Below are 57,671 nucleotides of genomic sequence, written 5' to 3'. Positions count from 1 at the left end.
AGTGTATCTTCAAGCTGTCCCAAAACATCTGATTTTTCATTATAAAATTGATACTGCGAATTAGCATCACGAATCTGCGAGCGAACAAAGTCGTTGACAACACGTTCAACCCCGGTAGCTTCAACCCCGGTACCGATCATCCCAACACCTGCCATATTGTAAGGAGTAGTTGTCTTCATGTCCACGCGCTGTCGCGAGTACCCATCTGTATTCGTATTTGCAATATTATGACTGCTCGTTTGAAGTGCAATCTGGTTTGCTCCCATTCCACTGGTTGCTGTTCCCAGAGTACCAAATAATCCAACCATTCAAATTCCTCCTTACACTTCTCTATCGATCAGTGCTGTTCTCGCCTGCTGCTTTACCGTTTTATACTTCGAATATGTCGCGGCAGGAGCCTTGATATTATCTTTGATTGCTGTCATTAGCATTTTCTGGTAGCTGAGGGCCTGCTTGGTCAGCAGCAGATTCTCATCTTGCTGCACTCTAATCTGCTTGATCAGATCTTTTGTTTTGACCGTAACTGCCCCCTGATATTCATCAAGAACAGGAACAAATTTTTCCTTCTGTTTAACCAGTTCTACCAGTTCTTCTGCTTTGTCCTTGATCAAAAAAGCTCTTTCTTTTTTTAATAACCGCGAAAAAGACATCAAGTGCCTTTGAAATTCAAATTCTTTCATAAATTAATTACCTTTTTTGGTGTCGAATTCAGCCATCATCTTCGAAGCAATGTTCTCAGCTGAGACTTTGTAACTGCCATCCTTGATCGCCTGCTTTAAGCTTGCCACACGTTCAGGATCAAGGCCTGCTTCTGACTGACTATTTTTACGGATTTCTTGTGTTTTTTCTGAAAGGCTGACATCCAAAGCCTTGCTGTTTTTTTGTTGTTTTACTTGTTTTGTCTGATTCTGTTCGGCCTTAAGCCGATTAATTTGGTCATTATAACTATTATTTTGGAATCCCTCTATCTTCATCAGAGCCGCTCCCTTCCCGTTTCGAAATGTCCTACATTAACATTATCGGCGAAATTAAAAAAAGTTAAACCTCACGGCTAACTTTTTTTAATCTTAAGCTTTTTTTAAGAAAGCAAAGTAGATCTTCAACTCAAAAATCTATTCTTCACTAGTTCTAATTCATACGATTGATTCGCTGATTAGGTGTGAGAATATTAGTAATCCGAACCCCGAAGTTTTCATTGATAACAACTACTTCACCCGTAGCAATTGGTTTACCGTTCAATAAAATTTCTAAAGGTTCATCCGTCAACTTATCTAATTCGATAACCGAACCCGAATTAAAAGAGAGGATATCCCTAACCGTTTTCTCGCTTCGCCCTAAAACAACGCTCAAGTTCAAAGGCACATCAAGAATAAGATCCAGATTATCACCTTCAGCAACTTCCTTATCACTCAATTGCTGAAAATCGGGTGTACTAACTTCGACTTTTGGCTGCGGCTTTGCATTGCCTGCCGAGTGCTTGGGCTGTGCTGCTGTTTCTTTTTCAGATTGAGATTGAGTCTGCTGCGGCTGCGGTTGTACTGTGGATTGTGTCTGTTCAGCTTCAGTTTCAGCAGTAGTGGATTCTGCGTTCTGTGCCTCTGGTGCTGCCTTTTCATCTTCTCTGTCAACAACCGTTGCCTTGTCAGACATCATCGCATCCGTAATATCGGAAACCATATCTTCTGTAAAAATCTGCATGATCTCACTTTCAATCAGGCCTTCGACCGACAAATTAAAGGAAATGCGATAGATTACTTGGTCTTTAACAATTCCATCATATTCAACATTAGATGGTTCCTCCCAAAGCTTTACTGAAGGTGGAAGGATATCTACCTTGCGATCAATCATGGTTGCCATCGAAGTTGAAGCCGAACCGATCATTTGGTTCATTGCTTCCGCCACCGCACTCAATTCAAGTTCGGTAAATTTATCAGACTTAGGAGCTCCATCACCGCCCATCATCAAATCTGCGATAATGATCGCATCCTTGACTTCAAGCAGCATCAGATTCGTGCCCATAAGTCCTTCCTTAAATTCAACTGTCGTTGCTACTTTAGGCGCCTCTATCCCTGAAAGCAAATCATCAAATTTAACTTTAGTAACGCGCGGTGTCGTGATGCTGACACGGCGTGCAAGGATCGAAGAAAGTGTTGTTGCCGCTTGCGACATCGAAATATTACCAACTTCACCGATAATATCCTGTTTTGTCTGCTCGTCAACTCCTGTATTTTCAGGCTTTTTGCCTTGCTGTGCATCATCTGCTCCTGAATTTGCATTCATTAATGCATCAATTTCTGCTTGTGATAAACCGTCGCTCATTCGTCTTGTTCCCCTTCCAATTTGTCTATCAATTCAACTGCTAATTGTCCATTCTTCTTCCCTGGTTTCACGCTATAGAACGGCTGGCCTTCAATAAAGGCATCCAGTGGTTCTGCAATTTTGCTGTCCAGCTTAATAACATCTCCAACTTCTAAGTGCAAGAAGTCAGACAGTTCCATTTCAGATTCCCCTAGCAGGACCTCAATGTCCATATCGACTCCGTTCAAACCCTTACGAAGTTCACGCTCATCATTGCGGTCAAATTTTTGACTTGAATCAAACCAGTTTCCAAAGCTCAGCTTATCTGTAATCCCTTCGAAGAAAACATATGGAATACATAAATTAATAAATGTACTTGTATCTCCAACATTGATTGTAAAGGTACTTAGAACGACTGGTTCATTTGGCGACATGTTCTGCAGCAACTGTGGATTTGTGTCGAGTCCATCTAAAGTTGTATCAAGTTCAACGATTTCTTTCCATGAATTTTGAAAGACATCTGTCAAGCCCTTCACAACTTCTTCGAGAACAGCTAATTCAATATCGGTAAAGCCCTTTTTATCATGGGCTTTTCTCTTACCTTCTTGTTCTTCTGCATCTTTATGTTCTTCTGTTGACTTTGTCGCTACTTCTTCTTTTTTATCTGTGGTTGTTTCCTTTTTATCTGCGGACTTATTCTTGTCCTCTTCATCATGCTTTTGCTCCTGCGTTACCATATCAACACCACCGCAAAGCATCTCAATCAGTTTCATGCACAACTGCTGATTCATTTCGATAATCTGAATACCTTTCAAAGGTTCAGAATGAAAGAGCCCTAACAGTGTTACGCGCGGAATCGAGTGAATAAATTCATCGTAACTTACCTGTTCGATCGCCGCCAACTGAAGCCTGACATTAGCCCGCAGCTGTGTTGAAAGTACATTGCTGCCCATTTTTGAAAAGTCCTCAAAGATCATATGCAGAGTATTGACGTATTCTTTTGAGAGCTTTGTAGGTCTTCTAAAATCGTAGCTTTTTACTTTGGCTGCATCGTTTTCCTCTTCAATTTTTTCCTGATCAATCTCACCGGTGCTCATTGCATTCAGCAGTGCATCGATCTCTTGTTGCGTCAATACTTGATCCACACAGATCCCTCACTTATCAAAAAATCAAATGGTTTACGTCAACTACATTAGCTACCTTATCTTCTAAGGAAACTACTCCCAGATAATGTTTTTCTTTATCTGTCTTTTCTAACTGAATATCTTCTTTATCAATATCAACTACTTCAACTACTTCTTCAATCAACAGTCCCTTGCGCTCTTCATCTTTTTTCATGATCAAGATATTGCGGTTGTCTTTTGATGAAGGAACACCAATCAATTCAGATAAACCAATCACCGTCATGACTGTTCCTCTCAAATTGATCAACCCCTTAACCCAGCTGGGAGCCAATGGAACACGTGTGATCTGCACTGTATCGATAACTTCTTCAACAGAAGCTGCTGAAATCAAATAATGCTGCTGATTCATCTTAAACAGGATCATTTGCATTTAATATCATCTCCTGACTATATTAGGAAAGAGCTTTATCTATAGCTTTGATGACCCGGTCCGTATCGAATGGTTTAACGATAAAGTCAACCGCACCTGCGCGAATGGCATCCATAACCATTCCTTGCTGTCCCATCGCGCTGCACATAATAACTTTCGCATTCGCATCGGCTTCACGAATCATTTTCAATGCTTGAATGCCATCAACTTCAGGCATCGTGATATCCATTGTCACTAAATCAGGTTGAGTTGCTTGATATTTTTCAAATGCTTCTTGTCCATTTTGAGCTTCATCAGCTACCTCATATCCATTTTTACTTAAAATATCTTTTAACTTCATACGCATGAATACCGCGTCATCTACGATCAAAACTTTTTTCCCCAAAATATTTGCTCCTCTCAGATTCCTAAAGATTTTAGTATTTGTTCTAATACGCCCGTTTCTGGAATAAAAAATAACGACGCATCTAGTTTTTCTTCAGAATAAGTAAATTCGTTTCTGATCACCATGATGTGGTCATCATACTGATCAAGGGCCATATAGACGCTGCTGATGACCGCACCAAAATAATCGTCTTGAATCACTGGTAATGCAGATACTAATTGGACATTTAATAAATTCCCGATAGCACCCAAGAAAGAGTTCGAAATAATATTCGTCAACTCGCTGACTGCTGACATCTTGACATTGATATCATCAGTCTTAGTTCCAAGCATCAGTTCAGACAACTTATCTGCCGAGTCATCTGAAACAACAAATAAGATCATTCCGTTGTAATCTCCAACAATACTGCTGACTACTGCATGGACCTCAACGTCATCGGCGATTACCTGTTCGTACAATTCATGATAACTTAAAATGCTAATTTCTGGAACATGCATATCGATTTTCTGATTAACTAATTTAGAAATACTAGTTGCGGCATGCCCGCCACCAATATTGATAACTTCTTTCAGACCGTCTAATTCCAACTCTGAGTATGCCATCATTCAGTACCTTTTTTCTCATTGCAGATAGCATTGACATCTAGGATCAAGGCAATCGACCCGTTACCGAAAATCGTTGCTCCTTGATACTTGTTGATCTTCTGCAGCATTGGATCAATCTTTTTAATAACAATTTCCTGCTGCCCAATCAGCTCATCGGCCAAGATGCCATAATATTTCTGATCAATCTTAACAATGATTGCAAATTTTTTCTTGTTAGGATCGGGTTCAATCTGTAACAGTTCGTCTGTTCGAATAATTGGAATCAAGCCATTTTGAAAACGATAGACCTCTTGATTAGTTGTCTTGACAATCTCGTCTTCTTTAAGCATGACAACTCTTTCAACTACATCTAATGGAACTGCGAAACTTTCATTGCCAATTCTGACCATCAAGGCCTGGATAATCGACAAGGTCAGTGGAAGCTTGATAATGAACTTAGTTCCTACATGGAGCTCGCTCTTCATTTCAAGTGAGCCACCAAGTTCGCTGATTTTTGCTTGCACTGCGTCAAGACCAACACCGCGGCCAGAAATATTCGTAATCTCTTTAGCTGTTGAGAAGCCGGGATGGAAGATCAATTTTTTGATTTCATCATCAGACATTCCTTCAGTACTGATTCCCTTGCTTTCAGCGCTTTCCTTAATAACAGCTGGATCAAGGCCCTTACCATCATCCTCGAGTGTAATAATGACCCGATTTCCTTCTTGGTAAGCTGACAGTTTGATTGTTCCTTTGCGATCCTTACCTTCTTTTTCACGGATATCAGGTGCTTCAATCCCATGATCAGACGAGTTGCGCAGCAAATGAATCAATGGTTCACTAAGCTCAGAAACAACAGTTTTATCCAGTTCAGTTTCTTCCCCTTCAACCACCAATTCCATTTCTTTGTTCAATTCGTTTGCAAGGTCACGCACCATGCGTGGAAAACGACTGAAGACAACACTAACTTGCTGCATCCTGATCTTCAGCACAAGGTCCTGCAATTCTGAAGTCAGCCGTGAGACTTGTTCCAACGCATCCCGCATTGCATCAGCATTATTGCGTGTGCTGGCATCATCCAGCTGATTGCGGTAAACAACTAATTCTGATACCAGATTCAAAAAGCGATCCAGCCTTGTTAAGTCGACTCTGATGGATTGATTGCGCGCATTAGCATGCTGATGCGCAGCTGAAGGCTTACTACTTTTTTGTGGCTTAGACTTAGTTTTTGGAGCAGCTTTTGCAGGTGCTTTTTTCTGCTGTACTTTCGCTTTTTTTTCTATTTTTGGTGCTTTTACCTGCTGCTTTTCAGCATTTTTTTGTTTTTCTTCATCAAATGGTTCAACAATCATTTCATCGATTTCACTGTTGCTCTCAACGTTGTGCTTGACCATATCTAGATCATCTCTAGTCAAGTAAACAAGTCTGAAATCAGTGTCAAAGTCGCCATCTTCAAGAATATCGACACTTGGTTCAGTATGGAGAACGTCACCCTCTTGCTCAAGCTTCTCCATAATTAAGAAGACCCGCGGTCCTTTAAGTAATGATTCCTTATCAATTCTTATCGCAATGCTATAGGCTTTATAGTCACCTGTAATTGCTTGATGAATAACGTCCAGATCAGCTTCTTCCAAATGTTCAAAAACATTCGTCAATGCGCCAGTATCCTGTTCTTCTTCTGGAGTCTTTGCAACCTGATCACTCCCATTGACGCTTTCCTCAACCTTTTCAAGCTCTTCTAGCAAGTCACTGATCTGATCCTGACTCAGTTCCTTTTCATCACGCAGATCCTCCACTAATTGAGATAAACGGTCTAAGCAGCGAAAGATCAGCGAAATATAATCACTATTTACCTTAAGCTTGCCAGATTTAAAGAAATCAAACAGATTTTCCATCTTATGCGTCAACTTTGTCATCACATCATAACCCATTGTTGCAGACATACCCTTTAGTGTATGGGCCGCACGAAAGATTTCGTTGACAAGATCCATATTATCCGGTTCGCTCTCTAGTTCTAAAACATTGTCATTTAATTGTTGAAGATTATCGTCACTTTCTTCAAAAAACAAACTGCGATAAACGCTGTTATCATCCATTAATTTCAACTCCTTTCCTACTCATTAAATCTTTTGATAAATAAACGAATCTATTTTTTTTAGTCCAATCTGATCCGCAAGACTGATCGTTTCAGTTGCTCCAGTGAACAAAATTCCACCTTGAACCAGTGACTCACTCAACTTGCGATAAACTTCATCACGAGCATCAGGTTTAAAATAAATCGTAACATTGCGGCAAACTACCACATGGCAGTTGTCTTCATATCGATCTTTCAAAAGGTCGTGTTTTTTAAACGTAATTTTATTTTTTAAAGTCGTGCTAACTTGATACTTGCCCTCGGCCGTTTTGTTGAAATACCTCTCCAAATCGGTTGCTGCAACATTCTTGACCTCAGTGCTTTGATAAAGACCGGCTTTTGCCTTTTTCAATATTTCATCATCAATATCAGTCGCAACAATTCTGCCCGAAGTAATGTTATTCTTAGCCAAAATCATTGCTAAGGTATAAGGCTCAGCACCAATCGAGCACGCCGCACTCCATATCTTTGGACGTTCAAACTTAGGAACAATCTGCGCCATCAATCTCTGTTCAAACATATCAAAAATACTTTTATTGCGATAAAACTCAGTAACATTAATCGTCAAATGTTCAACAAAAGCGTGACGCGCAACACTGTCAGCTTCCAAGATCTTGGCATATTGCTCAAGCGAAGAAGCTCCCGCTGATTCCATAATGTTGGATATTCTGCGTTGCATCTGTCTTTCTTTGTATGCCTCAAGCCGAATACCCAGTCTGTGCTGCACCCAATCATTAAAAAACTCGAAATTCAATTTCATTTTGTCACCCAACTATCTGCCTAATTTTGCGTCCGATCGAATCCAAATCAAGAACCTCATTTACAACATGGTTTTCAACTGCATTCCTCGGCATCCCGAAAACAACACAGGTTTCTTTATTTTGAGCAATTGTATAACCACCGTTTTCCTGTATATCACGCATTCCAACCGTTCCATCCTTGCCCATTCCTGTCAGCAAAACCGCAACTAGATTTCTGCGGTAAATTTGTGCTGCAGATGTAAAAAGATAATCAACCGCTGGACGAGTTCCATGCAGTTTGGGCTTTTGATTCAGTCTTATCTTGCCATCTTTAAGGGTCATGTGGTAATCACCTGGACAAAGATAAACCTTTCGATCGATTATCATTCCATCTTCTGCTTCACATACTGAAATGTTTGTCTCTTGGTTCATTCTTTGTGCAAAAGAACTCGTAAACCCCTTTGGCATATGCTGTACAATAAAAATCGGTACTTTTGTCGCAACTGGAAGAGAACGAATAATAGTTAATAACGCTCGTGGCCCACCGGTCGACGCTCCAATCACCAGTGCTCTGATATGCGTTGCCAATTGACTGCTTGCAATTTTTTCCCCAGTTTCAGCATTCCTACTTGAAACTGCCTTTACACTGGCTGCATCCATCTTTACAAACGGCTTGCCCTTAGATCCCACGCTCTTGATTTTCATATGGAAATCAAGAATCCATTCATCCTGAATAGCCATTAAATTAACTGGTTTTTCAACAAAATCATTCGCCCCTAGTGCTAAGGCTTCGATCGTAACTTCTTTGTTAGTCAGCGAACTCAACATGATGACTGGAGTGTTCATTGTTTCTTTTATATTCTTTAACGCTTCTAGCCCGCCCATTACCGGCATTTCAACATCCATCAGCACTAGATCGATTTTCTGAGAACTGAGAGCTTCCAGCGCTTGTTTTCCGTTGCGTGCAGTACCAGCAACCTCAATTCCAGGCATATCCTTAAGCAAGTCAACAATGATTTTGCGCATAAAAGCAGAGTCATCAACTACTAAAATATTCATTCTCCCCAATAGCTCCTTCATATATATACTGCATCGTGGTGTACAATACGAACCATCGTCTCAAAATTCTTTAAATCAACGATCATTGTTCGTCCGCTATTTCCTCCCACATGGCTCGCAATGAGCGGTATCCTTAACTCTTCTAGCATTTCTTCTACTGCTTCAATATTTCGTTGACCAATATTGCCTGTCTTAGAGAGAGCATTGAAACCAAACATATTAGCCCCTCCGACAATTTTAGCCTTAAAGCGCGCACGCGGTGCCTTTTGCTTAAGTTTGCCTACCATCTCTGGAAGTGCAAGATCGGCGAATTTTGCAGTGTTCAATGCCTGCTTTTTTGCAAACGGGTGGCTATCAGGCAGCATAATATGACTCAACCCTGCAATTCCAGCCTGCTCATCATAGATAATAGTTCCAATACATGAACCTAGTCCGACTGTTATCAGCTTAGACGGTGTTTGAGCTATCTTATAGTCTGCGATGCCTACTCTGACTTCATTCTGAATCAGTTCCATCACTAGCATTACCTTTATCAGCATTTAATTGATCAACTGTTGCTAACAATTCTGACTCCTGCCGATTATCAAAAAGATAATCTAATCTAATTGAAATCACAACTTTGTCTTCAAGTTTCAAAAATTTGTCAATATAGCCGCGTTTTAAATCAGCTTTCGCTAGTTCTTTTTCATAATTTGTTTCTTCCAAATAAGAAATTCCTAGAATATTTTCAACAAAAATACCTAACGAATTTTCTTTCCAGTCACATAGAATCACCTTATTATCATCAGAGGATTCAGTGTATTGCCCGAAGAGCTTTCTCCGCAAATCTACAATGGGGATCATATGGTCCTGATACTCATATACGCCCAAAATATAGTCTGCCACTTCAGGTAAAGTGATAAAATTGCTAGCTTCGATCACACGTGTAACAGCTTTGACCGGCATTGCAAACAGCTGTTTATGACTTTTGAATACCACATATTGTTCCATTAGCGCCAATCCTTTCCTTGAAAATGTAATTTTAAATCACTTTTAAAACGATCAAACTTTGAAACTGTCAACCTGGAATTTCAGAACGCTAGCAATATCTTCGATATCTTTGACAGACGACTCAAACTTCTTAACGATGTTATAGAATTCCTCAACATTTGCAGTTGCTTCCTGTGTTCCAGCAGAGGTTTCAGAAATAGCCGAAGTAATATTCTCAACTGATTGTGTGACAGTATCCTTTTCTTCAACTACACCGACGATATGCTTCTCGATAGCTTGGATGCTTTCAACAAATTTTTCAACCATTCCAGAAATCTCTTTGGTAGAATCAATTGCCTTATTGACATTCTCAGTCTGCTTCTCGCCACTGGTATATGAGTCGTTCAAAGCAGTAGTCATATGTTCTGACTTGCCTCTGATAACTTCAATAATATCGCGAATATTTTTAGCAGACTTTCCACTTTCTTCAGCTAAAGTTCGTACTTCTTCAGCGACAATTGCAAAACCGCGGCCTGCTTCACCCGCACGGGCAGCTTCAATTGAGGCATTAAGTGCCAATAAATTTGTTTGTTCTGAGATATCATTTATTAATTGAACGATATTGCCGATATTCTGAATATCTTTGTTCATATTATCCATTTCTTCAACTATCTCAGATTGGCCGTTTCTTTCCTGTTCCCAGCTCTCTGAAACATGAACCATCATATCTGTGTTTTTAGTGTTGCTTTCTTGAGCCTTCTCGGCATAACCGCTCATTCGGCCAACTTCTTTATGAATCTCCTCAATGTTGGATGCCAGCTTCTGCATATCACTCGCAGTTTGTTCAGCTTCCGTCGTTTGTGAAGTGGATGCATCCGCGATGCTGTTCATCGTTGAACGAATATTTTCAATTGCTGTTGAAGATTTTTTGGACATCGTTGCCAATGTTCCTGCAATATCGTTCATATGTCCGCTTTCTTCTTTAATCCCGATAATCATTGCAACAAATGCATTGATAACACCATGAAAACCGTCCTTGACCTTAGCGATAATCGGATTATCATTGTTGCTGGATCTGAATTTGTCCAATTGCGACATATCTCCTGAGCTAACTGCATCAAGTATTTTTTGCAGATTCTTCATCTCAGTATAAAATGCACCATTTGCTATCAATGTAAGTACTTCACTTGCTATTGCATAGATAACTACAACTATTACTCCAAAAACAATAAAATTATTTGCCGCTTGCGCATCGCCTGTTCCCCTAACAATGAAAAAGTAACATGCAATCAGAATCAATGCTGTCACCCCCGCTGGGATCAGTGGACGCAGCTTTAATTTCTTAATAAAGTTCAAAACTTTTTTACCCATGGTTATACCCCTTCCAATAGACATACTTAATTAAAGTATTTAAAATTCAAAGATGCTATTCAATTTTTCTTTGTAAATTCCGCTCTCCTTTTTTGAATTTGATAATAGCAATCCCTTACTTTCACTATCGGCAATTTCGCATAAAATTTTAAGCATCAACTCTCACCAGACATAAATATCTTTCGGATCAGCATAACTTGTGTACCCACCATCGTGATCATCACGGATCAAACGGCCCCCTTGTAACTCAAGGACACGCTTTCTAATCGAATTGACCATTGTACTGTCGTGTGTTGCCATTATTACTGTTGTCCCTCTTTGATTCAAACGGAAAAACAGTTTCATGATTTCGGCAGACGACTTTGTGTCCAAATTAGCGGTCGGTTCATCAGCGATCAGCACAAAGGGGTTATTCACAATTGCACGGGCAATTGCAATTTTTTTCTGTTGTCCGATCGAAAGTTCTTGCAGCATTTTGTCTTTGTATGCAGCCATACCCACTAATTCAAGAACTTCCAATCCTCTTTCTTCTTTTAAAGGCCCCATTACTCCCAGTGCCTCCAAACAATATGTGATGTTTTCAAAAGCTGAATAGTATGGAATAAAGAGATCTTTTTGCATAACGATTCCAATTTGACGGCGCAGCAAATACAGTTTATTCAATGCAATTTTTTCAACCTGCATATTCCCCATCTTGATTGAACCGCTTGTCATCATTTCCTCACGCGTTAATAACTTCAGCAAAGTTGACTTACCTGCTCCGCTGGGACCAACGAGGTAAACAAACTCCCCTTGCTTCACACTGAAAGAAATATCAATCAAAGCTTTGACGCGCTCGCTATATTGTTTATTGACATTTTTTAAACTGATCAATTTATTCCTCCATTAATTATTCAGAGAATTTATTAACGACGCTCAGCATATCATCGGTTGCCTGTACCGCTTTCGCATTCAATCCATATGCACGCTGCGTAATTATCATATTACTCATCGAATCAGATAGATCGACGGTTGAGTTCTCCAAATGGTACTGTTGAATACTCCCTAACCCGCCATTGAATGCCGTATTCAATTGTGCTCCATTGGCAACGCGATAAAGATTATTGCCTATGGACTGCAAATCATTCGTGTTGTTGGGGCTGTAAAGAGGGATTCTTCCGACTTGAACAGTCCGTTCGCCATCTTGAACATTGACACTTCCATTAGAATCAATTCTGACGTTTCCTTTAGGCCAACTATTTTGAGGCACAGATGAATCAATCGACAAACGATAGCCTTGCTGATTAACAAGTTCGCCGTTGCCATTACGATGAAAGTCGCCATCTCTAGTCAGCAGCAGATTGTTGTTCTGATCATAAACTCCAAAGAAACCTTGTCCTTCGATCGCCATATCATATGGCGAATCAGTATTTTGAAGACTTCCCTGAGCAAAGTTGATATTTTCTTGATTGACTTCCAAGCCTTCATTTAAAGCAGTATTTGTTGCTTGGGGACTCAACGAAACTTCCTGAGCAGTCGTTTGATTATTCAAAAGTTCTTGAAAACTGGTATCGCGACTCTTATAGCCTACTGTATTAACATTAGCAATATTGTTCGAGACGACATCCATACTTTTTTGCAATCCATTCAAACCGGACTTATTGATTGATAAAAGACTATTCATATTCATTGCTCTAACCTCATCTTCATATCTTTCCTAATTCGTTCACTGCCTTATTCAACGTTTCATTGTTGGAATTAAGGATCTTCTGATTAGCTTCAAATTCGCGGCCTGTTTGAATCAGAGAAACCATTTCATCAGCAGTTGAAACGTTGGATTGTTCCAGATAGCCCTGATGCACATCTGCGTCTTGGACTGTTCGACCTTGAACATTACTTGTAAAATATGTATTTCCAACATCTTGTAACCCCTGCTGGTCGTCAAAAGTAGTGATACGAAAATTATCATTTTCCGCTGTTGCCGGCTGTCCGGCAGTGTTTAGCACTGTATAGCCTTCCTGCGTAACATACTGATTCTGTTCATTAAGATTAAAATTACCATTTCTGGTATAAGCTTCCTGTCCGCTAGGCATCCTAACCGTGAAATAGCCATCATTTGAAATTGCAAAATCCGTTGCCCTTCCAGTTTGCTTCAGCGCGCCTTTGGTATCATCAAGATACGAACCGTCTAACTGATTACCAAATGTGAAACCACCGATTTCAGTTCTTTGGTTTGCATTCGAACCACCTTGATAATTGTGTAGTTGAACTTCTTTTAAAGTACTTTGAAAAAGATGTTTGGCACGATACCCCGTTGTATTAACGTTTGCGATATTACCGCTAACAGTTTCCTGCCGCTTTTGCAGTATATCCACACTTTTTCGAAGCGTATCAAGCGCACGTATCATGATAATTCCTCCCTAATAAGATTCTTTAATTTGATTATGATTTTCCCATGGATCTGCGAGACACGGGCTATCGAAATATCCAAAACAGCCGCAATTTCCTTTAATGTAGCTTCTTCTTCGTAATATAAACTCAAAACAAGCTGTTCACGTTCTGATAATTTTTTTATGCTGCTTATCAGTGCTTTTTTGCGTTCTTCTTTTAAAAGGGTCTCCTCACCATTTTGAGCCAGTTTGTCTTGAATCATATCTTGCAGTGAGATTCCTTCATCTGCATGTGAAAAAAGTGTATCTTCAAGAGAAATACTTGCTAGATAATGAATGCTATCGTAGATGTTTCCCAATTGGCCGGCATCAATATTCATCTCTTTGCAGATCTCTCTATCTGTAACTTCGCGCTTGAATTTTTGTTCCAATTCCTGTTTTGCTTTATAAAACTGATTAACGATCGTCATTTTATAGCGTGAAATTTTTGAATGTTTTCGAATTTCATCGATAATTGCACCTTTGATACGAATCGTTGCATAACTTTCAAAAGGAACCTTTTTAGTTGCATCAAACTTTCTTAATGCATCCATCAAGCCGATTACTCCAATGTTATACAGATCTCCATATTCATATTCAGTACTTTTAATTGATATTCGATTAGCCACACGCTCAACCAGCGGCAGGTATTTTAAGACTTCATCTTCTATACTTGTTTCGTACACAAAAACATCCCCTTTCACGCTTAGAGTTTCTACGCGACGATACTACCCATTAAATATTGATATTTCCGACTGTTTCGATCGCAATTTCATTTGGAATTTCATTCAATGAAAGAACTGCCATGTTAGGATAATTGAATGAAATTAATTTTCGAAAAGCCAGTCTGATTTTAGGTGATGTTAGAACAACAAATGATATATCTTTGACCATCATGTCCTGTTGAATTTTCCCAAGAGCACTTAATATCCTATTAACAGATTCAGGTTTCAAAACAGGATATGAGCCCGTTGCCGTTTTTTGAATGCTTTGCATGATAAGTTCCTCAACTTTAGGATGAACCGTCACAACGTTCAACTGATTATTCTCATCCGAATATTTGTTCGCAATCGTTCGTTTAAGTGCCTGTCTGACGTATTCTGTCAAAACTTCTGTATCTTTTGTTACGACACCATAATCAGCCAAGGTTTCCAAAATAGTTGCAAGATCGTTGATCGGAATCTTTTCCTCAAGCAAGTTTTGCAACACTTTTTCAACTTCTCCCAGCCGTAAAATGTCGGGAATCAATTCATCGATCACCACGTTATATTGATCCTTAATTCCTTCAAGCAGTTTTTTGACCTCTTGACGACCTAACAATTCAGGTGCATGGGCATAAATGATCTCTTTTAAATGCGTAGCGATCACTGTTAATGGCTCAATGATCGTAAAGCCTTGCAGATCAGCTGCTTCTTTGTCTTTTTCATCAATCCACATTGCATCCAGATTGAAAGCAGGTTCTTTAGTTGGAATCCCCTTAAATGGAAAGGGCTCATCATTAGGACTAATAATCATAAACTTATCTGGATAAATGTCGCCTTTTCCGACTTCATTGCCACGAATCTTGATCGAATAATCATTGGATTCAAGGTAAAGATTGTCGCGAATACGTACTGGATTCACTAATATTCCTAATTCACGAGCAGTCTGCTTTCGAATTGAAACAATTCTGCTCATTAAGCTGTTGTCAACCGAACTATCGACGATTGGAATCAGACCATACCCAATCTCGATCGCAATTGGTTCAACTTGAAATGATGAAACCGATTCTTCTTCATCTTGTGTCTCTTTTTTACGCTGAAGCGCTAGCGTTTGTTCTTCTTTTTTGCGTTGCATAACAGCTTTTTCTTCCCGCTGTTTGACAAGCATGCTAGCCCCAAACATCAATATTCCAATCAGCATAAATGGGATAAATGGAAAACCGGGAATAACCGACAGCACCATCAAAATAACGCCGACAATTCTGAACAATTGTGGGTACCGTACAACATCACGCGCAATATCCAAGCCAAAAGAACTATTATTGTCAGAACGCGTTACAATAACCCCGGATGCAATTGAAATAAGCAAAGAAGGAATAGCACTTACAAGACCATCACCAATTGCTAATTTTCCAAACTGCGACAATGCCTCTGTGACAGACATATCTCCCTTAACAGAGAAAATAATTGCTCCGCCAATTAAATTAATCAGAGTGACCAGAATTCCCGCGATTGCATCGCCCTTAACAAATTTGCTGGCTCCATCCATTGAGCCATAAAAATCGGCCTCACGCTGCAAATCCTTGCGCCGTTTCCTTGCATCTTCTTCATTGATTAGACCTGAATTAAGATCTGAATCAATTGCCATCTGTTTACCAGGCATTGCATCCAATGTAAATCTAGCTGATACTTCAGAAACTCTTCCCGCACCATTTGTCACAACAACTAATTGAACAACCATAATAATCACGAACAAAATAATTCCGACGATATAGTTGCTGCCGGCCACAACATTGGCAAAAGCATCAATTACATTTCCGCCATTTCCGTTAGTTAAAATCAGACGTGTTGATGACATATTCAATCCCAATTTAAACATCGTGGTAATCAGCAGTAGAGTTGGAAACGTTGTAAATTCCAGAACTGACTTTGTGAATAAAGTTATCAATAAGATATTCATTGCCACCGTTAAATTGATAACAATCAAGACATCTAAAATAGGTGCCGGCAAAGGAATAATAATCAAACCAATAATTCCCACAACTAAAAATGAGACGAGTACATCAGCATAATTTAGTTTTCTGCCGCGTTTTTTCTTTTTGACTGCCTTTTGCATTCACTCAGTTCCTCCTTATAATCGAACGATCAAATTTTATTTTTGCTTTCTTCTTCTAAGCGATAGACTAGTGCAATAATCTCCGCAACAGATTCATACATATCAACTGGAACAAACTGTCCTGGTTCAACTTTTTTGTATAATGCATGTGCCAGTGGTCGATTCTCAATCATCGGTATGTGCTCTTTGCGTGCTTCTGCCTTCATTCGCTGAGCCAACTGATCAGCCCCCTTGGCCAGTAGAATCGGGACTTCATCCTTTTCAGGATCATATCTGATTGCTAAAGCAAAATGCGTTGGATTAGTAATCAAAACTGTTGCTTTTTTTACATTTGCGACCGCATTGCGCACCATTTCCTGATACTTGGCTTTTCGTTGAGACTTGACCTTAGGATCGCCTTCCATTTGCTTGAATTCTTCTTTAATTTCCTGTTTTGTCATTCGCAAACTCTTAATATGCGTATAGCGTTGGTACATATAATCAGCCAATGACAGGGCCAGCAGCACCAATGCAATTTTTAAAGACAAGTCTTTGGCGAAATCCAAAACAAAAAGGAGGATCTTGCCCGTGCCAACTGAGCTGAGATTAATCAAGATAGGAATCGTTTGAATAAATTTCTGATAGCAGAGATACGCAATTATTCCAAACTTGGCAAGTGTTTTAGACATATTAAAGATTGCTCGTAATCCAAACATCTGCTTAAACCCGTTCAGTGGGTTGATCTTCTTAAAATCTGGCTTTATCGGTTTTGATGTAAACAGCAGGCCAACCTGAAAAAGATTGGCTAAGTATCCAACTGCCATACTGAGAACCATAAAAGGTGCACACAATAAAAAGATCATCAAAACTGCCTGAATCCCGACCTTGGAAAGATCTCGATACTCGACCTTAAATCTTCCAACCTGTTGAATCATCTGGACCATATAAGGCATAAAATGATTGAGGACAAATTCCCAAGATGGTACCATAATGACTGCGAAAACCAATAAAGCCAACGCTGCATTCAATTCCTGGCTTTTTGGAACCTCGCCTCGTTTGCGCGCGTCTTTTAAACGCTTGGCAGTCGGGCGTTCTGTTTTACCATCTTTATCTCCCATATCAATCTTTTACCTCGCTTGTTGGACAGACCTGACAAACTCCATCATGTCGGAAATTGATTCAGCTAAATGCGTGCCTAAAAAGCTCATCAAATTCGGCAAAAGCAGCAGAAAAATAATCAATGCAACTGCTGTCTTGACCGATAAACTTAACATTAAGACATTGATCTGCGGAATTGATCTCGAAATAATCCCTAAAACAAGATCGATTACAAGAACTGAAACGACCAGCGGTGCTGCCAAACTCAAAGACATTTCGACTGTTTGTGCAAATAATTTAACAATTCCATCAACTGTAAAACCTTTAAGTACAATTGCCCCTAGGGGAACAATCCTGAAAGATTCCAAAATTCCAAAAATCATCTGCTGATGTAGATTCAGCATAAAGAACGCACATAGAGCAAGCCAATAGTATAATTTCCCGAATTGAGATGTCATCATCTGCATCGTCGAATCATAAGCTTGCGCCATTGAGAAACCCACTTGAAAATCAATCATCTGTCCCGCCATCATTACCGCATTAAAAACCAATTGACTCAAATATCCCATCGCGAGCCCAAACAAAATTTCCTTGACCGCTGCCAACGAGAATAAAATCATTGAGACTTCCTTGTAACTGCCGACAGCTGGAAATGCCGCAATTACCAGGCTGAAACCAACAACCAGTTTTGCCATATTCGGGAAATCACGTTGTGAAAAAACCGGCCCAATGACGAGAAATGACATGATACGGCAAAGAATCAATGCTCCCATCTGAACTTGGGCCATCTTTTTTCACCTCATTTATTTATAATTCTTCATTATAATGAAGAAATCATTTTGAAAATTGACTTTGTAAACTCAAGCAGAATATTCAGCATAAAGTTTCCTGCTAGAATCAACGTAACAAAAATTGCGATCAACTTAGGCACAAAACTCAGTGTCTGTTCTTGAATCTGGGTCGTTGCCTGGAAGATACTGATCACGAATCCGACAATCATTCCTACTAAAACAGCTGGCCCTGCGATTAAAATAATCCGAATAAATGCATCCCGTACTACGTTTAAAACCATCTCAACTGTCATAAATCACGTTCCTACTTCCTAGTAAAAACTTCGAATAAGCGACTCAACTAACAGATACCAGCCGTCGACCATTACAAACAGCAAAATTTTAAACGGCAATGCTATCATGACTGGCGACAGCATAACCATCCCCATCGACATCAAGATACTTGAAACAACCATATCAATTATCAAAAAGGGGATGAATAACAGGAACCCAATGCTGAACGCAGTCCGTAATTCGCTGATAATAAAAGCAGGAGTCATCACAGTCATTGGAATCTTTTTGTATGACTTGTAGTGATGCTTATCTTTGGATGCATCTAAAAATAACTGGATATCTTTGTTTCTTGTTTGTTTATACATAAATCCCTTCATACGCACCTCAGAGCGATTAAAAACCTGCTTTTGAGATATTTCCTGTTTGTTGTATGGAACAATCGCATCTTTATAGATGTCCGTATAAACGGGCCGCATCGTGAAGAATGTTAAAAACAACGCTAACCCTATCAAGACCTGGTTAGGTGGATTTTGCTGTGTCCCCAAGGCGCTGCGAGCAAACGATAAAACCATAATGATACGTGTAAAAGAAGTCGTCATAACCAGTAAGATCGGCGCAACTGATAAAAGGGTAAGCAGCAAAAAGGTATTAATGATCTGGTTTGAGCCATTTCCACTGGATAATAAATTGTTAACAGTCGATGTAACATCATTTGTACTGATTGCTAAAACATCGACAGGGGTTAAAATAAAGTACCCCCAGGCAGCTGCTCCTGCTGCAACCAGCGTTGCTGTTTTCTTTCTCATTTGCTACTTCCTTTTTTATTTGACAACTTTTTAGTGACTTTCCGCAAAATATCTGAAAATTCAGGTGCATTCTTGCTCCTTGAGACTTGTTCGATTGAGGCAAGAAATTTCCCCGCTTCCTCCTCGGTTAGTTCTTTCAAAATCTCATTTTTCTGTTCTGAAAAGCTCATAACATAATATTTGTCAATAATTTGAATTATTCCGATTGAGGAGGTCTTGCTAACAGCAATTTTCCGCAAAATTCGAAACGTGCTGTTGGTTTGATTAGTATATTTATTCAAGTATTTAAGTGAAACGTTGATTAAATAAATAATAATCAGCAAAAACACACTTATTTTGATAAGTGAAAAAAAGATATCCATTAGCCAGCCCCCCTTTCTTTACTGCACAACCAGGTCTGTCACAAACACTTCTTGAACAATTTGTTGTCCATAAGCACGATTGATATTATCCTTCAACTCGGTCTTTAAATTCGGAATACTATCAGCAGAATTTAAGATATCTGCTGCTTTTTTCTGACGTAAAACATTAATCACGCTATCACGAACAACTGCTGTATTTTTTTTAACACTTTTACTGTTATCTGAATTTGCCACTAAAAGTGAAAGCGATACTCGAGCATACTTATCACTCCCTGATCCATCATTCGCCAAATTCACTAGGAATTTCTTTACTGGAACGATAACTTGTTTGCTGGAAATTTTCGCAGTATTGCTACTTTGTTTGGCGGCTTCAGTTTTCTCATTCGAAAGAAACTTCGAAGTTAGAATCGTTCCGCCAATTCCGCCTCCTACAGCAATAATCAAAATCAGTGGGAGAATAACAATCCACTTGAGTCCGCTTTTTTTGCGACCTTCTGTTTCTTCATTTTCCTTTGCCATAATTCACCAACTCTATCTCTTATTTTCTTTCATCTTTCGGGAGCTTTTGAAAGATTTTTTGCCGATACTCGATAATCAGATCAACAATCTCCTCTGCGGATTGCTTGACGATCAAGGTCTTGCCATCAGTCAGGATCACTACCGTGTCAGGTGTTTCTTCAATACGGTAAATTAAATCAGGATTCAGGTAAAACGAGTTACCATTCATTGAAACCAAGGCAATCATATACATCCACCCTTTTTATAAATTGTTATTTAGAACCGCCCGATTATCTCTTCAAATTAATTAATTCCTGCAGCATTTCATCTGATGTTGTAATGCTTCTTGCATTGGCTTGATAAGCACGATTTGCAATGATCATTTCTGTAAATTCATTTGAAAGATCAACGTTTGACATTTCAAGTTTGCCGGATTGAATGTTTCCACTGCCATTTTCGCCTGCTTGTCCAAGAACCGCGTTGCCTGAATTAGCTGTTGCTGCATAATTGTTTCCACCCACTTTTTGCAAGCCTCCTGGATTAAAGAACGTTGCCAATTCAACCTTTCCAATCACATAGGTTTGACTGCCGTATTTAGCAGTGACAGTTCCATTCTCATCGACCGCTAATGAGTTATTACTGTAATTTTGTCCTCCGATTTGAGAAGCAATCGTAATCGGTGTACCCGTTTCACTGTAAGTTGGTGTCCCACCTTCAACTTGTGCACCACCAGAAGTTGCGTACCCCATTACTTTCAAACCGCCTGAGTTAACAAGTGTTCCGTCAGCATCGAGTTTAAAAGAGCCATCTCTTGTGTAATAAGTGCCGTTATCAGAGTTTTGAACCACAAAGTAACCCTCACCACCGATATATAGGTCAGTCGGATTTCCTGTTGATTGCGGTGCGCCTGCGCCCGTGGAAGTATCGACCGAACCAGTCTGAACCCCTAAGCCGATCTGTTTTCCATTGATACCACCACCATTGCCAGTAGGTGCAGTTGCATTCGACATCGTTTGGCTCACCATATCTTGAAAGGATACACGACTTGATTTGTAACCTGTTGTATTTACGTTCGCAATGTTATTTGATACAACATCCATTTTTGTCTGCAAGTTCTTCATTCCACTAACACCTGAGTAAAGTGATCTTAACATTATTATTTCCCCCTAAATTAATTTGTCGCATTTTCTTCTGTCATTCTGAAAATGCTATAGCCCCTTTTCAGTCCAGCTATTTATTTTATAAATTTCGTACTATCTATGTTGGTTACTGTGTTGATTTCCTGCATATTCATTGCCGTGATGATCGTACGGTTATGAATGTTAGCAATCAAGCCCATGTCTTTATATAGCAGCAAGGATTCCTTACTGCCTTTTTGTTCCAATTCAGTCAGTGCATTTGAAATTTGTTGATAATCATCATTATGAAGGTGCAGATCCCGTGCTGTTAATCGTTTGCGCGCATGATTTGAAAGTTTGACGCTTTGCTTTTTTTCATCCAATACTTTTGAAAAAAGTGCCGCATTTTGTTCTTTTTTTTGCGAAACGATATTCTGTGCTGTCAGCGCCGGATCATGGACCCGCGAAATCTCCATTGACATCGATTGAATCACCCAACCTCATTCAATGTACTCATGCTGTATTCCTTGTTGTTTACGACCAAAGTTGCATATCCATTTTCAAAGCGTACTTTATCGACCTTGCCTGTGATATTGCTTCCACCGTCATTGAGCGTTACATTTTTTCCCAAAAGGTTGAATGCTTCTTGCTGCTGCATGATCATAACAGAGCTTGTTAAGTTTTTCCCCATCGCATTCAGCTGATCAAGTGTTGTAAACTGTGCAAGCTGTGAGACATAGTCAGTTCCGCTGCCACTGCTTCCCGAATCACTACCACTCATTGAAGGATTGCTCATCGATGCGGCCATGATTTTAAGGAAAGACTCCATTGAAACACCTGAAGAGTTTTTAGTGGTATTATAAGCCGTTGCATCAGCAATTGATGGAACAGCATCAGATATTGTGTTATTCAATATATACAGCCTCCCATGTTAAGCTAAAATACTGATTGTATTTTTGCTTTTTTCTTCTTTCGTATCTTTCTTTGCCTTTTGAGTTTCCATTTTTGCCTGGTAAAGACCCCCTCTAGCATGCCGTTTGGACGTCTGTTGCTCGAATTGCCTTTGCGGTGACTGCTGATTCAAAAGATCCATCTGGAGCGAATCGAAATTATTAGCCGGCGCTGCAGCCTCTTTAGCATTAACCACATTACCGCCTGTATCTTGATTTTTCAAAACCTGCTCCAGCTTGTTTGAGATGGACTCCAGCAACTGCTTTGTATGTTCACTCTGGACTTTGAATTCTAAACGTACCTGTTGATCTGTCACACTCAGAGAAACTCTGACCTTTCCAAGGTTTTCAGGTAACAGCTGCAGTGTCATCGATTTGTTTGATCCAGTAGCCATCGTTTTCAAACTCTGCACAATCGGACGTGTTATCTCAGAAGTTTGTTCTGCAGTTAATAAGTTACTGCTCTTTACCGCCGTATTCGCGGCTGCAGTTACTGGTGTTTGCAGTGTTGGCCGTAAATCAGCAACGAGTGAACTTTGCGCTTCAACAGGAGTAAATTGTGCAACAACGATTTGCTTGACGATTTCTGGAGACTTAGAAACTGGAGTGTTGACAGAAAGTTCAGCAGGTTTTTGGGTAATATCCACTGCTGATTCATCATTATCACCTGCCAAATTATTTTTAGCGGCATTTGTTTCCTTCGTTTGCACATCAGTTGCCGGATATTGTGTATTATCTGAAACTTCAAAATTGGACGTTTTTGTACTCTTATTATCTGAAATTTCATTGATCAAATTTTCAGAAATTTTCGAATCTGAGTTCTTTTTAGCTTCTTTTATCTCATTTGACTGCACATCTAATACAATTTTTTGTTCATTTTCAGAGATTGGTGTGTCTGTTTTCACAATACTCGAATCAGTTTTCGTTGTTGTCTGCTTACCTTCTGCAACTTTCTTATCCTTTTCAGTGCCAGTTGCTGCCCCAATCGGTGTTGTTTCTTGTGCTGTTTCATTAGTCTGACCTGCGATAACCTCAGGTTGCTGCGGTGTTCTATCAGATATTTCAGCAATTTGCTGGACAACTGCTACTTTAGCATCCGTATTTTGAGTGGTAGCCGTTGCTTTTATCTCTATACCAGCTGCTTCTGCTTGAGCTTCAAAAGAACCGACCGCTGTTTTATCAGTATCAGTAGTACCCGCAAGCACCGTTTGAGCTTGCTTGTCAATCTCCAAATTTAAATGTTCATTGGATTTTACAGTATTTTCTCCCGGTACTTTTTTCGCACTTGCAGACTGCACTGTTTTTGTCGATGTTGTATCTTGCGATATTGTTGGTATCACTGTTAAAGATATGCTTCCAGCGGCACTGTTCTCATTTTGGCCTTTATCTTTGTCCACGCCGCTCTTTTCATTTGTTGTAACAGATTTATCCGAATCTGCTTGGGCTTGATCTTTTTCTACCAGATTTTCCGATTGTTCTTCAGTCATATCTTCTCCAGGTAATTCTTCCTTTTTCTTGTTGGACAACTGTTCCTGGACTGTTGAAACTGTCTTTTTCGTATTGTAGTTTTTTAAAATTTTTTTGAAGTTCCCAGCATTCTTGATATCCGGAGTCGCTTTTTTGTCAGCGTTTGATGCTGGAGTATTAATATCTTTTGAACTTATCTTTTGCATTTATTCACCTCCTTTCAAATTAAAAAGCAAATTTAGAACGATTTCCCATCTCATCAAGCTGCTTTTGCTCCTCATGCTTAACTTCCTGGAGATATATCAAATGCTGTTTTTCTTCAAGTTTTTCAAGTACTTTACGTTCTTTTTGTGCCTGAACCACTTCTTGAAGAGCCATTTCAACCCTATTTTGCAACTCCAACGACTCTGTTTTTATTTCTCCAATCTGCCGATCCAATTCGATTAGATACCGTTGCTGAACTTGCATTCTTCCAACAGTCAATTCTCCGACATCCATCAGATTAAATTTCTCGGTACTTAATCTTTCCATTTCATTTTCTTTGTTGGCTAACTCTTGGCGAAGTGCAGTATAACCCTGCTTGATGTTCTGTTCGTTCTGCTTCCGGTACTCAAGAATATTCCCTAATGAAAATTCAAAACGTTTAATCGCTGATCCTCTCCCTCAATATACTATTGGCGCTGCCCTTCAAGTGAAGTTACATCACTGAACAAACCGTCTAGTTGACTTAATGTCTGCTCATATGTGGAATGCTCATCAACCTTTTGGCAGAGGAAATCGTCAATCGGATGATGCAAAGAAATGGCATAATCAATGACTGCATTGGATCCTGCTTTATAAGCACCAATATCGATCAGATCCTTCGAATCAGCATAGACTGACATGTTCTCGCGCAGCTCACTTGCATGCTGATAATGCTGTTCGGTAACTAATGATTTCATTAAGCGGCTCAGACTATTCTGAACATCAATTGCCGGATAATGATTGTGTGCTGCTATTTTGCGTGAAAGAATGATATGTCCGTCAAGAATACCGCGAACCGCATCAGCGATCGGCTCGTTCATATCATCGCCCTCAACCAAAACCGTATAAAATGCTGTGATCGAACCTTTATAAGAGGTCCCGCTGCGTTCAAGCAGCTTGGGAAGTGCTGCAAAAACTGAAGGGGTGTACCCTTTCGTTGTTGGCGGTTCCCCTGTTGATAGTCCTATTTCTCGCTGTGCCATCGCGAATCGGGTCACCGAATCCATCATGAGTACCACTTTTTTGCCTTGATCACGATAGTACTCGGCAATTGCAGTCGCAACATGAGCCCCCTTTAAGCGCACGAGCGGCGGCATATCAGAAGTAGCGCAGACAACAACTGACTTGCGATATCCTTCAGGCCCCAGATCATTTTCAATGAACTCTCTAACCTCGCGGCCACGCTCACCGATCAGACCAATAACAATTACATCCGCTTCACAATACTTGGCAATCATTCCCAAAAGTGTACTTTTACCAACACCGCTGCCGGCAAAGACCCCTATTCGCTGTCCTTCACCGACTGTCAGTAAACCATCAATCGCTCTAACTCCCGTACCTAGAACTGCATCAATCTTTTTGCGTTGAAACGGATCCGGCGAATCCTGAATAACTGGATAATCTATCAGCTTCGCAGTATCGACCTCCTGATCAAATGGTCTTCCTAGCCCGTCAAGAGTGTGTCCAAGTAATTCATCGCTAACTTTGACTGTCAGTACTTTACCTGTTGCTTTGACTAAACAGCCGGGACCAATTCCTTCAAGTTCATCCAGCGGCATCAGCAGCACTGTTTCTTTGATAAAACCCACAACTTCTGTCAATGCGACTTTTTTACCGCCATTGATCATTACCTTGCAGATCTCACCCATGAAAACATCCATGCCTTCAACTTTAATGATCAATCCGACAATTTCACTGACCTTACCGTATGAAGTGTAGAATTCATGTTCTTTTGCCTTTTCGAGATAATCATCTAAATTTAGTTTAAATTCCATATTAATCACTCAGTTTCTTGTATTTGCTGTAGGAATTTGTGCAGTTCTTCCTGAAGATCAAATGTTTCAAATGATTCCGTGGACTCCACCGTTACTTCATAAGGCGACAGTTTCAGATTATCTAAAACAATATATCTCAAGTTGGCTGTCTCTTTTTTCTTTGTTTCCATTTTCTTTACCAATACCTCGTGGTAGCGTGGATTAGCATGGATCGTAATGACTTGATCCGGTTTCTCCAGCTTGAAAAGAATCGGATCAAGCAAGGGCAAAAGTTCCCCACTATCCTTGTCCAGCTCATGTTTCACCAATATCTCTGCCATTTCAATCGCAAATGAAATGATTTTGTTTCGTTCTGCCGCAATATATTGTTTTGTACTATTTACTGTTTCCACCAGATTTTTCTTAGCTTGTTGCGTCAGTTCTTGTGCGGCTTTTTCGCCTTCAAGTTCGCCTTCTTGGTAACCATCACGATAGCCTTCTTCTTTAGCCTGATGGTAAGCTTCGTCCTTAATTCTGACTGCTTCTTCTTTAGCACTGCCAATTATCTTTTGTCTGATAATCTCCATACTCTTTTGCTGGCCTGAACTCAGAACATTCGCACTAGGTGCATTTGCAGGCGTCAACTTCTTTTTTTTCGGGTGTGTTTTAGCAACTGCTTTTGTAACAATTGATTTTGGATTTTTAATTTTAGAAATACTGGTTTGCTTCAACAGATTATTACTTGATGACTGCATCCTGCTCCCCTCTTCCAATATAAATCTCACCGGCTTCATCTAATTTGCGAATAACCCCAACAATGGTTTGCTGTGCTTCTTCTACTGCCGACAAACGTGTTGGTCCCATAAATTCAAGTTCTTCTTTAAGATTTTCAACCGCGCGGCTCGAAAGATTTTCGAAGATAAAGTTCTGGATATCCTCGGTCGTACCCTTCAAGGCCAATACAAGAACATCATTATCGACATCCCGCAAGACTTTTTGAACATCCATTTTTTCAAGCGTGATAATATCTTCGAAGGTGAAGAGACTGGCTTTAACTTCACTAGCCAATTCAGGTTGGCGAACATCGAGGTCATTAATAATGTTCTTCTCCGTGCTTCGACTTGCCGAATTCAAGATATCAACCAAGGTATGAACACCACCGACATTCTCAGTATCATTTTCAGCATAGTTCGAGAACTTGTTTTCAATAACTTTCTCAATTCGTTTAACGATTTTAGGCGAAGTACTCGTAATCGTTCCGATGCGTTCTGCAACATCAACTTGAAAATCCATCGGGAATTGTGACAAAACATCTGCGGCCTTATCTGGCTGCATATAGCACATAATCAATGCAACCGTCTGCGGATGTTCATCAACTAGCAAATTAACTAACTGCTGTGTATCGGCTTTGCGAGCAATATTGAATGGTCTCTCCCTTAATTGAATCTGATTTAGAAGATCAATGATTTCTTTGGCCTTTTGAGGGCCTAAAGCTTGATTCAATAAGTTCTTGGCATAATCGATTCCGCCATCAAGAACATATTGTTTAGCCGCAGCAGTATTAACAAACTCTTCCAAAACCTTTTCGCGCTGTTCAGGACTGACAGCATCTGTATTTGCAATTTCATAACTTACTTTTTGAATAAAATTTTCTGGGAGCAACTTCATGATCTTAGATGACGTTTCCGACCCAAGCGAAATCAATAAGATTGCTGCCTTTTTAATACCTTCAATTGAATCCATTTCGCTTACCCCACATCTATTTTTCTTTCATCCATGCTTTGAGTAGATCGGCTACTTCTTCAGGATGTTTATCAGCGTAATCTTTAGCTTTCTCATCCTTGTCTTTTTGAGCTTTTTCACGTTTAACTGCAAGTTCCAACGCCTTTTTTTCTTCTGCCGTTTTTTCCGGCTGCGTCTCAGTTGCTTCTTCACTTTGCTGCTCTGTCGGCTGAGTTATATCTGCATCTTCATAATACTCATCCTCTTTGTTCTGCCGTCTTTTTCTAATAACTAGGATGGTACCTATAATCGAACCGATCAGCAGTAGTGCCCCTGCACCGGCTCCAACATATAGCCAAATATTTGACTTTTTCTTTTTAGATTTTGTGTTATCATCTGTGCTTTTTCTGCGTTTTACAAAATCAATTCCCTGGACATTGATCGCATCTCCTCTGCCTTGGTCAAAACCAATAGCCGAAGAAACAAGTGTCTTGATTTGATTCTGATCATTTTGCGACAAGTCTCCATTAACCACGACCGAACTCGTCATTCTCTTGATTGAACCTGGTGCACTGATAACCTTTGTTGTCTGTGTGTCTAACTCGTTGTTGACACTCCTGCTGTAAGAACCATTATCGCTGCTGCTACTGCTGCCCGTTACATTTGAAGCATTATTATTTGCTTCGCCTGTTTGCGTATTCTGTGTTGCCTGACCATTTCCAGTCGTCTGAACATTCTCGCTTCTAATCTTAGGATTATTGTATGTAACCATTTTTCTTTCGATCGAATCAAAATTCAAATCAAGATTAACCGAAACTCTGAGTTTGTTTGTCCCATATATGGGTTGAAGCAATTTATTGATCTTATCTTCAAGCATTTTTTCATAGGCTTTTTTGATGCCCATATATTTCGTGCTGTAATTTGACATCTGGTTGTCATCACTGCTGTTACCTGATAGCAACTCCCCGTTACTATCTACAACTTTGACATTCTGCGGACTCAAATTTTCTACCGCTCCAGCGGTCAGTGCAACAATACCTTGGACAGCTGAATCAGTGAGCCCGCTTCCTTTAAGCGTCAAAACAACAGATGCTTTGGCTTTTTTTTCTTTTCCATCATCATCAAAAACACTCTGTTTAGGTGTTACAAGCATAACCTTGGCTTTTTCAACGTCATTCAGTGACTCAATTGCTCGTTCAAGCTCACCCGTCACAGCTCGTTGATACATAACTTTGCGATCTTCGTCTGTCGTCATAACATTTGTATTGTCGAATAACTCGAACCCAGTCGAACTGTTCGGCAGCTTATTATCAACAGCTAAATCTATCCGCGTTTGATCTACCTTATTCTGATCGATCATAATCGTTTTTCCATCGTCCGTTAGCTTGTATGGAACATTTTCGCTCTTCAATTCCTTTGTTACCGTTCCGGCATCTGCATCGCTCAAGTCTGTAAACAACACACCATACTGAACTCTGGTGTTCATGTAATAGACAATCCCAATAACAGCAAAAATACTGATGAGTGCAAGCGACAGCGATACTTTTTTTATTCGACTCTGCGATTGCCAGCGATCTCTTAACCGTCCCAACCCATTTTTAAATTTATCAAACACTTAGTTATTTCCCCCAATAGGCCTTAGAATTGCATATTTTTGAGATCATTATATGCATCAAGACACTTATTTCGTACTTGGACTGCTGTCTGCAATGATAGCTGGGTTTCGGTCATTTTGGTCATAATACTCCCTAAATCACTTTGGTCCCCCTTTATCATGTCTGTCGTTCCTTCATCCATGGTCTTCATATTACTGTTTAGGCTTGAAACCGCATCTGTTAAATAATCACCAAACTGTTTGCCGCTGTTCTGTGTTCCTAAGACAGAGGATTTGTTCAGATCCGTCACATTTTCTAAAGCCTTTTGATAATTCTGTAAACCTGAAACACTAGTCAATCCGTTCATTTTCCATCCTCATTTCCTTAATCCTTCGATATCTCTAGAGCCTTTTTCAGCATCGTCTTATTCATCTCGGCAGCTGAAGTATTAGCTTCATATGTTCGCATAGCTTGGATCATATCGACCATTTCATCAGCCATATTTACATTCGATGTTTGGACATAACCATTTTGATCTGCATCTGGATTGGAAGGATCATAACTGGTCTTTTCAGTGTTGTCTGTCTGAATTCCAGTAACTTTGACCCCATAGCTCTGCGGAGTCCCTTTGAGCTGTGTACCGGTAGAATCCGTCTCCTGCGCATTTTTTAAATTTTCGGAGAACTCAACTGATTTTCGCTTGTAAGGTCCGCCTTCAGCTGTTCTAGTGGTATTTACATTTGCAATATTTGTAGAAATTGTATCTAATTTCAATCGTTCCAGAGCTAAACCACTCGTATTTATCGCTAAACCGTTAAAAATGCTCATCAACACTTACCTTCTCTCTAATGATTCAAGACATAATTCATCATCTGATAACGTCCGTTTAATTGCGAAACCAATGCACTATAGTACAAACCATTAGTGGCTTGATTCATCATCTCAACATCAAGATCGACATTATTACCATTTTCCTTAACACTCGTATCTGAATTAGTTTTAATAGTTGGCGTCACAAGATCAGATGCTTGAAGATGCCTTTTATTAGTTGTCGCTAAACTAAAACCGTTTGATCCTATTGCTTTGTTCAACTGATTTTCAAAATCAACACTTTTAGTTTTATAGTTGGCTGTATTTACATTCGCAATATTGCTCGAGATAAGCTGTGAACGTGTTGCTGAGACATTCATAGCTTGTTTTAGCAAATCATATGTTCCCATCGGATCCCTCCTAAATAAGTGGTTATTTTTTTTGGCTTTTTTATTCAATTTGTTAAAAAGAAGATAATATTTTACATTAAATATAACCTTTTTAAAAGATTCTTAAAAAAGTATACTTGAAAGAAAAAATTATTTCAACACCAAAAATGCTTTTATACTGGGTTTTTAATACACATAAACTTTAAAAAGCAAAGCTTCAATAAAGTATTTAGTTATAATACAATTCAAATAAACGTATTATAGTGAGAATATCTTATTCTTATTTCTAATATTAATTATTACTTTGAACTTAAAAGAGTATAATATAACTCTTTTGTTCCTATAAACACATCACACGCGACATATATTCTTTATTTATTCCCCCTTTATTACCCTTTTCAAAAAAACAGGTGAATATTATTTTTACAATTTCTCATATTAAGTTTTTGGTTTTTCCGACCGATATAGTATTTATACGCAAGTATCGTCATTTAGTTTTAGGAGGAATTAGTAATGGACTTGTTCTTATTCATCGGAATATTTTTAGGGGTCGGAGCTATTGTTGTTGGAATGGTTGCTAAGGGTGCAAGCATTGCGGTCTTGATCAATCCTGAAGCAGTAATCATAATTTTCGTTGGGATAATCGCCGCAATCGTAAACTCTTATCCCAGTAAAGAATTGAAAAGAATCCCCAAAATACTTGGTGTGCTAGTAAAGAATCAACATTATGACTATGCTGGAATCATTCAAGAAATCGTAACGATGTCGAACTTAGCCCGTCGCAATGGCCTTTTAGCATTAGAGGATCCAGTCCAGAAATTGAAAAATCCATTTTTAAAAAATGGGCTTGAAATGGTCGTAGACGGGATAGAACCTGAACAAATACGCGAAATCATGGAAAACGAGATCGAAGGTATAGAAGAAAGACATCATGTGGGTGCGGGAATTTTTAAAACAGCTGGCAGCACATCTCCCACTTTGGGCGTTTTGGGAGCCGTGATCGGTTTGATTGGGGCACTTGGAAATTTAAACAATGTTGACGCATTAGGTCATTCGATTTCATCGGCTTTCGTGGCAACTCTATTTGGGATCTTTTTTGGATATGTCATTTTAATTCCTTTCAGTTCACGCCTGACAGTTAAATCTGAGCAGGAAATGCAGGCTTTAACAATCATGCTCGAAGGAGTTATGGCAATTCAAGCAGGACAATCATCTAAAAGTATTGAGAAGAAGCTCTCCAGCATGCTTGACCCAAGTGATCGCAGCGATGACAGTGAAGAAGACAAAGAAGACGAATAAAAAGGTGTTGAACCCCTGTGAAAAAGAAAAAAAAAGAAGAGGAAGTTGATGAAGGTTGGCTTCTTCCATACTCGGATATGCTGACACTTCTGCTTGCTTTGTTCATCGTTTTGTTTGCAATGGCTAAGGTTGATGACAAGAAGTTTCAACAAATCAAAACTGAATTCAATTCTATTCTTTCAACCCGTTCCGGAACTGGATCAGATTCAATCATTGGCACCAAAGCAGTCGTAAAACAGGAGCAAGGAAAAACTTCCAGCAGCGAAGCACACGCCCTTGCACAAGAAGCTAAAACACAACGGCAACTAGAAACCAAACAATTAGAAGCCGTTAAACAACAGCTTCAGACAGACTTCACCCAAGCAAATCTTCAAAGCGATGTCACGGTTACACTTCAAAGTGATGGAATTCACATTACCATGAACAGTAATGCTTTATTTGCCTCAGGCAGCGCTGATCTGACTCCTGAGGTACAGCAAAACTTAGAAGGCCTTTCACCTCATTTACAGGTTTTGAGCAATAATCCAGTTATCATCGCCGGTTACACCGACAATGTCCCTATCAGGAAAAACGGTCGTTTTGCTTCAAACTGGAACCTGAGTGCCGAGCGCGCTATTTCAGTGATGAACTTTTTTGTTTCCAAAAAGGTTTTTTCCGAAAACAATGTTTCAATTCAGGCTTATGGTGAAAATAAGCCTAAAGCCTCAAATGACACTTCTGATGGTCGCGCTCAAAATCGCAGAGTTGAAGTTATTATTCAGCGTATAAACAATTAACATTTTATCTGGGCTATAAAAAAGTTCTGGACCTAAGGTATCCCCTAGTTCCAGAACTTTTTGCATTCACAGAAATTAACTAATGATTTCTCTTGCTCACCTCTTCCTTTGATTTCCAGCCTCATTTTCTTTCTCCGAAACTGAAACAGTTATCTCAATCACATTTTAGTACCACTATCGCTTACAGTAATCAAAAGAAAATACTAGAGCCTGGTGTGCTCTCCCAACATAATCTTGGGCTTGCTGTTAATTCAATGCCCTTTTACGTAAACCACGAAATATACAGCCAGCGATAAACTTTGTATCTCACTAACAACTTAGTTACTAAAATCACATGTTTCATTCAACCAATGCATGAAGATACATCGATCAGAACAAAAAAGTTCAGTCAGAAATCAACTAAAATCAATTTCCAACTGAACCATCTTCATTTGTGTAAACTTTCAATATTACTATGTTTTAGAACGCAATTTTCTCTGCTTAATTCTAATTAATCCTGAATGTCGAACTTGTTTGTATTTTTTTTCAATACATCCGCAACATCTTTCAAATCACCTACATGGTTAGTAAACTCATCCATTGTTGCCAGGACCTCTTCTGAATTTGCTGAAACTTCCTCTGTCCCTGCTGAATTTTCTTCAGTTGAAGCAGAAATATTTTCCAAATTCCCCAAAACTTCAGTCTGAACTGCTTCGATTTTCTGGCTCGAAGCAAACATTTGACCGATCCCTGAGATTACATCTTGATTGCTTTCAAAGACTTCCTGTGTTGAATCACTTGAACGCTGCATCTTGGTTGTCAATTTATCGCTGTCAGCAATTGATTCAGTTGTTTGCTGAACCATTTCTGAAGATTGCTCACGAATCTTATCAACAATCTCTTCTATTTCTTTAGTTGATGTCTTGCTTTGCTCAGATAGTTTTCTGATTTCAGTTGCTACAACTGCGAATCCTTTTCCAGACTCGCCTGCTGTGGCTGCCTCGATGGAAGCATTCAACGCCAGCAAATTTGTTCGATGAGAAATGTCATTGATAACATTAATTATCTTGGTAATGTTCTGAATATTGTCATCCATATCTTGAATTCTATCCATCAATTGTCTCAATTTAACCAATTCATTGTCCCAACCATTAGTAATATCACTTACAATTTCAATATTTTCCTGATTGAGTTTTTTAGCATCATTCGACCTGTCTGCCAAATGTTCAGCATTTTTGCGTGCCTCATCCATAACACCTGTCAGATCTTGCATTTGTTTAACGCTCTTTTGCGTCTCTTGTGCCTGTGAACTTGTTACTTCTGCTATCCCTGTGATTGTCTGTGCAACTTCTTCTGTAGCTGTGTTAGTCTGTTTCGACAATTCCAGCAGTGAATCTGCTTTTTCAGCCACTTTATCACTTTGGTTCTGAACTTCCTTAATCAAATTACCTATTGAGCGGACCATTCTATTATATTGAAATGAAATCTGATTGATTTCATTCCCATTTTCGTCTGGTTCAACAACCCTACGTGCGATAGTTGTCATACTGAATCGTTTTCTGTTGCCATCTTCGGAAGCTTTAATCGGAACAAGCTTGCCTTCGCTACCCCGTTTGAAGTAAGACGTAAAGACTGCAACTGTTTCTCGGATCAGCTTAGTTGTAAATAATGTCACAATTACAACTAAGAGCAGCATAATGAGTGCAGCAATTGCTGTTGTTTTCAGTAATGTATTTAATTCCTTGCTCAAATCATTTTTTTGGACCTTTGAATATGCCCAGATTGTACTGCCTGGGTAAAGCCTATTATATGAAACCTGACTGACACTATTTGAGTTAGACAGATTGAGTTCACCACTTGTTTTCTTGGCTTTTGACATTTTTTTAAATAATTCAGTCTTGCTGATATCCTCACCCGATTTGTACCCATCTGAATGCGATGGATCACCTGTTGCAATTACACGACCGCTTTTTGAGAGTAAGGTTACACTTCCTGTTCGACCGATCTTCAATGCTGCTGCAGTTTCTTGGACTGCTTTAAATGACACATCGAGGCCTAAAACTGCGCTCTGCCCTTGACCATTGTGCACCATTATTGAGGCTGTTGTTACATAATCGCCTGTTGTTATATCACGATATGGCTCTGTCCAATGAACTGTTCCATTATCCTTAACAGCCCCTGTGTACCAAGGCCTTGTTCGTGGATCAAATCCCGCAGGTACTTTTTGGAAAATAACAGTCCGACCGTCTGACGTGCCGAACTCAACCATACGGAGGTTCGAATTACCCTTTTTCGCAGCTGAAAGACTGCTTCGGATATCTTTCAAATTAAATTTGGTCTTAAAAGCTGGTAAACTTGCCAAATTTTTTAAATCTGTTTCAGTAGATTGACGCATGTTTTCTGTTGAAGCTAAAACTACTGCGGTCGCACTTTGTTTGTTAATCTGATTTCGACTGATCAGTAATTTTTTCGTAGCCACGTATGGATTGATCGACATTATCAAAACTGGAATAAATGCAATTAATAGTAACATCAATGTGACTACCTTGTTAATACTTTTGCTTTTACCGCGTTTCATTAAAACGCCCCCTATAATTTGTCCAAGCACAAAAGGGACTATCTTTCATAATAGTTTTGAACTAGCTCTGTACTGAAAACCAGTTGCTGGTTCAAAGAGCTACTCTAAAATAATCAGACCCTTTTGTCTATATAAAAATTATCGGTTTAAATAATTAAAACTTAAGTATTTGTTTTTAGAAAAACAAGAATATTTATTGATAAAATTTTTCCACGATGTCATGCAACATATTTTTAATTATAAAAAAATAGAGCTGGCTCAAAAATTTAATTTTGAGCCAGCCTCTTTGTTGATTCCATATAAACATGTCCTAATCGTCAAGCTTTCAAATAAAAATTGCTTAGCAAACAAACTCTATCCAAGTCCATAATTATTTTTCAAAAAAAACCTTTGCTTGTTTAGTCTTTTCCAGAAGTTAATCCATCATCTGTATATTTTCCAAGAAATTCTTTCAGAGCTGCCCCTGTTCGTGATCCTTTTGCCTTAGGTGCATCGTGTGGTCGCCCACTAAAGGTAATCTGTCCGCCATAAATTCCTGCGTCTGGTCCGACATCAATCAGCCAATCTGCAGCAATGACTACGTCCAGATTATGTTCGATAATAATAACTGTATTCCCTTGTTCAACCAGTTCATTAAACAATCTGATCAATTTCTCGGTATCTTGCAAATGCAGACCTGCTGTGGGTTCATCTAAGAGATAGATTTGACCCTTTTTATCAAGTTCAAATGCTAGTTTCAGGCGCTGCAGTTCCCCGCCTGACAATGTTGTCAGCGGTTGGTCAAGTGTTAAGTACGCCAATCCAACTCTCATCAAGTTCGTTAGTTTATCTTTCAGAACTGGAATAGCATCAAAAAAATCTGCCGCATCTTTGATTGGCAATGCTAGGACTTCCGCAATATTTTTCCCATGATAAAGATATTGCAGGGCCTCATCATTATAACGTTTACCCTGACATAACTCGCACACTTGTACAACTGGATCCATAAAAGCCATATTAGTAATAGTTACACTTTTTCCCTTGCAGCGCGGACAAGCACCCTTGCTGTTGTAGCTGAAAAGTTGGGTCGAAACATGATTGGCTTTCCCGAATAGGCGACGAATATAGTCCAAAATATTCAGGTATGTCGCCGGTGTCGAACGGATATTTACTCCCATTGGAGCTTGTGCAAGATCGATATAATTCACTTTTAAACTACTTTTCAAAGCTGCAATTAATGAACTTTTCCCCGAACCAGCTACTCCGGAAACTACAGTCATTACTCCCAATGGGAAATCAGTGTTAACCCCCTTTAAATTATGCAGTGTAACTTGTTTCAAGGACAATTGTCCTACAGGTTCTCTTTCTTTTCCAAAATGCCGCGGTTTTTTCAGCCAACGTGCAGTTAGAGTTTCAGATTTTAGCAATTCAGAATAAGTACCGCTGAAAGTGACCTCTCCACCTGCCTTTCCTGCTTTAGGTCCCATTTCGATTACGTAATCTGCAAAAGAGATCAAAGACGGATTGTGCTCGACAACTATAATTGTATTTCCCTTTTGACGCAGTCTTATCAATGCCTGTTTGATCAGTTTAATATCATGCGGGTGCAATCCTACACTCGGCTCATCAAGGACATAGACCATATCAGCCAAAGAACTAGTCAGATACTTAGCGATTTTTATTCGTTGTGCTTCGCCGCCTGATAGGCTTCCCGTATTCCGGTTAAGTGTTAGGTATCCCAAACCAATATCAATCAATGACTGAATTTTTGTTTGTAGTTCACGAATTACATCCACTGCTAAAGGTGCTGTGATTTTATCCAAAAACGAAATCACATGTACCAGATCCATGCTCGTAACCTGGGAAATATTATAGTCATCGATTTTATTCGTTAGTGTTTTTTTCTTTAAACGCAAGCCTTGGCATGCTGGACAGACCTTACGCTCAACAATTTCTGCAAGGGCTTCCTTGTGGTGTTCCCCCTCCTTGCTGTAAAGAATTGAACGTTTGATGCGTGGTACCAAGCCCTCGTACTTGGCTGTTTTATACCATCCCTCCGGTGGATCTGCCAGCTTTTGCTGAGGAGCGTGCATTAAGAGCTCATATTCTGCCGAGGTATATTCTGCAATTGGTTTATCATTATCAAATAATCCACTATTCGCATATCTTTTCCAGCGCCACGTATCTGGCCCGAAGCTGACAAATTTGATTGCCCCTTCATTCAGTGACTTTGTCGAGTCGATAAGCTTATCTTCATCTAGTTCATCAACATATCCTAGTCCTTGACATCGAGGACACATTCCCTGTGGTAAATTAAAAGAGAAACTATCTGAATAGCCCACAAATGGTTTACCAATGCGTGAAAATAACAGACGCAATAATGAATAAATTCCTGTATAAGTTGCTAAAGTCGAGCGTGCATTCCCAGTTAATCTTTTTTGCTCGATTACTATTGCGACCGGTAAATTACTGATTCGACCAACGTGAGGCTGACCAAATTTGGGAAGATATTGCTGTGTGAAGCTTGGAAAGGTCTCATTTAGTTCACGTCGGGACATTGCAGCCACCGTATCAAAAACGAGCGATGATTTTCCGGAACCAGATAATCCAACAAAAACTGTGATTTTTTGTTTTGGTATTTTCAAGTTGATATGCTGCAGATTATTTTGCCAAGCATCTTCAACTTCAATAAAACCATGTTCGAAAATATTGTCGTTTTTCACATTTACCCCTCCAAATAACGAATTGTACCCTTGCATAATAATTTTGACACTAACTCTCAGGTAATTCAAATACCAACTTGCAGTATGTTCTTTGGAGCAAAAAGCTCTTCTTTTAAATAGTTTAATTCCTGTAAAAAGGACTTGGGGTATAAAAATCCCCAAGTCCTAGCATTACAGTATTCCAAAAGTTAATCTCTTTCACCCAGCAGGTATTGTATTACTCATGGTCAAACTCTATTTGCAATACACCATTAATTCTTAAAAATCCCAGATTTCTCAAATTATGAACAAAATCTATTCAATAATTTTGAATTCTTCCGTTAAATTCTTTTCGAGTCTCTCCGAAATCTTTTTTAATTCAGCAACATGTGTTGTAAATTCTTCCATTGTTGCCAGCACTTCTTCCGAATTAGCTGAAACCTCTTCTGTTCCTGCCGAGTTTTCCTCCGTTGAAGCCGAAATGTTTTCGAGGTTTTCTAAGACTGTACTCTGAATCCCCTCAATACGTCCGCTTGCTTTTTCGATATGATGGATTCCTTCGAGTATGTTCAGCCCCTTAGAATAAACATCCCTTGATGATTCAATTGCGTTCTTAATCAGTTCGGACTGCTTTTCGCCACCGGCCAGCGAGTCTGAAGTCTGTTTAACCATCTGTGAAGATTGCCCTTGAATCTTTTCAATAATAGTTTCAATTTCTTTAGTGGAATCCTTGCTCTGATCAGAAAGTTTTCTGATTTCTGACGCAACGACAGCAAATCCCTTACCTGATTCACCCGCACTGGCTGCTTCAATTGAAGCATTCAGAGCCAGCAGGTTAGTTTGATGTGATATTTCATTAATAACACCGATAATTTTATTGATATTTTGAATGTTGCTGTTCATCTCTTCAACACCGTGCATTAATTCTTCCATCTTGTTTAATTCACTATGCCAATTAGAATTGACTTCACCAGTAACATCAATATTTTCCTGGTTCATTTCACTTGATTCTTGAGATTTGTTGCCCATATCCTGAATATTTGTATGCAGTTCTTGAATTGTTTCCGAAAGATCGCGCAGCTGAGTTACACCTTTTTGCGTATCTTCAGCCTGTGAGCTTGTGACCTCTGCTATTCCTGTAATTGTTTTAGCGACTTCTTCCGTAGCTGTGTTAGTCTGCTTCGATAATTCCAGTAACGATTCCGACATTTCAGCAACTTTCGTTCCTTCTTTTTGAACATCTTGGATAAGCCCGCCGACTGAATCAATCATACTGTTGTACTCATAGGCTAATCGCTGCGGCTCGTTACCATGTTCAACTGGATGAGTGAACTGATTAATTTTTCTTTCAAAGAAGTTTTTAGCCTTCAGTCGCTTAGGAACGATTTTTTCGAACCTACCGTTGCTTGCTTCTTCAAAAAATGAACTAAGCGTATTAACAATTTGCTTAATAGCACGTACAAAAATAATAGCCATTAAGATCGCAAGAACCAGCATTATTACAAGTATAATGATTGAGGATTCAACCAATGAATGCAGTTCCGGTGTCAACTCATTTTTTTCAAGTTGCGCCATCGCAAAGGTGCCATTATTATCGCTTCCACGATTATAATAGACCTTTTCAACTGGTGACGTCCCTGTTACTGAAACCGTACCTGAATTTGAAGAGGCTGCAGATGCCTTTTTGAACGCAGCCGTTTTGCCGACATTCTCGCCAATCAGTTTTGTATTTTTTGAAGCAAGAACCGTCCCGTCGTTCGCAACCAGCATTGCATTACCTGTACGCCCGACATTTAAATGATCCAAAATCTGCTGAACATCATCATACAAAACTCTGAATGAAAGAACACCGACTTGGCCCTTAGAATTGCGCATTGCTTCAGAAACACTGATAACATTGCTCTTAGCTGCCTTATCGTAATATGGTTTAGACCAGTAAACCTGCCCAATATCCTTGACCGCACCCTTATACCAAGAACGTGTGGTTGGATCAAAACCAGTTGAAAACGTCTTTTTAGTTGAAACATATTTTCCTTCAGAATTCACAAAAATTGTATCCAGCATCACATCGTTTTCGCTTTCTGCAGCTGAAATTATTTTTTTGATGTTATTCATGTCAAAATTATCTCTAAAAAGATCCTCTGCAGCTAATGTCGTCAATGCTTTCTTAGCTGATACATTCATTGAATCCCGACTATCCAATACCGTTTTAACAGCACTTTCGCGACTATTGGAGGTTCGCTCCAATAAAAGATTTTTCGTACTATGATATGAACTCATCAGCATCACAAGAATTGGTATGAAGGCCGTCATGATCAAAACCGTTGCAACCAAACCGCCGATGCTTTTATTCCTCTGTTCCATGAATTATAGACTCCTTTATTTTTATTTCAGATCTCAATGTTTAAAAGCTCAAAAACATAAAAGAAAAGTAACATACACCTTTTAATATCGGAGGAAACAATGAAAAGTTAACAATTATAAGCAAATTTGTTTGTATAAAAATAAAAAAGCACTATATGCTTCAGTTACTACACTTTAGAAGAAAGCCCTTTTAAAACGATATTTTTCACTATTAGCTTGAGGATAATGCGTTTCCAGGTTTAAGTTTAAAACCAGTTTTTCCGTCTAAAACTCATGTTAAGGGTAGTTTATTAAGCAAAGACTATTTGCGATATGAAACCTTTTACAAAAAAGGGCATTCAATACCAGCAAACCCTTAAAATTATGCTAAAATCTATGTTGTGATTAGCGTTTTTTTCGCAGTTACGACATTACGTTAGTTAAGTTAAAATGTATTCGACAAGGAGACAGTTAATGAACCAGCTTATTTATTATTTAAAAACTGAATTACCCAACATAAAATTAAAGAAAATGCTATCTTTAATGACTAAATGGCAAACGGCCTTTATCTTTCAGGCACCCTCAAATAATACAGTTCGTTTGGCCTATGGCGCGATTGCAGAACACTACTTTGCTAAGGATGAAGACCAATTTAATGCTTTAAAAAATTGGCAAGTCCTGTTGAAAAAAAATTTGGTCAACATAAAGCAAACATCAGAAAACCGTCTTGCTCTCGTAGGCAGTTTCGCCTTTGACCCGAATGCTGAAAAGGAAAACGCCTTTTGGGGCAAATTAGCGCAAGGATACTTCTTTCTGCCTAAATATACGGTCATTAAGTCTGGTAACAGCACTGAATTAATAACTTGCAGTTTTGATGCAGCAGCCCTTGAAAAAGAAAGTTCCTTTTTCGCACAAAAACTGCAAAACACTCCAAATTACTCGTTGACCTTAGCAGAACATGTTCCATTCACAAAAAACAACACAGCATTAGATCAATGGACAGATGCTGTAGCCGCAACCACTGATAAGATACAACAACATCAGTTAGAAAAGGTTGTCTTAGCTCGTTCACTTGAGGCAACTTTTAGTGATGCCGTTAACCCTCTTGCTGTGTGGCGAAAACTGACTTTGACACAGCCACAGACTTATCATATTTTGCTAAAAACCGCTAGCGGTTCTTTTATCAGTTCAACTCCCGAAAGATTTGCTAAATTCAAGAATCAGCAAATACAAACAGCTGCCGTCGCAGGAACCATCAAACGCGGCCAAACGCGCGCTGAAGATGATCGCTTAGGATCTCAGCTGTTGAATGATCACAAAAACTTGCAGGAGCAAAAATATGTACTAGAAGCAATTGGAAAGATCCTCAGGAAACAAGGTTTAACCGTCAGACATTCGAAACGTCCACAACTGCTGAAAAATACAAATGTTCAGCACCTTTATACCCCAATCATGGCGAATGGTAATTTTGAATTGTTCCAGGTTCTTCGTGATCTGCATCCAACACCAGCACTAGGTGGGTTACCTCGAGAAAAGGCCCTCCGCCAAATAGCACAGGTTGAGCCTGGAACGCGTGGGCTTTTTGGCAGTCCACTAGGCTACTTTCAATTTGATGACACCGGTGAACTAGCCGTTGGAATTCGTTCTGCTTTGTTAACGGCCAATTCAGTTCATCTCTTTGCCGGTGCCGGAATCGTATCGGAATCTGTGCCGCAAAATGAAGCTGCTGAAACTCAATTGAAATTCCAACCATTACTACATGTTTTAGGAGATCAAACTGATGAACACACAGACATTAACTAATCAAGTAACAAACATTTTAAATGCCCTTTTAACTCAAGGTGTCCGTGATGCCATCCTTGCACCTGGTTCACGTTCAACACCGATAGCTCTAGGCTTAGCTCAACTGGCCCGAGAAAATAAAATCAATTTGTACGTTGATGTCGATGAACGTTCCGCAGCTTTTTTTGCATTAGGAATCTCAAAAACAACTTCCAAGCCTGTTTTACTGCTATGCACCTCTGGTACTGCAGCTGCCAACTTTTATCCAGCCGTTTGCGAGGCTTTTTCTTCACATATTCCTTTAATTATTCTGACAACGGATCGCCCACCAGAGCTAACTAGAATAGGTGCCCCCCAAGCCTTAGACCAGAATTGTTTTTACGGTCACCAAGTCAAAAAGTTCTATCAGCTGCCCCTTGCTTCAGATAATTTCGATGAATGTCAATATACCAGTTTTGTTGTTCAAAGATGTGTCATACATGCTACCAGCCACCCTTTTGGGCCTGTTCATTTAAATTTGCCATTGCGAAAACCACTAATGCCACAATTACCCTTGTCATTTATGAAAAAATCTAAAAAGCTGACACGTTCTAAAATAAAAACAAGCCTTGCAGCTACCGATCTCGCCGATCTATCTGCTGCATTCTTTGATAAGCGCGGTCTTATCATTATGGGGCCCAATGAAGATCAAACAAACCATAATGCGCTGCTGCGTTGGGCCGAAAATGCAGGCTGGCCTATTTTGGCAGACCCCTTAAGCCAATTGCGCGGCATTGATTCAAAAAATATTATCTCAGCATATGATATTCTGCTCAAAACACAGCTTCCCTTATTGAATGACCTCAAACCTGATGTGATAATTCGTGGCGGTGGGACTTTTGTTTCAGCTAATCTTGGTGCTTGGATGAAACAGCTTAATGTTCCAAACTACTATCTTGATCCTAACTACGAATTAAATGACTATACTGAAACATTAACAAATGTCTTACCACTCTCAGCTGACTGTTTTTTCGAGAGTTGTCCTTGTCCTGCGCCAAGAAGAGGTTGGCTTAACAAGTGGAGTCAGCTTCAAAAAGAAATCAAAAAAGGGCTGGCAAGCCTAAATTCAAAAAATCAGCTAGATGAACCATTAATACCTCGACTGCTGGAACACCTGCTTCCAATTGAGACACATTTGTTTATTAGCAATTCCATGCCGATTCGCGATATTGACAGCTATTTTCTTCCTCAAAAAAAATTTCGTTACTTATACTGTAACCGTGGTGCAAATGGGATAGATGGAATCATTTCAAGTGCCCTAGGGATGAGCAGTCAATTCAAAAACAACCTCTTGCTGATTGGTGATTTAGCTTTTTTTCACGATATGAATGGACTAATGATGGCCGAACGCTACCATCTGCAACTGCGGATTATCGTCATCAACAATAATGGCGGCGGAATTTTTTCATTTCTTCCTCAAGCCAGCAGTATTGATTTTGAAACTATCTTCGGCACACCGCAGGACCTAGAGATAAAGCAAGTAGCCCAACTTTATCACGCCAGATATATCAAAGCTGACAGTATCGTTGCCTTTGCAGATATTCTACAGCAGCCTCTGCACGGATTGGAGATCATTGAAGTTCCAACTAATCGAACTACTAATGTCAGAGCACACCAAGCTATACTTCAAATGATCGCGCAACAGTTATCTAAGGAGTTCTAACTAATGGAAATTATTCTTGACCGCGAAAAATATTATTTTGAAACTGTAACTAATAATAAACAGCCATCACAATGGCTTTTACTCCACGGTTTTATGGGCAGCCATCATGATTTTGATGCCGTTATTCCATATTTGAATGGAACAATTTTGCTCCCAGATCTCCTTGGACATGGTAAAAGCCGAACAAGCGCTCCTTATACACGCTATTATATTGATCGCCAAATAGATGATCTAGCCGGTCTAATAAAACAACGAATGAACCCGCCGATCAATCTCTGGGGATATTCAATGGGAGGTCGTCTAGCACTTGGACTAACATTGAAACATCCTAAACTCGTAAAACGGCTCGTCTTAGAAAGCAGCACCGCTGGCATTACATCTTCAGTTGAACGTTTAAACCGTCGTCAACATGACCAGCAACTGGCGAAAACCTTGAAACAAGGTAACTTATTTGAATTCGTTTCGGCTTGGGAAAATCTTAAACTCTTTGCTTCTCAAAAAAGACTATCTTTAAACCGACAAAAATTCATTCACCAGCAACGTATGGGGCAAGATAGTATCTGTCTTGCCAATAGTCTACTTGGAATGGGAACTGGAACAATGCCGAATTATTGGCCGCAATTGCATGAGCTAGATTTACCTGTAACCTTGCTGGCAGGAGCACTTGACTCAAAATATACCAAGCTGACAGCTCAAATGGAAAAGATACTGCCATGTGGGCAGCGTCATATTGTTCGCGCTGCCGGACACAATACACATCTGGAGCAGCCGTTCATGACAGCCAAGATTATCAAGCAAGAGGAGCACTATAAATGAAAATTACTCACGCAAAACTGCTTCCCTATGATTTAAAACTTAAAAAACCTTTTCGTACGGCACATGGGACAACCCACTTTCGCCCAATTACGCTGATTGCCCTGAGTTCAGATGATGAGCAATGGGGTTATGGCGAACTTGAAGCTTTTGCACAGCCTACTTACACTCCTGAGACGCAAGAAACTGCTCGTCTCGTCATTTGCCGGTACTTGCTTCCCTTATTAGAAGGTCAAGAATTAAACTGTCCAGAAGATGTTTCCAAGCTTTTCACAGTGGTTCAGGGAAATCAAATGGCCAAAGCTGCTCTTGAGACAGCTGTCTGGGATTTGTTTGCTAAACATGCGCAAAAAAATTTGTCACGGCTTCTATCTGAGCATTCACAATTAAGCTGCAGACAAAGTATCCTAGTGGGAATCAGTATCGGTGCACAAAGTAATGCTTCAAAAATGATATCAGAAATTACTGCAGCAGTTGAAAAAGGCTACCAGCGAATTAAACTTAAAATTACAAGCACGACAGAAATAGAAGCCTTTAGCCGCGTTCGCCCTCTCTTTCCTAAAATACAATTTATACTTGACGCAAATTCAAGCTTCACACTAAAAAACACAGCTCAACTCAAAAAACTTGAAAAAATCAAGCTAGCTATGATAGAGCAACCGCTTGACGCAACAGATTTTACCGCACATGCTGAACTACAAAAACAGATACATGTTCCCATCTGCCTTGATGAAAACATTTTTTCCTTAGATGATGTACGGACCGCTTACCAGCTTAGAAGTGCCCAAGCTATCAATCTGAAGCTTTCTCGCGTTGGAGGTCTTGCCAACGCACTCCAGATTATCCGTTTCTGCAACAACCACGGTCTGCTCGTATGGTGCGGTGGGATGTTAGAAGGCGGTATCGGACGTGCTACTAATCTTGCTCTTGCCAGTCTTGAATCTCTGCCTTTTCCTGGTGACATCTCTGCATCAGACCGTTACTATCAGAAAGACATCATTGAAGAACAGTTTAGTTTAAAAAATGGAAAATTAACTATCCCAACGGATAACGGGATCGGGGTAACTCTGAAAAAAAATATTCAGAAACGTTTATTAAAGCAGCCCAACATCCTAAAGGACACGCCTTAAAAATTTTTTTGTCTGAAACTTATTCTTTTATTTTTGAATATTGAAAGAGGTTTCTGGTATAATTATGGTAGTGTAATCATACAATACCTAGACTTATGTTTTATGTATGATTGATTGTTAAACTATGTGGTGTATAATGATGTATGAAAATGATTTTTTATATCGTTAGAAACAAGTAAGGAGCCCATTAAATATGACAACATCAATCAAAATTGTGACAGATTCATCTGTACAGCTTACACCTGATGAAGTAAAAAAATATAATATTCACATTGTCCCATTGTCTGTTGAAATTGAAGGCAAAAGTTATGTCGATGGCGAAAATATCACTCGTGAAGAGTTGATTGAAAATCTGCGTGCTGGCAAATACCCTAAAACTAGCCAACCACCGTTAGGAAAATTTGTTGAAATCTATGATAATTTGGGTGCAGACGGTAGCGAGGTCCTTGCCATCACTATTTCCGACGTGCTTAGCGGGACATTCAACACTGCCCAAACGGCTGCTGGAATGTCATCCGCAAAAGTTACTGTCATTAATAGCAAATCAACCGATCGCGGTTTAGCATTCCAAGTTCTTGCTGCTGCCGAAGACATTGCAGATGGTAAAACAATTGCTGAAATCAAGCAGCATTGTTCAGATATCTATAAAAGAACTCGTATCAATGTCCTAATTGATAATTTAGATTGTCTCGTCAAAGGTGGAAGAATCAGTCGTTTTGCTGGAGCAGTAACTAAGCTGATTAATCTTAAAGTTGTTGTTCAACTTAACAATAAAAGCCTTGATGTTGTTTCCAAAGGACGAAGCCGCAAAGCATTTTTAAAATTCTGTCAACAGATTGCGGAAGCTCATCAGGATAACAAGATTCTTGATTTATCTCTCTCACATGTTGGTGTTGACCAAGATTTTCTTGAACGCTTGAAGAATATTATTCTTCCGACCGATGATCATGTTAATTATCTGAAACGTCTAACAAGCCCAATCATCATGACGCATACAGGATTGAATGCTGTTGGAATAATAACTCTTTCTGAAAAGCCAGAACCACAAGAAGCATAACTTTTTTAGATAGCATTTGATAGCAAAAATTTGAAGTTCTGCTTCAAAATAAAATACAAAGCCAGTTAGAAATTTAGCATACACTTCCTAACTGGCTTTTTTGCTACGCTAAAAATTTTCACTCGGTCATCGTTTGTCCTTTTGAGCTTTGTAATTTGTTGAGCAAAAAAATTGCCCTTTGTTAATTTAATATTTAGAATAGCCATATGCAAGCGGTTGCATAAAAAATATTAATGTTGGGGGTGGATTTCATGATCAAATGGTTGCGCCAATCACTTAGTGGACGCGTAGTAACAACAATTATTCGTATATATCTCGGTTACCTGTGGCTGACATCCGGGATTGAAAAACTGAATGGTTTTTCAGCTCAAAAATTTGTTGAAAATGGAATTAAGAATCCGGTGGCAGGTCCTGATGGTCAGCCTGTATATGGATGGTATACAGAAATTTTAAAAAATTTTGTCATGCCAAACATAAGTTTATTTGACTTTCTTGTTGTTTGGGGTGAAATTCTTATTGGACTTGGTTTGATTTTAGGTGCTTTTGCGACAACCGCCGTGTTTTTTGCCTTATTGATGAACTTCAGCTACCTTCTTGCAGGTACTATTTCAGTGAATCCACAGTACATCTTTTTAGAATTTATTGTCCTTATTGCCGGATTCAACGCCTCTAAATTTGGCCTCGACTACTTTATCATCCCATTTTTACGCAAAAAAATTCCTTTTTTGAAAAGAACAGTTGAAAATAGATAACTCAAAAAAACATACACAAAAAATCCGAATTATTGGTTAATAATAATCAATAATTCGGATTTTCTTAAATAAATCTATTATTTACCAATAAATTACTCAATAACTACTTTTGTTCCAAACGGAATATTCTCGTACATCCATTTGGAATCAGCCACAGTTAAGTGAACACATCCATGTGATGATGGTTTTTTACCTAAATCAGCAGCAACTGACTTAATATAATTGCCATTGGCATCCGTTGGAGTTGAATGAAACAAGAACTCACCATGATTCTTCCATGAAACCCAGTAGTGAGCTCCCTCCTCCTCTGACTGACTATAGAAATAAGTACCGCGCTCGCCTTGAATATGATAAACTCCCTTAGGTGTGGCAGTTTTTCCTGGTTTACCTGTCGAAGCATACATCGTATAAAGCTTTTTGCTCTCATCCATCAGATAAACGCGCTGTTTCTTAATTGAAACGTGTATCCATAAATTAGGGTGCTCAGATATACTCGGATATGCTTTTTTCATCGATGGGGCACGCCAATCAATCGTCTTTTGTTTTGTTGTTTTTTTAGCTGCTGCTTTGCTCTTCTTAATACTTGTCGCCCGTGCAGTCTCATTATGGGACTGTTTAACATGCTGTAGATTTTTTGCAACAAAAAACATAAGTAAGGCTGCAATAATAATTCCCAAAATCAGCCGCAAAAATTTATTATTGAATCCCATCTCTCACTCGCTCCCCAGTTTTGCAGTAGGCTGCCGCTCAGTCACCACAGACTTAGTGGTAAAATTATTAGCTGCTGCATACTCCCGTCTTTTAACTCAATCATAACTTCACTGAAAAGGAAGTCAAGGCAGTTGCAATGAATTTAGTAATATCTAAATTATCTACTTTCCCTAAGGCTTTCTTCTACCGACCAGCCAAACGGCAATGACTCCGCAAGCAACAACACCTGCTACAACCAAATTGCGTTCAGCCAGTTTTGTACTACCAACGATAACGCTCAAAACTAGCGCTGTGATAGTAAATAAAATCATTGCAAAACACTGTACTTTGCTGAAAGCTGATCCGTATTTTTTTTCACGTTTCGTTATCAACGGTAAAATTGCACCTGATCCAACCAAAACAATAATTGCAACAATGTTGATAATCAATTCGTGCCACCATATAGCACTAAATTCTGCAACATCTTGCGGAGCAATTCCGAAAACAGTCGCAACTATGGTAATAGCTAACGCCCAAAAGCCGGCCCACCATGCCAGCTTATCATTCTTAATAAACACATACTCAGATGGATATTCTTCAGGATTCTTACGGACACGCATAAATGCATAAAAAATCCAGCACGTAACTCCTGGGGAGATAATTCCATTCAAATTAAGCAACCAGTTAAAGACGTCATTCATCTCCGGTAAAAAAATACCTAAGAAAAGAATAAATCCTGATAATAAGCAAGTCAGCAAGTAACCATTAATCGGCAGACCGGCCTGATTCGTCTTCCGTAAAAAAAGTGGCATGTATTTTTTGCCTGTATCCGAAATAAGCATTCTCGTCATAGCATCCAACAAAACGGCCAAAAGAGCCGCAAGATAGGTGACTTCGGTCCATGCGAATAAATACATAAATAAATTTCCGACATGGTATTGCTGACCAAGAGCTTGAAAAGCATAATAAGACCCATTCATTTTCAAATCATTCGGCAAATGATGCGCATCAAAAAAGATCCCTAAAGAAAAAGAACCAAAAATCGTCAGAAAAGCGGTCATCACAACCAGCATCAACATTGATTTTGGAAACTCATGACGCGGATTCTTCATTTTAGTTACGAATGGGGCAATCAATTCACATCCATTGACGGCATAAATCAGCAAACCCAATGTCGTTAAATACTTCAAATCAAACTTTGGAATAATAGCGCTAAGATTCATAGGCTGTGTCGCAATGTGACCACCCATCTTCAAAGATGCAAATGCCATGATGACAAATAATACTGTCATCCCGAACATTGCAATTCCACCAATCGAACTCAATAATTCCAATGAGCGTTTAAACCGTGATTGGATCGTAATGAAAACAACGAATACCAAGAGGGTCCACAGTGCAAATTGACCATTCGACATCGTGTCTTGAAATTTACCACTCCCTTTGATCGCCCAGCCAAGACCAATAACCACTGAATTAGCAGTATCTACAACATACGGAATTGATGCAGCCCAGTAAGTCCAAGCAGTAAAATAACCAAGAAACTCGCCATTTGTTCCTCTGATCCAGGAACTCAGACCACCGCCTTCTTTATTAAAAATCGATCCTAATTGCCCGACCATTAACGAATATGGGATTACATACAAAAAAAGCATTAAAATCCATGAAGTAATGACTCCCATGCCTTGGTTTTTGAAATTATAGATTATATCATCAAAACCAATAACTGTAACAAATGCCATCAAAGCCAACACCGGCCAGCTGATATAATGTCTATTATTTTCTAAATTATTCATCTTTTTCTCTTTCTTGCTTAAAATGTTGTTCTTTAATAAGTCAAAACGTTATCTATTCAAATATCCTTGAAACAATCGTGTACGTAAAGCTGTATCTGTCGCATAAATGTACATTCCCAAACGAGCTCTCGTCAAAAGAACATCTATTGAGTTCAAAATCAGTCTTTCTTTTGCCTTTTCTGCATCAGTTCGTTTAGCTAAACCATTAAAAGCTGCTTGATCTTGATACACTTCAGGATGTATTCTAATACGGTCGTGCACAGCATCATACCGTACACTTGGTCCAAGTATGATTCCTGCATAATTGAGATCAAATCCTTGAATCGTGTAGACAGAACCTACCTCGCCAATTGAATCGTCTCTTTCTGCCCAAGGTAGCACAGCCTGTGGCTGGTTTCGATCCCATCGCAACCTGAAATTGCCTGCATTTACAAAATAATCCTTGCCATCCAAACGGTATGGAAAATCGTATGTTGCCAGCATGCGGCTTAATCCGACGATTCTATTTTTCCGTTTTATCAGCTCATACATTTCTTGCGCATCATCCATGATCCTAAAATCAAATTTCTGCGGTGCAGGTGGTGCAGAAATATTTTTTTCAACCAGTGCCTTAATCCAATCTTTAACATCATTATTGGCTTTGACACGAAATTGCTCAGTCAAATGATAATAGTGGACATTTTTTGAAGAAACAAGCGCGGCTAATTTGTCCTTATTCCAATAACTTTTGCCTTTTAAAACTTGTTTTTCATCAAAAACCAGCACAACAATTTTACTGAGTTTCAAGATTTCCTGCAGCTGATTATCTTGTTTAAAATGATTGTACGGATCACTTTTCGTTAGAAGCAGATGTGCCTCATCAACCAATACTATATCAGATCCTTGTTGTTTCTTATGCGATCGATTAATAAAAGTCGTCGGCCTTTCGAAATTCTTTTTTAATAAGGTTGGACACTCGGCGGCAATGTTTCTATAAAGTTTAAGCATTTCTGGATGATTAACCAAAAGATAATTACTTGTTTTATAAAGTATCGATGTTTTATCTTTAGCCATTTTCTGAATCGCATTGAAAATGGAGATCAAGATAACACTCTTCCCTGTTCCAGCATCTCCTGAAACAACAAAAACCCCTCGCTCTTTTACAACGAGAAGTCTTTTACAAAACTCGAAGATTTGCTTTTCCAAATCCTGCTGTTCAGTTGTTAATTTCACCGCTGCCAACTTATTAAACGCTTTGTTAGCTGACCTGTCCATAAACTCACCTGTAACTTTCTTCAAATAATCCTTATGGCAAATAACCTTAACTCTTTTTGAAACATTTCTTCATAAATTCTTCATAAATTAGCATTAGACTGTACTTGTAACATAATATTTAACCAACTTCATTTACTCCCCCTAATAAAGTAAATGAATATCCCTATCGTTAATTATTAACGATATTCCTTTCTCCGCCTAGCATGGTTGCCTAGGTGGAGTTTTTTTGCAATTACACACAATAATAATAATTACTTAAATATTGTCATACCTTTAAATCATTCCCAGATTCGGCGTATTCATCAGAAATTTTCGCAAACAAACCTACAAAAATAATGTTGAAGGATATTTCCCACATATGCTGATCGATAACCGAACTTAAAATTACAAGTAATAATGCAATTTCTAGCACAATGTATTTTTTTGAAATGAATTTATGTGATAAGAAAATTATTAAAGTCATTGTAAGTATAAATGCCCAAAACCCGTGCATCATTAATACTCTAATAAAAGACGAATCTACAAAGAAGTAATTATAAGGGCCATTATGTAGACCACCATTCCCAACTTGTGGGATGAACTGACCTAATAACGGAACATTGTAACGTTTGAAAACCAAATGCCCATAAACTAACCTTTGTGATAAGATTTTATTGATAATCTTGAAAATAGGATTAGATGGAATAAAAAAATACGCCAGTAATATATTAAATGCAACAAATGCTGTTATCAACAAGCTCATTAGTCTTACACTGATACGATCGACAAGTTTAATAATTGGTCTATAAAAAAATGCAATTAAAATCACTAAAAGCATCAGGATAGTATCTAATCTTGTATCTGTCAAAACATACATCGCTACTGTTAATGCAGCCAATGAAATATATTCAGGAAGATTCAGCTTAAACTTTTTAAAGACCGCGTAAAACAACATCAAACAAAAAACTCTCGCTGCAAAATCGGTCGGATAAACAGCTCCAAGGGCATAACGAACAATTGGGGTCCCGCTGCGTCCAAAAGTAATGTTATAAACTAATCCAAACTGTGAAGCTATAATTGTAATAACTAACGCAGTGCTGATAAGGATCAAATATGTTTTAAGAATTTTTGAAAACTCAATATTTTTGGCTCCCAATATTAATAGGCAATAATAAAAAATATCGTAATCATAGGACACCCTGCACGTAAATTCTATTAAGATTCCCACTAATAAAAAAATAAGAAGATCCTTCAATTTCCAATCATCAAACAATAATATCTTCAGCACTATAAAAATTGCTGAAATTTTCATAAAATCGTAGAGCACAGGAGAACTCAAATATTGCGTAAACATTGTCCCACGCAAATAATTAACTAATGCATAAACTATAAAGCCTACAAAGTATAACTTTTCAGGCAACTTATTAACTTTTTTATTCAAGTAATCCTGTATATGTTCCCTTTTGGCAACTATATCCATCATAACTCTTTACCTCACCTATGCTGTGATCTGAAATCACTGACAATTTTCTTAACTTTATCCAAGATTGTTGGTCGTAAAAGTAGCAGTAAACCGCCATATATAAAGACCCCTAGTAATATCTGCCAGATTAATGAAACAACGTAGAAATGAACGGAATTGTTCAATTTAAAAACTACCGCAAACATGACCAATCCTGCTAAAAGATATTTCGGGACATTTACAAAAAGTTGCTTTAAATCAATTAAATCTTTTATCTTCCATATTTGATATGAAGTTACAGAAAGTTCTGAAAGAATCGTAGCTGCCATTGCACCATATAATCCCCCAAAATATATAAAAGGTACATTGCATATGATGTTTATAAGTGCACCCAATATAACAGAACTCGAATAAGATTTAATTCGATTTGTTGGCAGTAAAAATTGCTGTCCGATTACGTTGCTCCAAGCTATAAATATGATAATAATAGATTCAAGCAACATTGCCCTTCCTACAGGGATAAATTCAGTTCCATAAAAAAACGGTCCTAACTTGATCGATATACCGGCTAAACCACATGCCATCGGGATTGCGATAAAAGACACAAAATCAAAAGATTCAACAAGATAATGATTCACTCGTTTACTGTCTCCCCTTGAAAATGCATTGGTTACGTGTGGCAACATTACCGTTCCAGTGGCTGTTGCTAATGACAGAATAAGCTTAACTATTGTGTCTGCTCTATCATAAAAACCAGAAGAAGAAACCGGTCCTAAAAGCCCTAACATACTCTTATTCAAAATAAGGTACACTTGCACTGCAACCTGTGGCACAAAAAAAGTAATTGAAGGCCTAAAGTGTCGCCAAATATTTAATTCTGAAAATTTGACCTTTGTTAAAGTTCTGCGCAGATAAGGCCACAAAGTCGCATTTCCCAAGAGTACCGAACCAGCAAGAATCAAAATGTAGGCCCACAAATCGCTTCTTTCCTTAACAAAAATAAAGATTAGAATAATCGAAAGAATTTTGACAAAAGTATTACGCAAAACTGTCTTTCTAAAATCTTCTATCCCCATGTAAAGCCAAGAAATATCTACTCCTGCAGCAATTATGTATAACGATTGGATAAGCATATAAAACTGATATCGGTGGAGTATCATTAAAACTCCAAGGAAAAGCAGATACGTAATACTAATGGTAATAGTTTTTAATAGCTGTATTTCCCAGAATGTTTTACTCATCTCATGCTTATCATCACGTATAGCAGCAATTTCACGATTACCATACAAAGCAATACCAATACTTCCGAATAAAACAAAATATTGAATGTTAGCATTGGTCGTCGCGTTAATCCCTATATTGGTAGCTCCTAAGACACGAGTAACATATGGCGCAGTCACCAATGGTAAAATCATTGCCAAAAGCTGGTAACCAGCATTGTAGAAGTAGTTCTTGAAAATCTTCATTTATTATTCCTCAAATTCATTCTTAACAGTTGTCAAAGCCGCACTGATTACTTGATCCATGTTGTAATAGCGGTATTGTCCTAAGCGACCGCCGAAAATTACTCTTTTTGCCTCTTTATCAGCTAAAGCTTTATATTCTTTGTAAAGGGCGTTATTTTGAGAATTATTAACAGGATAGTATGGTTCATCACCACGATGCCATTTTTTGGGATATTCGCGAGTAATAACGGTCTTATTCTTGTCCCCTTTACCGAATTCAAAATGCTTGTGTTCAATGATGCGTGTAAACGGTGTTTCAGCATCCGTGTAATTAACAACCGCATTCCCTTGGTAATTGTCTTTATCCAATTTTTCAGTTTCAAAATGCAGACTACGATACTCTAATTCGCCCAACTTATAATTGAAATACTCATCTATCATACCTGTGAAAACAATGCGGTCATAATCACGCATGTACTCATCTTTTCGGTCAAAGAAATCTACTCCAGTTTCAACAGAGATAAGATCATTCTTTAACATCTTCTCAACAATTTGCGTATAGCCTCCAACGGGTATGCCTTGGTAAGCATCGTTGAAGTAGTTATTATCATACGTCAGTCTGACAGGGAGACGCCTAATAATAAAGGCTGGCAAATCCTTAGTAGAACGACCCCACTGTTTCTCAGTATAACCCTTAATCAATTTTTCGTAAATATCGGTTCCAACTAAAGAAATCGCCTGTTCTTCAAGATTTTCAGGTTTTCTGCCCTTCAAAACCGCACGTTGTTCATCTATTTTTGCTTGTGCTTCTTCGGGAGTAATAACACCCCAAAGTTTATTAAAAGTATTCATATTAAAAGGCAGGTTGTAAATTTCACCCTTATAGTTAGCCACAGGACTATTAGTGTAGCGATTAAATTCGGCAAAGTGATTTACATATTCCCAAACACGTTTATTAGAAGTGTGAAAAATATGCGCTCCATATTGATGAACTTGAATGCCATTAACATTTTTAGTATAAATATTTCCAGCAACATGAGCACGCTTTTCAATAATCTTAACCTTATGACCTCTTTTAGCAGCCTCATGAGCAAATGTTGACCCAAAAAGCCCTGCTCCTACAACTAAATATTTTTTCATCTTCATCCTCCACTTCAATATCAATCATCTGATTATAGTACTTTAAATTTAATTTTCCATTAACTCTTCTATGGCTCGTCTAATATAGTAACCCGAACGCATCTTTTTTCCAACTTTAACTGCGTTAGTTTTCATAACATTAAAGTCAGATTCAGAAATATTCTTTAGTAGTTCATCCAGATGATTGAGATCATCGACCACAATTCCAACATTATTTTCCAACACAAAATCGGCTATTGCTGCTTCCTTCCACACAATAACAGGGATACCCGAGCTCAGATACAGTGAGGTTTTATGTGGTGCATTATATTTTAAGTATTCTCCAAATCTTCCATCACATTTATCTAGGCTAGAACCATCCCAAACCAACCCATAGTTTTGCTGTAAATATTTTGGAAGCTCATCGGGTGTGTATTGCCCCCCATATTTTATACATTCGTGCATCTTAAGATTATTATTTGGTCCAAAGACAAACAAACCATTTTTTACATCTAATTTCTCAAGGAAGTTTGCTTTGGCTAAATTTCCAGCAAAGCAAACTGATCGATTATAGCTTTTTTGAACTCTAAAAGGCTGTGGATTATCATAATCAAATATTTCCAGCTCAGCAATTTTCTTTGTGATCCCTTTTTCTCTAAGCCAATTTTTCATTGATTTATTGTGAGCGATCAATCCATCAACCTCGTCCATATTAAAAATGCTCAGTTCTTTTTTGACAAAGCTTTTATCATCTTGAAACAATCGCAACGACTCAACATCATGAATCACTAATATAATTCGAGCGGATGTATATTTTTTAATAGTTTTGATTATTTTTTTTGTCAAAAATAATGAATAAATTGGATACTGAAAGATTACAACATTCATTGCCCTCCCCTTAAATAGTTTAGGTAGAGTTTTCAGGGCATAATACATCTTTCTAATTCTTTTTCTAGGTATTCTGGTTTTAACAATCTTATAACCATTCAGACTCAGAAATTTAATTATATCGTGTTGTGCTTTTGGCCCGGCATCGTTATCCGACCTCTCAATTGTTGAAATCACAAAATCTTCAGTCATTTTATCTCCTAGTCCAACACTTCAGACAAATAGAAATCATTTAAATATTTTATTTTTTATGAAATCTCTGTTCATCTTGGCGGTATTAAATATACTCAAATGTTTAATTCTAAAGCGTTCTTTATGATGCGTTATCCAAACATTAAATAATCGTTCAGAGAGAAAACCATATAATCTGCTTTGATAATCATCATAATTGCTTATATCAACATTTTTTTCTATTTCAAAAAGTATTGAAAACAACCAGCTACTGTATTCATCCATATACTTTTTATGTGTATAAAACATGTTGCAGATAACAAGTTGATGACCGTTCATAACCTCATCGAACTCAGGAAGATACTCTGGATAAAGTTCTCCTAATACCCTTCTAGTTGTTTCTAAATCCTTTATATCATGTGAAGCTTGAAATTGCTGCCTGACACTTCTTTTCTTGAAATAGTTTTTTTCTGGGGTAGGTAAGACCCAATCACAGTTCTCTAAAAACTTATTCAATTTTGACACAGATAGTGGCTTTAATTTTCCCAAAACCATTGTCTCAGTAATTTCACCGAAAAAGCCCAGCGGATTTCCGCTGAAGTATCTCCTGTAGTGTGAAAGACCAACTATACTTTCATTGCTATGCTTCCAGATCCAGTACAATCCTGTCAATTCACAATAATTTTTATTTTTAGAAGAGATATTATCTCCTTCATCATCACTAAGATATCCATCTATTTTATCTTTATTCACTGCCCCAACCAACAAGGGGACATAGTGTTTTGGCAGATAATAATTAAACTTCTTATGAGTTATCACATACATTGTCAAAAAAATCACCACAATTATCATTTAAGTTTTTCATCACATCATCCAAAAATTATTATTCAAATTTATCAGACATAAATGAATTTAAAGCCAATTTCCAACCTTTAAAAGAGGAAAAACCTGTTTCTTTAGACAATTTCATTACACTTTTCTTAGGCCTATAAGCCGCCGTAGGATATTCCACAGAGGTAACTGGTCTAATTTCGACATCTTTATCTTTCAATATTTCGCAGGCAAATTCATACCATGAACATTGCCCATCATTACAACAATGATAGACACCATATTCAATTTTCTTATCAACTAAATATGTAACAAATTCTGCTAATGTTCTTGTCCAAGTTGGACGTCCGACTTGATCATTAACAACTGTTAGGCTGGCATGAGTCTTGGCAAGATTAAGCATTGTGTAAACAAAATTATGGCCATATTTTCCAAAAACCCATGAAGTCCTTACAATATAGTATTTATCACAATATCTCCGAACTGCTCTTTCACCTAAAAGCTTGGCCTTACCATATTCATTTTGAGGATTCGTTGGGTCATCTGGTAAGTATTCTCCATCCTTTAGCCCGTCAAAAACATAATCCGTACTGATGTAAACCAGCATCGCATTGTGTTTTTGACAAGCTTTGGCAATAATTTCAGTTCCCGTCGCATTGACCAAGTAATTACGCTTTTTTCCTTCGGCCTCTGCTTTATCAACTGCTGTATAAGCTGCACAGTGATAAACAACCGTAGGTCTATTTTTAGCAAAATAGTTTTCAACAGCCTGCTCATCAGTAATGTCCAAATCCTGTGACCCGCAAGCATAAAAAGCCGTATCACGTTCAGTCAATAAATTAGTTAGTTCCTGACCTAATTGTCCCCTAGCCCCTGTGATCAAAATAGACATCTATGTGAAATCCTCCGTTCTACCTCAAAGCCGCACGTTTCTTCAACGGGCGCCACCAGTTCTCATTATGCAAATACCAGT

The 57,671-nt window shown here is 38.7% G+C and carries 58 protein-coding genes (1 of these 58 running past the window's edge); 8 read left to right on the top strand and 50 right to left on the bottom strand.

Annotated features, from left to right (window positions below; genetic code table 11):
* The 38 genes from flgK to flgB all read right to left on the bottom strand — a co-directional run.
* Positions 1–308: the start of a flagellar hook-associated protein FlgK gene (gene flgK / locus FD20_RS06535; RefSeq protein ID WP_057736930.1), read on the bottom strand. 1,216 nt of this gene lie to the left of the window's left edge; 308 of the gene's 1,524 nt are visible here — the first part of the coding sequence; its start codon is at positions 306–308; its stop codon lies off the left edge, out of view.
* A 12-nt stretch (positions 309–320) separates the two neighbouring features.
* Positions 321–680 (bottom strand): hypothetical protein, encoded by a 360-nt coding sequence (locus FD20_RS06530; RefSeq protein WP_057736928.1) that lies wholly within the window; start codon positions 678–680, stop codon positions 321–323.
* Between the two features lie 3 nt (positions 681–683).
* Positions 684–974, bottom strand: coding sequence for a flagellar biosynthesis anti-sigma factor FlgM (gene flgM / locus FD20_RS06525; protein ID WP_057736926.1), 291 nt, complete (start codon positions 972–974; stop codon positions 684–686).
* A 154-nt stretch (positions 975–1,128) separates the two neighbouring features.
* A complete protein-coding gene (gene fliY, locus FD20_RS06520) occupies positions 1,129–2,319 on the bottom strand; it encodes a flagellar motor switch phosphatase FliY (protein ID WP_057736924.1) in 1,191 nt (396 codons plus the stop codon).
* Positions 2,316–3,443, bottom strand: coding sequence for a flagellar motor switch protein FliM (locus tag FD20_RS06515; protein ID WP_057736922.1), 1,128 nt, complete (start codon positions 3,441–3,443; stop codon positions 2,316–2,318). The genes fliY and FD20_RS06515 overlap by 4 nt, the downstream gene beginning before the upstream one ends.
* Positions 3,444–3,459: 16 nt before the next feature.
* Positions 3,460–3,852, bottom strand: a complete 393-nt coding sequence (locus tag FD20_RS06510) for a chemotaxis protein CheW (protein WP_057736920.1) — start codon at positions 3,850–3,852, stop codon at positions 3,460–3,462.
* Positions 3,853–3,874: 22 nt separating this feature from the next.
* The gene (locus FD20_RS06505) at positions 3,875–4,237 is read right to left on the bottom strand and encodes a response regulator (protein WP_057736918.1); all 363 of its coding nucleotides are present in this window, start codon (positions 4,235–4,237) and stop codon (positions 3,875–3,877) included.
* Between the two features lie 14 nt (positions 4,238–4,251).
* Complete coding sequence (locus tag FD20_RS06500) at positions 4,252–4,839, bottom strand: chemotaxis protein CheC (protein WP_057736991.1); 588 nt, start codon at positions 4,837–4,839, stop codon at positions 4,252–4,254.
* Positions 4,839–6,917 carry a chemotaxis protein CheA gene (locus tag FD20_RS06495; RefSeq protein ID WP_057736916.1) on the bottom strand — a complete coding sequence of 693 codons (2,079 nt, stop codon included), beginning with the start codon at positions 6,915–6,917 and terminating at the stop codon, positions 4,839–4,841. The genes FD20_RS06500 and FD20_RS06495 overlap by 1 nt, the downstream gene beginning before the upstream one ends.
* Before the next feature lie 24 nt (positions 6,918–6,941).
* A complete protein-coding gene (locus tag FD20_RS06490; RefSeq protein ID WP_057736914.1) occupies positions 6,942–7,715 on the bottom strand; it encodes a CheR family methyltransferase in 774 nt (257 codons plus the stop codon).
* Positions 7,716–7,719: 4 nt separating this feature from the next.
* On the bottom strand, positions 7,720–8,754 hold the full coding sequence (locus FD20_RS06485; RefSeq protein ID WP_057736912.1) for a protein-glutamate methylesterase/protein-glutamine glutaminase: 1,035 nt from the start codon (positions 8,752–8,754) through the stop codon (positions 7,720–7,722).
* Positions 8,755–8,771: 17 nt separating this feature from the next.
* A complete protein-coding gene (locus FD20_RS06480; protein WP_057736910.1) occupies positions 8,772–9,269 on the bottom strand; it encodes a chemotaxis protein CheD in 498 nt (165 codons plus the stop codon).
* On the bottom strand, positions 9,250–9,744 hold the full coding sequence (locus FD20_RS06475; RefSeq protein WP_057736908.1) for a chemotaxis protein CheW: 495 nt from the start codon (positions 9,742–9,744) through the stop codon (positions 9,250–9,252). Before FD20_RS06475 ends, FD20_RS06480 begins: the two co-directional genes overlap by 20 nt.
* A 51-nt stretch (positions 9,745–9,795) precedes the next feature.
* A complete protein-coding gene (locus tag FD20_RS06470; RefSeq protein WP_057736906.1) occupies positions 9,796–11,094 on the bottom strand; it encodes a methyl-accepting chemotaxis protein in 1,299 nt (432 codons plus the stop codon).
* 162 nt (positions 11,095–11,256) lie between these two features.
* Positions 11,257–11,967 (bottom strand): cell division ATP-binding protein FtsE, encoded by a 711-nt coding sequence (locus FD20_RS06465; protein ID WP_057736904.1) that lies wholly within the window; start codon positions 11,965–11,967, stop codon positions 11,257–11,259.
* A gap of 16 nt (positions 11,968–11,983) precedes the next feature.
* Positions 11,984–12,763, bottom strand: coding sequence for a flagellar hook-basal body protein (locus FD20_RS06460; protein WP_057736902.1), 780 nt, complete (start codon positions 12,761–12,763; stop codon positions 11,984–11,986).
* Positions 12,764–12,779: 16 nt separating this feature from the next.
* Entirely contained in the window at positions 12,780–13,481 is a 702-nt protein-coding gene (locus tag FD20_RS06455; protein ID WP_057736900.1) for a flagellar hook-basal body protein, read from the bottom strand.
* Positions 13,478–14,188 (bottom strand): FliA/WhiG family RNA polymerase sigma factor, encoded by a 711-nt coding sequence (locus FD20_RS06450; protein ID WP_057736897.1) that lies wholly within the window; start codon positions 14,186–14,188, stop codon positions 13,478–13,480. The genes FD20_RS06455 and FD20_RS06450 overlap by 4 nt, the downstream gene beginning before the upstream one ends.
* A gap of 49 nt (positions 14,189–14,237) precedes the next feature.
* Positions 14,238–16,319: a flagellar biosynthesis protein FlhA gene (gene flhA, locus FD20_RS06445; protein ID WP_057736895.1), complete on the bottom strand. Its 2,082-nt coding sequence runs from the start codon at positions 16,317–16,319 to the stop codon at positions 14,238–14,240.
* Between the two features lie 29 nt (positions 16,320–16,348).
* Positions 16,349–17,416 (bottom strand): flagellar biosynthesis protein FlhB, encoded by a 1,068-nt coding sequence (gene flhB / locus FD20_RS06440; RefSeq protein WP_057736894.1) that lies wholly within the window; start codon positions 17,414–17,416, stop codon positions 16,349–16,351.
* 9 nt (positions 17,417–17,425) lie between these two features.
* Positions 17,426–18,184, bottom strand: a complete 759-nt coding sequence (locus FD20_RS06435) for a flagellar biosynthetic protein FliR (protein ID WP_057736892.1) — start codon at positions 18,182–18,184, stop codon at positions 17,426–17,428.
* Between the two features lie 32 nt (positions 18,185–18,216).
* On the bottom strand, positions 18,217–18,480 hold the full coding sequence (gene fliQ / locus FD20_RS06430) for a flagellar biosynthesis protein FliQ (protein ID WP_057736890.1): 264 nt from the start codon (positions 18,478–18,480) through the stop codon (positions 18,217–18,219).
* Between the two features lie 18 nt (positions 18,481–18,498).
* Positions 18,499–19,266 (bottom strand): flagellar type III secretion system pore protein FliP, encoded by a 768-nt coding sequence (gene fliP, locus FD20_RS06425; protein WP_057736888.1) that lies wholly within the window; start codon positions 19,264–19,266, stop codon positions 18,499–18,501.
* Positions 19,263–19,628 carry a flagellar biosynthetic protein FliO gene (locus FD20_RS06420; RefSeq protein WP_057736886.1) on the bottom strand — a complete coding sequence of 122 codons (366 nt, stop codon included), beginning with the start codon at positions 19,626–19,628 and terminating at the stop codon, positions 19,263–19,265. Before FD20_RS06420 ends, fliP begins: the two co-directional genes overlap by 4 nt.
* Before the next feature lie 18 nt (positions 19,629–19,646).
* Entirely contained in the window at positions 19,647–20,147 is a 501-nt protein-coding gene (locus FD20_RS06415; RefSeq protein ID WP_057736884.1) for a flagellar basal body-associated FliL family protein, read from the bottom strand.
* A 19-nt stretch (positions 20,148–20,166) separates the two neighbouring features.
* Complete coding sequence (locus tag FD20_RS06410) at positions 20,167–20,373, bottom strand: flagellar FlbD family protein (RefSeq protein WP_057736881.1); 207 nt, start codon at positions 20,371–20,373, stop codon at positions 20,167–20,169.
* Positions 20,374–20,416: 43 nt separating this feature from the next.
* Entirely contained in the window at positions 20,417–21,280 is an 864-nt protein-coding gene (locus FD20_RS06405; protein ID WP_057736879.1) for a flagellar hook-basal body complex protein, read from the bottom strand.
* Positions 21,281–21,360: 80 nt separating this feature from the next.
* On the bottom strand, positions 21,361–21,726 hold the full coding sequence (locus FD20_RS06400) for a TIGR02530 family flagellar biosynthesis protein (protein WP_057736989.1): 366 nt from the start codon (positions 21,724–21,726) through the stop codon (positions 21,361–21,363).
* Between the two features lie 8 nt (positions 21,727–21,734).
* On the bottom strand, positions 21,735–22,157 hold the full coding sequence (locus FD20_RS06395; protein ID WP_057736877.1) for a flagellar hook capping FlgD N-terminal domain-containing protein: 423 nt from the start codon (positions 22,155–22,157) through the stop codon (positions 21,735–21,737).
* A gap of 18 nt (positions 22,158–22,175) precedes the next feature.
* Positions 22,176–23,867 carry a flagellar hook-length control protein FliK gene (locus FD20_RS06390; RefSeq protein ID WP_057736874.1) on the bottom strand — a complete coding sequence of 564 codons (1,692 nt, stop codon included), beginning with the start codon at positions 23,865–23,867 and terminating at the stop codon, positions 22,176–22,178.
* Positions 23,868–23,886: 19 nt separating this feature from the next.
* Positions 23,887–24,309, bottom strand: a complete 423-nt coding sequence (gene fliJ, locus FD20_RS06385) for a flagellar export protein FliJ (protein ID WP_083489062.1) — start codon at positions 24,307–24,309, stop codon at positions 23,887–23,889.
* 23 nt (positions 24,310–24,332) lie between these two features.
* Complete coding sequence (gene fliI, locus FD20_RS06380; protein ID WP_057736871.1) at positions 24,333–25,679, bottom strand: flagellar protein export ATPase FliI; 1,347 nt, start codon at positions 25,677–25,679, stop codon at positions 24,333–24,335.
* A gap of 5 nt (positions 25,680–25,684) precedes the next feature.
* Positions 25,685–26,413, bottom strand: a complete 729-nt coding sequence (locus FD20_RS06375; protein ID WP_057736860.1) for a FliH/SctL family protein — start codon at positions 26,411–26,413, stop codon at positions 25,685–25,687.
* Positions 26,397–27,401, bottom strand: a complete 1,005-nt coding sequence (gene fliG / locus FD20_RS06370; protein WP_057736858.1) for a flagellar motor switch protein FliG — start codon at positions 27,399–27,401, stop codon at positions 26,397–26,399. The genes FD20_RS06375 and fliG overlap by 17 nt, the downstream gene beginning before the upstream one ends.
* A 16-nt stretch (positions 27,402–27,417) precedes the next feature.
* Positions 27,418–28,995 (bottom strand): flagellar basal-body MS-ring/collar protein FliF, encoded by a 1,578-nt coding sequence (fliF, locus tag FD20_RS06365; protein ID WP_057736855.1) that lies wholly within the window; start codon positions 28,993–28,995, stop codon positions 27,418–27,420.
* A gap of 23 nt (positions 28,996–29,018) precedes the next feature.
* Entirely contained in the window at positions 29,019–29,342 is a 324-nt protein-coding gene (gene fliE / locus FD20_RS06360) for a flagellar hook-basal body complex protein FliE (RefSeq protein ID WP_057736853.1), read from the bottom strand.
* 17 nt (positions 29,343–29,359) lie between these two features.
* A complete protein-coding gene (gene flgC, locus FD20_RS06355) occupies positions 29,360–29,803 on the bottom strand; it encodes a flagellar basal body rod protein FlgC (RefSeq protein ID WP_057736852.1) in 444 nt (147 codons plus the stop codon).
* 17 nt (positions 29,804–29,820) lie between these two features.
* Positions 29,821–30,195, bottom strand: a complete 375-nt coding sequence (gene flgB / locus FD20_RS06350) for a flagellar basal body rod protein FlgB (RefSeq protein ID WP_057736850.1) — start codon at positions 30,193–30,195, stop codon at positions 29,821–29,823.
* A 492-nt stretch (positions 30,196–30,687) separates the two neighbouring features.
* Here flgB and motA point away from each other — a divergent pair, with 492 nt between their 5' ends.
* Positions 30,688–31,473 carry a flagellar motor stator protein MotA gene (gene motA / locus FD20_RS06345; protein WP_057736848.1) on the top strand — a complete coding sequence of 262 codons (786 nt, stop codon included), beginning with the start codon at positions 30,688–30,690 and terminating at the stop codon, positions 31,471–31,473.
* Positions 31,474–31,490: 17 nt separating this feature from the next.
* Positions 31,491–32,249 (top strand): OmpA family protein, encoded by a 759-nt coding sequence (locus tag FD20_RS06340; RefSeq protein WP_057736846.1) that lies wholly within the window; start codon positions 31,491–31,493, stop codon positions 32,247–32,249.
* A 490-nt stretch (positions 32,250–32,739) separates the two neighbouring features.
* Here FD20_RS06340 and FD20_RS06335 read toward each other — a convergent pair whose 3' ends face one another.
* The 3 genes from FD20_RS06335 to FD20_RS06325 all read right to left on the bottom strand — a co-directional run bounded on the left by FD20_RS06335 (position 32,740) and on the right by FD20_RS06325 (position 39,851).
* A complete protein-coding gene (locus FD20_RS06335) occupies positions 32,740–34,806 on the bottom strand; it encodes a methyl-accepting chemotaxis protein (RefSeq protein WP_057736844.1) in 2,067 nt (688 codons plus the stop codon).
* Positions 34,807–35,204: 398 nt separating this feature from the next.
* Entirely contained in the window at positions 35,205–37,493 is a 2,289-nt protein-coding gene (locus tag FD20_RS06330) for an ATP-binding cassette domain-containing protein (protein ID WP_057736987.1), read from the bottom strand.
* 309 nt (positions 37,494–37,802) lie between these two features.
* Positions 37,803–39,851 carry a methyl-accepting chemotaxis protein gene (locus FD20_RS06325; RefSeq protein ID WP_057736842.1) on the bottom strand — a complete coding sequence of 683 codons (2,049 nt, stop codon included), beginning with the start codon at positions 39,849–39,851 and terminating at the stop codon, positions 37,803–37,805.
* A 453-nt stretch (positions 39,852–40,304) separates the two neighbouring features.
* Here FD20_RS06325 and FD20_RS06320 point away from each other — a divergent pair, with 453 nt between their 5' ends.
* The 6 genes from FD20_RS06320 to FD20_RS06295 all read left to right on the top strand — a co-directional run bounded on the left by FD20_RS06320 (position 40,305) and on the right by FD20_RS06295 (position 47,066).
* Entirely contained in the window at positions 40,305–41,633 is a 1,329-nt protein-coding gene (locus tag FD20_RS06320) for an isochorismate synthase (RefSeq protein WP_057736838.1), read from the top strand.
* On the top strand, positions 41,611–43,314 hold the full coding sequence (gene menD, locus FD20_RS06315; RefSeq protein WP_057736837.1) for a 2-succinyl-5-enolpyruvyl-6-hydroxy-3-cyclohexene-1-carboxylic-acid synthase: 1,704 nt from the start codon (positions 41,611–41,613) through the stop codon (positions 43,312–43,314). Before FD20_RS06320 ends, menD begins: the two co-directional genes overlap by 23 nt.
* Positions 43,315–43,317: 3 nt before the next feature.
* Positions 43,318–44,130 carry a 2-succinyl-6-hydroxy-2,4-cyclohexadiene-1-carboxylate synthase gene (gene menH / locus FD20_RS06310; protein WP_057736835.1) on the top strand — a complete coding sequence of 271 codons (813 nt, stop codon included), beginning with the start codon at positions 43,318–43,320 and terminating at the stop codon, positions 44,128–44,130.
* Positions 44,127–45,257: an o-succinylbenzoate synthase gene (gene menC / locus FD20_RS06305; RefSeq protein WP_057736833.1), complete on the top strand. Its 1,131-nt coding sequence runs from the start codon at positions 44,127–44,129 to the stop codon at positions 45,255–45,257. The genes menH and menC overlap by 4 nt, the downstream gene beginning before the upstream one ends.
* Positions 45,258–45,450: 193 nt before the next feature.
* The gene (locus tag FD20_RS06300; protein ID WP_057736831.1) at positions 45,451–46,314 is read left to right on the top strand and encodes a DegV family protein; all 864 of its coding nucleotides are present in this window, start codon (positions 45,451–45,453) and stop codon (positions 46,312–46,314) included.
* Positions 46,315–46,565: 251 nt separating this feature from the next.
* The gene (locus FD20_RS06295; protein ID WP_057736829.1) at positions 46,566–47,066 is read left to right on the top strand and encodes a DoxX family membrane protein; all 501 of its coding nucleotides are present in this window, start codon (positions 46,566–46,568) and stop codon (positions 47,064–47,066) included.
* A gap of 92 nt (positions 47,067–47,158) precedes the next feature.
* Here FD20_RS06295 and FD20_RS06290 read toward each other — a convergent pair whose 3' ends face one another.
* The 9 genes from FD20_RS06290 to rfbD all read right to left on the bottom strand — a co-directional run bounded on the left by FD20_RS06290 (position 47,159) and on the right by rfbD (position 57,590).
* On the bottom strand, positions 47,159–47,776 hold the full coding sequence (locus FD20_RS06290; protein ID WP_057736827.1) for a L,D-transpeptidase: 618 nt from the start codon (positions 47,774–47,776) through the stop codon (positions 47,159–47,161).
* 171 nt (positions 47,777–47,947) lie between these two features.
* Complete coding sequence (locus FD20_RS06285) at positions 47,948–49,549, bottom strand: APC family permease (protein ID WP_057736825.1); 1,602 nt, start codon at positions 49,547–49,549, stop codon at positions 47,948–47,950.
* Positions 49,550–49,597: 48 nt separating this feature from the next.
* Positions 49,598–50,827 carry a DUF2075 domain-containing protein gene (locus FD20_RS06280; protein WP_235807723.1) on the bottom strand — a complete coding sequence of 410 codons (1,230 nt, stop codon included), beginning with the start codon at positions 50,825–50,827 and terminating at the stop codon, positions 49,598–49,600.
* Positions 50,828–51,068: 241 nt separating this feature from the next.
* Entirely contained in the window at positions 51,069–52,265 is a 1,197-nt protein-coding gene (locus tag FD20_RS06275) for a hypothetical protein (protein WP_057736823.1), read from the bottom strand.
* A gap of 11 nt (positions 52,266–52,276) precedes the next feature.
* Complete coding sequence (locus tag FD20_RS06270; protein ID WP_057736821.1) at positions 52,277–53,710, bottom strand: oligosaccharide flippase family protein; 1,434 nt, start codon at positions 53,708–53,710, stop codon at positions 52,277–52,279.
* A 3-nt stretch (positions 53,711–53,713) separates the two neighbouring features.
* On the bottom strand, positions 53,714–54,829 hold the full coding sequence (glf, locus tag FD20_RS06265) for a UDP-galactopyranose mutase (protein ID WP_057736819.1): 1,116 nt from the start codon (positions 54,827–54,829) through the stop codon (positions 53,714–53,716).
* 48 nt (positions 54,830–54,877) lie between these two features.
* Positions 54,878–55,888 carry a glycosyltransferase gene (locus FD20_RS06260; RefSeq protein WP_057736817.1) on the bottom strand — a complete coding sequence of 337 codons (1,011 nt, stop codon included), beginning with the start codon at positions 55,886–55,888 and terminating at the stop codon, positions 54,878–54,880.
* A gap of 36 nt (positions 55,889–55,924) precedes the next feature.
* Complete coding sequence (locus tag FD20_RS06255; protein WP_235807727.1) at positions 55,925–56,692, bottom strand: DUF4422 domain-containing protein; 768 nt, start codon at positions 56,690–56,692, stop codon at positions 55,925–55,927.
* A 58-nt stretch (positions 56,693–56,750) separates the two neighbouring features.
* Positions 56,751–57,590 carry a dTDP-4-dehydrorhamnose reductase gene (gene rfbD / locus FD20_RS06250; protein WP_057736815.1) on the bottom strand — a complete coding sequence of 280 codons (840 nt, stop codon included), beginning with the start codon at positions 57,588–57,590 and terminating at the stop codon, positions 56,751–56,753.
* Positions 57,591–57,671: the final 81 nt, after the last annotated feature.

The sequence above is a fragment of the Liquorilactobacillus uvarum DSM 19971 genome, assembly GCF_001434935.1.
Lineage (GTDB): Bacteria > Bacillota > Bacilli > Lactobacillales > Lactobacillaceae > Liquorilactobacillus > Liquorilactobacillus uvarum.
The sequence above is the reverse complement of the archived record's forward strand: the minus strand, read 5'-3'. Positions and strand labels throughout refer to the sequence as shown.

What these genes read in the sequence shown, in the direction of transcription:
- menC (WP_057736833.1), top strand. Translation starts at nt 44,127, where the DNA reads ATGAAAATTACTCACGCAAAACTGCTTCCCTATGATTTAAAACTTAAA.
- FD20_RS06420 (WP_057736886.1), bottom strand. Translation starts at nt 19,628, where the DNA reads ATGGATATCTTTTTTTCACTTATCAAAATAAGTGTGTTTTTGCTGATT.
- menH (WP_057736835.1), top strand. Translation starts at nt 43,318, where the DNA reads ATGGAAATTATTCTTGACCGCGAAAAATATTATTTTGAAACTGTAACT.
- FD20_RS06485 (WP_057736912.1), bottom strand. Translation starts at nt 8,754, where the DNA reads ATGAATATTTTAGTAGTTGATGACTCTGCTTTTATGCGCAAAATCATT.
- FD20_RS06415 (WP_057736884.1), bottom strand. Translation starts at nt 20,147, where the DNA reads ATGGCAAAGGAAAATGAAGAAACAGAAGGTCGCAAAAAAAGCGGACTC.
- FD20_RS06375 (WP_057736860.1), bottom strand. Translation starts at nt 26,413, where the DNA reads ATGCAGTCATCAAGTAATAATCTGTTGAAGCAAACCAGTATTTCTAAA.
- FD20_RS06490 (WP_057736914.1), bottom strand. Translation starts at nt 7,715, where the DNA reads ATGAAATTGAATTTCGAGTTTTTTAATGATTGGGTGCAGCACAGACTG.
- FD20_RS06270 (WP_057736821.1), bottom strand. Translation starts at nt 53,710, where the DNA reads ATGAAGATTTTCAAGAACTACTTCTACAATGCTGGTTACCAGCTTTTG.
- FD20_RS06285 (WP_057736825.1), bottom strand. Translation starts at nt 49,549, where the DNA reads ATGAATAATTTAGAAAATAATAGACATTATATCAGCTGGCCGGTGTTG.
- FD20_RS06470 (WP_057736906.1), bottom strand. Translation starts at nt 11,094, where the DNA reads ATGGGTAAAAAAGTTTTGAACTTTATTAAGAAATTAAAGCTGCGTCCA.
- FD20_RS06405 (WP_057736879.1), bottom strand. Translation starts at nt 21,280, where the DNA reads ATGTTAAGATCACTTTACTCAGGTGTTAGTGGAATGAAGAACTTGCAG.
- FD20_RS06435 (WP_057736892.1), bottom strand. Translation starts at nt 18,184, where the DNA reads ATGGCCCAAGTTCAGATGGGAGCATTGATTCTTTGCCGTATCATGTCA.
- fliQ (WP_057736890.1), bottom strand. Translation starts at nt 18,480, where the DNA reads ATGACAGTTGAGATGGTTTTAAACGTAGTACGGGATGCATTTATTCGG.
- FD20_RS06500 (WP_057736991.1), bottom strand. Translation starts at nt 4,839, where the DNA reads ATGGCATACTCAGAGTTGGAATTAGACGGTCTGAAAGAAGTTATCAAT.
- flgC (WP_057736852.1), bottom strand. Translation starts at nt 29,803, where the DNA reads ATGAGCATTTTTAACGGTTTAGCGATAAATACGAGTGGTTTAGCTCTG.
- fliI (WP_057736871.1), bottom strand. Translation starts at nt 25,679, where the DNA reads ATGGAATTTAAACTAAATTTAGATGATTATCTCGAAAAGGCAAAAGAA.
- FD20_RS06530 (WP_057736928.1), bottom strand. Translation starts at nt 680, where the DNA reads ATGAAAGAATTTGAATTTCAAAGGCACTTGATGTCTTTTTCGCGGTTA.
- FD20_RS06255 (WP_235807727.1), bottom strand. Translation starts at nt 56,692, where the DNA reads ATGTATGTGATAACTCATAAGAAGTTTAATTATTATCTGCCAAAACAC.
- FD20_RS06460 (WP_057736902.1), bottom strand. Translation starts at nt 12,763, where the DNA reads ATGAATATGAATAGTCTTTTATCAATCAATAAGTCCGGTTTGAATGGA.
- FD20_RS06410 (WP_057736881.1), bottom strand. Translation starts at nt 20,373, where the DNA reads ATGATTGCCTTGGTTTCAATGAATGGTAACTCGTTTTACCTGAATCCT.
- flgM (WP_057736926.1), bottom strand. Translation starts at nt 974, where the DNA reads ATGAAGATAGAGGGATTCCAAAATAATAGTTATAATGACCAAATTAAT.
- FD20_RS06480 (WP_057736910.1), bottom strand. Translation starts at nt 9,269, where the DNA reads ATGGAACTGATTCAGAATGAAGTCAGAGTAGGCATCGCAGACTATAAG.
- FD20_RS06300 (WP_057736831.1), top strand. Translation starts at nt 45,451, where the DNA reads ATGACAACATCAATCAAAATTGTGACAGATTCATCTGTACAGCTTACA.
- fliG (WP_057736858.1), bottom strand. Translation starts at nt 27,401, where the DNA reads ATGGATTCAATTGAAGGTATTAAAAAGGCAGCAATCTTATTGATTTCG.
- fliE (WP_057736853.1), bottom strand. Translation starts at nt 29,342, where the DNA reads ATGAACGGATTGACTAGTGTTTCAGGTTTACAGAATTATCAAAAGGCT.
- flhB (WP_057736894.1), bottom strand. Translation starts at nt 17,416, where the DNA reads ATGGGAGATAAAGATGGTAAAACAGAACGCCCGACTGCCAAGCGTTTA.
- FD20_RS06320 (WP_057736838.1), top strand. Translation starts at nt 40,305, where the DNA reads ATGAACCAGCTTATTTATTATTTAAAAACTGAATTACCCAACATAAAA.
- glf (WP_057736819.1), bottom strand. Translation starts at nt 54,829, where the DNA reads ATGAAAAAATATTTAGTTGTAGGAGCAGGGCTTTTTGGGTCAACATTT.
- flgB (WP_057736850.1), bottom strand. Translation starts at nt 30,195, where the DNA reads ATGGGAACATATGATTTGCTAAAACAAGCTATGAATGTCTCAGCAACA.
- FD20_RS06455 (WP_057736900.1), bottom strand. Translation starts at nt 13,481, where the DNA reads ATGATACGTGCGCTTGATACGCTTCGAAAAAGTGTGGATATACTGCAA.
- flhA (WP_057736895.1), bottom strand. Translation starts at nt 16,319, where the DNA reads ATGCAAAAGGCAGTCAAAAAGAAAAAACGCGGCAGAAAACTAAATTAT.
- FD20_RS06260 (WP_057736817.1), bottom strand. Translation starts at nt 55,888, where the DNA reads ATGACTGAAGATTTTGTGATTTCAACAATTGAGAGGTCGGATAACGAT.
- rfbD (WP_057736815.1), bottom strand. Translation starts at nt 57,590, where the DNA reads ATGTCTATTTTGATCACAGGGGCTAGGGGACAATTAGGTCAGGAACTA.
- FD20_RS06475 (WP_057736908.1), bottom strand. Translation starts at nt 9,744, where the DNA reads ATGGAACAATATGTGGTATTCAAAAGTCATAAACAGCTGTTTGCAATG.
- FD20_RS06275 (WP_057736823.1), bottom strand. Translation starts at nt 52,265, where the DNA reads ATGATGGATATAGTTGCCAAAAGGGAACATATACAGGATTACTTGAAT.
- fliP (WP_057736888.1), bottom strand. Translation starts at nt 19,266, where the DNA reads ATGAGAAAGAAAACAGCAACGCTGGTTGCAGCAGGAGCAGCTGCCTGG.
- fliY (WP_057736924.1), bottom strand. Translation starts at nt 2,319, where the DNA reads ATGAGCGACGGTTTATCACAAGCAGAAATTGATGCATTAATGAATGCA.
- menD (WP_057736837.1), top strand. Translation starts at nt 41,611, where the DNA reads ATGAACACACAGACATTAACTAATCAAGTAACAAACATTTTAAATGCC.
- FD20_RS06295 (WP_057736829.1), top strand. Translation starts at nt 46,566, where the DNA reads ATGATCAAATGGTTGCGCCAATCACTTAGTGGACGCGTAGTAACAACA.
- FD20_RS06290 (WP_057736827.1), bottom strand. Translation starts at nt 47,776, where the DNA reads ATGGGATTCAATAATAAATTTTTGCGGCTGATTTTGGGAATTATTATT.
- motA (WP_057736848.1), top strand. Translation starts at nt 30,688, where the DNA reads ATGGACTTGTTCTTATTCATCGGAATATTTTTAGGGGTCGGAGCTATT.
- FD20_RS06510 (WP_057736920.1), bottom strand. Translation starts at nt 3,852, where the DNA reads ATGCAAATGATCCTGTTTAAGATGAATCAGCAGCATTATTTGATTTCA.
- FD20_RS06400 (WP_057736989.1), bottom strand. Translation starts at nt 21,726, where the DNA reads ATGTCAATGGAGATTTCGCGGGTCCATGATCCGGCGCTGACAGCACAG.
- FD20_RS06390 (WP_057736874.1), bottom strand. Translation starts at nt 23,867, where the DNA reads ATGCAAAAGATAAGTTCAAAAGATATTAATACTCCAGCATCAAACGCT.
- FD20_RS06495 (WP_057736916.1), bottom strand. Translation starts at nt 6,917, where the DNA reads ATGGATGATAACAGCGTTTATCGCAGTTTGTTTTTTGAAGAAAGTGAC.
- FD20_RS06335 (WP_057736844.1), bottom strand. Translation starts at nt 34,806, where the DNA reads ATGAAACGCGGTAAAAGCAAAAGTATTAACAAGGTAGTCACATTGATG.
- FD20_RS06325 (WP_057736842.1), bottom strand. Translation starts at nt 39,851, where the DNA reads ATGGAACAGAGGAATAAAAGCATCGGCGGTTTGGTTGCAACGGTTTTG.